This window comes from Enterovirga sp. CN4-39, assembly GCF_049446235.1.
Classification (GTDB): domain Bacteria; phylum Pseudomonadota; class Alphaproteobacteria; order Rhizobiales; family Beijerinckiaceae; genus Enterovirga.
The window spans coordinates 167,543-222,279 of record NZ_JBMSEF010000009.1 but is presented as its reverse complement, the minus strand read 5'-3'; the positions used below and the strand labels follow the sequence as shown (position 1 = coordinate 222,279).

Genomic DNA, 54,737 nt, shown 5'->3' with positions numbered 1-54,737 from the left:
CACGACGATGGCCAGCACAAGGAAAAGACCGAAGAGCAGGCGTGCTATCCGGCCCGCGCCGGCGGCGATGCCGGTGAAGCCGAAGGCGCCCGCCACAAGGGAAATGACGAAGAAGATGAGCGCCCAGCGCAGCATGGGGACGTTCCTGGAAGTACGACCGTGACGTCACGGCCAGGTACAAACGTCAAGGCGCCCGCCTATTTCCCGATCGCTGCGAAGAATTCCCGCCGTGTTGCCGGATTGTCGCGGAACGCTCCCAGCATCCGGCTCGTCACCATGCTGACTCCACGCTTATGGACGCCGCGGGTCGTCATGCATTCGTGGCTGGATTCGATGAGGACGGCGACGCCACGGGGTTGCAGCACTTCCTGAAGGGTGTCGGCGATCTCCGCGGTCAGCCGCTCCTGGATCTGCAGCCGGCGCGAATAAGCATCCACGAGACGCGCGAGCTTCGAAATGCCGACCACGCGCTTGTGAGGCAGATACCCGACATGCACCTCGCCGATGATCGGCGCCATGTGGTGCTCGCAATGCGACTCGAACGTGATGCCCTTCAGCACGACGATCTCGTCATAGCCGCCGACCTCCTCGAAGGTGCGGCGGAGGTATTCGGCCGGATCCTGAGCGTAGCCGGAGAACCAGTCGGAGAAGGCGCGAACCACGCGCGCGGGCGTCTCCGCAAGGCCTTCGCGGCCCGGGTCGTCACCTGCCCATCGGATCAGGGTGCGTACTGCGTCTTCAGCCTCTTCGCGGCTCGGCCGCAGGGCCGAAGCCGCTACGGCTTCCCTCTTGGCATCTGCCATGGCGTTCTCGCCGCCTCGCGGCGTCCTCGTCTCCGCCGTCAGTCTTGCGGCCGGTCTCGCAGAGGGCGTTCCTCCATCATGAGGAAGAACGCAAGTGAGGCGGCGAGCCCCAATGTCGCGGCCACGAACACGTAGCGGAAACCGGCCACGTATTCGGGCGCCATGCCGCCGGCCAGCGTCTCCAGGGTGAGGCCGCTTCCGGCACCGTGGCCGCTCAACACGATCGCGCCGTAGACCGCTACGATGACAGCCCCGAAGAGCTGGCGCGAAAAGTTCATCGTCGCCGTCACAGTGCCGAGATGCCCCGGCGGTGCGGCATTCTGCAGGGCCACGGTCGAGACCGGCATCACCGTGCCGAGGCCCAGACTGGCGCAAAAGAGCAGCCCGAGCAGCAGGGGAAATGGCAGAGTACTCACAAGCGCGATCGTCCCGATCGAGAGGATCGCGAGAGACACACCGGCCACCGGCGCCCGCTTGTAATGCTCGACCCGCGCCATCAGACGGCCAGACACGGTCGAGCCGATCACGATGCCGATCATCAGGGGAATGAGGGAGAGGCCGGACTGGGAGGCGGACAGCCCGAGCACCGTCTCGAAGTAGATCGGGACGAAGATCGCGAGCCCGATATAGGTCGCCATAGCCCAGGCGCTGGCCAGGATGGCAGACGCGATGACGCGGTCCTTGAAAACCTGGAGGGGGATCAGCGGCTCGGCCGCGACCTTCATCCGGAGCAGGAAAGCACCCCAGAGCACCAGGGAAAATGCTGCGAGCACCAGTATCTCGGCTGAGCGCCAGGCGTAGTGCGTGCCTCCCCAGCTCAGGACGAGCATGAAGGTCGTGGTCGCGCCGATCAGCAGCATCGCACCGAGCACGTCGAGCCGATGCCGCCGTTCGACCAGCGGCAGCTTCTTCAGTCGCTGGTTGGTGAGCAGGAAGGCGAGCAGGCCGAGTGGCAGGTTGATCCAGAAGATCACCGACCAATGCAGGCTCTGGGCGAAGAACCCGCCGAGGACCGGCCCTGCCAGGCTCGCGGTGGCAAAAACAGCGCCGAAATAGACTTGGTAGCGTCCCCGCTCGCGCGGCGCGACCATGTCGGCCACGATCGTCTGGGCGAGCGCGATCAGGCCGCCGCCGCCGAGGCCCTGGACACCGCGCGCGAGGATCAGGGCGAGCATGTTCGGCGCAAGCGCGCAGGCGATCGAGCCGACGACGAAAATCGTGATACCGATGAGCAGCGTCACGCGCCGCCCATGCATGTCGGAGAACCGCCCGTAGAGCGGCGTCACGGCCGTTGAAGCCAGCAGGTAGGACGTGACCACCCAGGGAAGGTGCTCCACGTCCCCGAGTTCACGGCCGATGGTCGGCATCGCGGTCGCGACGATCGTCTGGTCGAGTGCCGAGAGCAGCATCGCCAGCATGATGCCGAAGAAGATCGAGCGGATGTCGCTCGGCGTCAGCGTGGTCGCGCGAATCGGCTCCGGCGTTGCCGCATCCATCAGGAGGCGGCGCGGCTGCGCGGGAACTCGGCCTCGAGACGGTCGATGATGGTGGAGACGCCGAACCGGATCGGGTCGGTCGCGGGCAGGTCGTGCTCGGCCGCGACCTTCTCCAGGTAGGCCTTCGCCTCGGCCTCCGGAAGCGCGTGCGTGTTGACGGCAATCCCGACCGGGCGGATGGCGGGATTGGTCAGTTGCCCGCACTGGACTGTGAGGTCGATGACCTGTTGGATCGTCGGGAGCGGGTGCTTCACGCCGCGCATGTTGGTTCGCGTCGGTTCGTGGCAGACCACAAAGGCGTCAGGCTGGGCGCCGTGCAGCAATCCCAGCGTCACGCCCGCGAACGAGGGGTGGAAGAGGGAGCCCTGCCCTTCGACCAGGTCCCAGTGCTCCGGGGCTGCGTCGGGCGAGATCCACTCCACCGCCCCCGAAATGAAATCCGCCACTACGGCATCAATCGCGACGCCGCGGCCGGAGATGAACACGCCCGTCTGCCCGGTCGCCTTGAACTCGGCGTCGAAGCCGCGCGCCGTCATCTCTCGCTCGAGCGCGAGCGCCGTGTACTTCTTGCCCACCGAGCAATCGGTCCCGACGGTCAGGAGCCGAAGGCCCGAACGCTTCGTACCCTTCCCTGTCGCGAAGCGCTGGTCGGACTGGCGCACGTCGAAGAGCTGTCTTCCATGCTTGGCGGCGGCCTCCGCGATGCGCGGGTCCGAGCCGAGGCGGATATGGAGCCCGCTTGCGACGTCCATCCCGGATTCGAGCGCCTTGAGGATGTCGGGAACCCAGGCCTCGTTCAGCACGCCGCCGGCGTTCACGATGCCGATGACCATCGTCTTCGCGCCCTGACGGGCTGCCTCCTCGACGCTGATGTCCGGCAGGCCGAGATCCGCCTTGCAGCCCGGGAGCCGGAGTTGGCCGAGGCACCAGTCGCGACGCCAGTCGACGATGCCGTAGGCCGTCTTGGCGGCAAGCGTGTCCGGCACGTCACCAAGGAACATCAGATATGGACGCGAAATCTGCATCGTGAGCCTTCGAAACAGGGCAGCGGCCCCCGCTGGAGTAGAGGTTTAGTCTGGTTCGCACCGCAGGGCAGCACGAATCATGCAAGCCTGCCCAGCATCGGTGCGCTTCCGATTCAGCGGGAGGTCGGCCGGCCAGCCGCGCCATCCGCCGCCGAGATCTCCCCGGCCCGATCATCGCGCAGGAGGTGGTAGAAGATGATCGCCCCGAACGTCGCGGTGCCGATCCCGCCGAGCGTAAAGGAGCCGATCTTGATCGTGAGGTCGCCGGCCCCGAGCACGACGGCAACGCCGACCGTGAGGAGATTGCGAGCGCGGGAGAAATCGACCCCGTTCTCGACCCAGATCCGGCCGGCCGTCGCCGTGATGAGGCCGAACACCACGATGGAGAGCCCGCCGATCACCGGCCCCGGAATGGTGAGGATCAGCGCGCCGAACTTGGGCGAGAGCCCCAGCAGGAGCGCAACGATCGCCGCCGCGACGAAGACGAGAGTCGAGTAGATCCGGGTGACGGCCATGACGCCCATGTTCTCGGCATAGGTCGTAACGCCCGTGCCGCCGCCATAGCCGGACAGCATCGTGGCTACCCCGTCGCCGATAAAGGCGCGCCCGAGATAGCGGTCGAGGCTGCGGCCCGTCATGGCGCCGATCGCCTTCACGTGACCGAGGTTCTCGGCGACGAGCACCACGGCGACGGGCGCGATCAACCACATCGCATTCGCCTCGAAGACGGGCGCCACGAAGCGCGGCAGACCGAACCAGGGCGCCTGCGCAACGCCGGAGAAGTCGATGGGCTTCGCCAGCCCGAGCCCGTTCGCGAGCACGAAGTGGAGGAGGTACGCGATCGCCCCGCCGATCAGGATCGGCAGCCGACGCGCCATCCCGGGCGCGTAGACGGCAACGGCCCCCACCGCCACCACGGTCGCGAGCCCGATCCAGATATCCGTCTGCGAGCCGGATACGCCCTTGACGGCGATGGGCGCGAGATTCAGCCCGATCGCCGCCACGATCGCGCCCGTCACGGCGGGCGGCATGACCCGCTCGACCCAGCCCGGCCCGGCTGCCGCGACGACGATGCCGATCACCGTATAGACCGCACCGGCCGCGATGATGCCGCCGAGGGCGACGGCAATGTTCGCGTTGGGACCCGACCCCGCATAGCCGGTCGCCGCGATGACGACCGCGATGAAGGCGAAGCTCGAGCCGAGATAGCTCGGCACCCGCCCGCCCGTGATGACGAAGAAGATGAGGGTCGCGACGCCGGAGAAGAAGATCGCGAGGTTGGGGTCGAACCCCATGAGGATCGGCGCGAGCGCGGTCGCACCGAACATCGCCACCACGTGCTGGATGCCGAGCACGATCGTCTGGCCGAGCGGCAGGCGCTCGTCCGGCATCACGGCGCCGGTCTGCCGGGCCGGAACCCAGCGCGGGAAAAAGCCCTCGCTCACGATACTTACCTCGTCAGTTGGCCATCAGGACCGGCATGGTCGCGTGGCCTAGGATGTGTGCGGTCGCCCCGCCGAAGATCATCTGCCTCAAGCGGCTCTGGGTGTAGGCGCCCTTCACCAGGAGATCCGCCCCGAGCGCCTGCGACCGCGCCAGGATGGTCTCGCCATCATTGCGGTGCTCGCGTGCCGCCATCAGGGTCTCGACCTCGAGGCCGCACCGCCGGAGCGAGGATGCAAGTTGCTCGCCGGACGGGCCGGGCACAGACCATCCCTCCACCATCAGCACGACGATGCGCTTCGCCTCGCGCAGGAACGGAGCCGCGAAGGCGACCGTCCGGGCCGTCTCGGTGGAGCCGTTCCAGGCGATCACCACCGTCTCGCCGAGTGTGGTCGGCGGCTCGGGCGGCGCGATCAGGAGCGGGCGGCCGGACTCGAACAGCACGGCCTCGAGGCTCGCCATCGAGGGCTGAGCCCTGCCCGTGATGGGACGCCCGAGCACGATGAGATCGAAGATCCGGGCATGGCTCGCCAGGAACATGTCTCCGGCGGGCGCCTTGGCGTGCCAGCCATAGCCCGGCTCGGGCGAGCCTGCGGGCGCTTCAGGCAGATCCCGCCCCTTCATGAAGGCCTCGAAAAGCGCGAAGGCCGAGCGACGGGTCTCCTCGTCGGCCTTCTCGTCGACATGCCAGGCCAGCCCGCTCACCATGTCGATGGGGACGTAATCGGGGACGGCAGGGCGGAGGGCGAAGCCCTCCACGTAGCCTGCGAAGCGACGTTGCACGAGTGCAGCCACCTCCAGCACGGAGGCCATCACCTCGTGGGTTTCGGTTGGAACAAGGATGTTCTTCATGGCGCGCCTCTCGCCGGTTCTCATTTGTGGCAGCATCGTGCCCGAGCGTGAGCCATTCCGGAAGAGTTCAGGCGGGTCAGCGCTGGGGAAGGCGGCGCGTCCGAGTGGTTAGCGGCGCCTTAAATCTTACACGGCAATTTGGCGGAGTTGATTCTCAGTTGAGTGAGTAGCGTCATGCGTTCCCAGAGCGTCTCGTCCACGAACGTGGTCCGCTTCCCCGGCCCCCGCGCCGCCCGATCGGAGAACCGCGACCAGAAGGGCCTCCTCGACACGGTCTACACGAACGGATCCTTCGTCATCGCGGCCGAGGATCGCGAGACCAAGATGATCGCCTCGCGCCTCCAGATCTTCGGGTTCCTCAACATCGCCGAGATCAGGATGGACGGCTCCGTCCGGGCGCTGCGCCCGTCGGAAGCGGCGACCACCTCCCTCGCGCGTCCGTGGCGCCTGTCGCGCCCGTCCTTCGACGAGCTGCCGCCGGCCGCCAGCTGATCAGGGGGCCGGGTTGGCCCTCAACCAGTCGACCACGTCAGCCGCGCTGCGGTCCGGCGGAAAGACAGGATAGAAGAGCTGCGTGACGCGCCCATCGTCGATCACGAAGCTCATGCGCCGGATCAGCGTCATTCCGTTGAACACGAAGGTCGGCAGCCCGGCGGCCTTCGTCAGGGCAAGGTGTTCGTCCGACAGCACAGCGAACGGCAGGTGGAGACGCTCCACCGCTTCGCGCTGATAGGCACTGTCCTGCGTCGACAGCCCGAACACCGCGCCGACGCCGAGTTGGCGCAGCTCGGCGAAATGGTCCCGGAACGAGCAGGATTGCGGCGTGCAGCCGCGGGCGCCGGGGATGGCGTTCCATTCCGCGTTCGGAATTTTTCCTGCCTCGCCGGTCCGCGGGTAGGCGTAGACGACAATCCGCCCGGGGAGCGCCGCGAGCGATACGGTCGAGCCGTCCGTCGCCTGAAGCGGCACGTCCGGCAGTTTCGCGCCGCGAAGATGATCGGCGGCGCCGTCATCCACCGGCTCCGGCAGGTCGTCGGGCAGCGTATCCGGTCCGGCCATCAACCCTTCTCCCGCATCAAGCGCCCGCGCTCGCGCTCCCAGTCCCGCTTCTTCTCGGTCTCGCGCTTGTCGTGCAGCTTCTTTCCGCGCCCGAGGCCTAGTTCGAGCTTCGCCCGGCCCTGCTCGTTGAAATAGAGCTTGAGCGGAACGAGCGTATACCCCTCCCGCTGCGTCGCACCGATGAACTTGTTGATCTGCCGGCGGCTCAGCAGCAGGCGCCGCGGCCGGCGCGGTTCATGGTTGAAGCGGTTGGCCTGCAGGTATTCCGGGATATTCGCGTTGAAGAGGAATATCTCGTTGCCCGAGGGCCCGGCATAGGCCTCGCCGATCGTCGCCTTGTTGGCCCGCAGCGACTTCACCTCGGTGCCGACGAGCGCGATCCCGGCCTCGACCGTGTCCTCGATCGTGTAGTGGTAGCGTGCGCCGCGATTGTCGGCGACGATCCGGCGCGCCTTCGGTTCCTTTGCCATCAGCTCACGCGTTCAGCAGGCCCGCATGCACCATAGCGGCCCGGATCGCATCCTTGGCCCGCGAGGTGACCGGCGTCATCGGCAGGCGGATCTCCTCCGTCCCGCGGCCGAGCAGCGCCAGCCCGCACTTCGCGCCTGCAAGGCCGGGCTCCATGAAGATGGCGTCGTGCAGCGGCACGAGTCGGTCCTGCACCCTGAGGGCGGACACGTAATCCCCCGCGAGCGAGGTCTCCTGCAATTCGGCGCAGAGCGCCGGAGCAACGTTCGAGACCACGGAAATACAGCCATGTCCGCCGGCCGCATTATAGGCGAGCGCCGTCATGTCTTCGCCAGAAAGCTGGATGAAGTCTGGTCCCAGCGCATGTCTCTGCTGGGACACGCGGGCGAGATTGGCCGTCGCGTCCTTCACGCCGGCGATGTTGGGCAATTCGTAGAGGCGTGCCATCGTGGCGACCGACATGTCGATCACGGAGCGGGGAGGAATGTTGTAGATGATGATCGGGATGCCGATGGCGTCGTTCACGGCCTTGAAATGCTGAAACAGGCCCTCCTGAGTGGGCTTGTTGTAATAGGGTGTGACGACCAGGACGGCGTCGGCTCCGGCGCGCTCGGCGTGCTTAGCGAAGTCGACCGCCTCGACCGTGTTGTTGGAGCCTGCTCCAGCGATGACCGGCACCCGGCCCTTCGCCTGCTCGATGCAGATCTCGACGACGCGCTTGTGCTCGTCATGGCTCAGCGTCGGGCTCTCGCCGGTCGTTCCGACCGGCACCAGCCCTGTCGTCCCGCTCTCGATCTGCCACTCGATATGGGCGCGGAAACCGTCCTCATCGACGGCCCCGTCCCTGAATGGCGTCACCAGGGCCGTCAACGAGCCCTTGAACCGTGTCGCCGCCATCTCGCTACTTCCTTCCCTCGGCTCGGTCGCCTTCTCCCGGGCAACCGGGCGAGAAGAGACATAGTTGCGCCGCGAAGCCCACGCAAACCGGAGTTCCGAACCCACTCCCCGGCTCACCAATCCTTCGTCAACCATATCAGCGCTCAATAGGCTGCATGAGACCTTCTGCGGATGCTGTCTTCAGGAAGGCGGTGGCGGCCAGTGCCCTCGTGGCTCTCGTCGCGGGCTCCGTCTGGGTAGGCGCGACTGTCGCCGGGCATGCTCGGTCGCAACGTCCTTCGCCGCCGAGCCCTCCTCAACGTCCTGTCCTCGCCCTCGCCGAGCCCGACGAGGCGGCGGCAGCGCCGACTACGACCGCCACCATTCCAGTTCCGCCCTCCCCCGTTGGCGCGGCGGATAACCCTGCCTCGGCGCTTCTCCCCGACGCGTCTGCCCCGGAAGTCTCGGCGGTGCGGGACGCGATCGGCGCGATTCGGAAGGGCGACCTCGCGGCCAGCGACCGCATCAGGGCGCGGCTCGACGGTGGTCTCGACACGCTTCTCGAATGGGCCTCGATTCGCTTCGGGGGACCTGCCGCGGATTTCGACCGGGCGGCCGCCTTTCTTCGCGAGCACGCCGATTGGCCCGGCGCGGCTTGGGTGAGAAGCCGGGCGGAAACGTTGCTGATCACCGAGCGCCGCCCGGCTGAGACGGTGCGGGCCTTCTTCGCCCGCACGCGGCCGCAAAGCGCAGCCGGCAAGTTCGTGCTCGCCCAAGCGCTCCGGGCCGACGGCCTCAAGGAAGACGCTTCGGCGCTGGTGCGCGACGCCTGGCGGAACGACAATTTCGGGCGGGAGCTCGAGAGCCGAATCCTGAACGAGTTCTCCGAGATCCTCACCCAGGCGGACCATCGCTTCCGGATGGAGCGACTGCTCTTCAAGGAGAATTACGAGACGGCCAAGCGTGCGGCCGATTACGCCGGAAAGGGCTTCGACGCTCTAGTGAAGGCCCGAGCGGCCGTTGCCGGCAAGGCCGGAAACGCAGGCAAGCTCCTCGACGCGGTGCCAGCCGACCTTCGGAGCGAGCCGTCCTACATCTTCTCGCGCGTGCAGTTCCTCCGCCGGGCCGACAAGGCCGAGGAGGCCGCCAAGCTGCTGGCCGATGTGCCGCGCGATCCCGAAGTCCTGGTCGATGGGGACGAGTGGTGGGTAGAACGCCGCCTCGTGGCCCGGAAGCTCCTCGACGGAGGTGACGCCAAGGCAGCCTACGCCGTGGTGGGGTCGCATGGCGCAGATGGCAACGAGAAGCGGATCGAGGCCGAGTTCCACTCCGGCTGGATCGCTCTCCGGTTCCTCGACGACCCGCGCGCCGCGGCCCGGCATTTCTCGCGCGCCGGCGCGATTGCAGGAACGCCGATCTCGATCGCCCGCGCCAGTTATTGGCAGGGGCGCGCGGCGGAAGCCCTCGGAGACGGCAGGCTTGCGCGCGAGTTCTACGGGAAGGCCGCCCAGCAGGGGATCACCTATTACGGCCAGCTTGCGAGCGGAAAGCTCGGGCTCGCGGAGGTCACGCTCAAGCCCGGCCCCGACCCGGAGAGTCCGGAGCGCATTGCCGCTTCCAAGTCGCCCGCCGCCCAGGCCGTCGCAACGCTCTATGCCGCCGGCCTGCGCGAGATCGCGGTTCCGCTGATCTTCGACGTGGCCAGGCGCTCGCCCAATCCGGCCGAAGTGGATGCGGTCGGCGAACTCGCGCTCGCCAATCGGGATGCGCGGACGCTCCTTGTCCTCGGGAAGGCGGCGACCCAGCGCGGCCTTCCGCTCGACGAGCATGCCTTCCCGACGATCGGGATTCCCTCGTTCGAACCGCTCGGGGACCGGGTCGAGCCGGCCATGGTCCATGCCATTGCGCGGCAGGAGAGCATGTTCGAGCCCGCCGCCCAGTCGCCCGTGGGAGCGCGCGGCCTGATGCAGCTTATGCCGGCGACCGCGAGGGCCACGGCCCGAAAGGTCGGGCTGGAGTTCGACCCTGCCCGCCTCGTCGAAGCGGTCTACAACGCCCAGCTCGGCTCCGCCCATCTCGGCGAGCTGATGGATTACTGGAAGGGCTCCTACATCCTGACCTTCGCCTCCTACAACGCGGGTCCGGGAAACGTGAGGAAGTGGATCGATGCCTACGGGGATCCGCGCAAGCCGGACGTGGACCCGATCGACTGGGTGGAGCGCATCCCCTTCTCGGAGACCCGGAACTACGTGCAGCGCGTGATGGAGAACCTGCAGGTCTACCGTCGCCGCCTCGGGCAGCGGAGCGCGCTCCTGATGGAAAGCGACCTGAAGCTCGGAGCGGGCACGCCTTGATGAGTGCCTGACCGGCCGCTACTCACGGCGCGAGGTGGCCGATGACCAGGCGTTCCTATCGCGACATCAGGGTGCAGGCGAATCACGGCCTCCTGCTCCACGCGCGCAGCTACGGCGATACGCTCGCGACATCCCTGCCCGTGATCTGCCTGCCGGGACTGGCGCGGCACGCCGGCGACTTTCACGACATCGCCATGGCGTTGACGGATCCGGACGAGATGCAGCCACGGCATGTCGTCGCGGTCGATTATCGTGGGCGCGGATTGTCCGGCTATGATCCGGATCCCGGCAATTACAGCATTCCGGTCGAGACGTCCGACCTCCTATCGCTCCTCGCCCATCTCGGTATCTCGCGCGGGATCTTCATCGGGACTTCACGGGGCGGAATCATCACGATGGGCCTGTCCGGCGCGAAACCCGGGATGGTGGCGGGAGCGGTGCTCAACGACATCGGGCCTGTGATCGAGCGCGAGGGGCTCCTGAGGATCAAGAGCTATGTCGGCAGGCTCCGGCAGCCGCGCGACCTGCACGAGGCCGCCGGGATAGTGGAGGGGTTGTTCGGCGCGCAGTTCCCGAACCTCAGCGATCGCGACTGGCAGGCCTGGGCCCGGAACACCTGGGAGGAGAAGGAGGGCCGGCTGGTCCTGACCTACGATCCGGCCCTCGCCCGCACGCTCGAGCCAATCGGGCCGGATAGCCAGATCCCGGATCTCTGGGCTGCTTTCGACGGATTGAAGAACATGCCGGTGCTCGTGATCCGCGGCGGCCTGTCCGATCTTCTCTCGGAAAGAACCGTCGCCGAGATGATAAGGCTGCACCCGGATCTGGACCTCGTCACGGTGCCTGACCAGGGGCACACGCCCCTGCTCAGAGGCGACGATATGGTCGCCGCAATTCGCCGCTTCGTCGAGCGGGTAGAGAGCCGGCCGGACTGATCAGGCCTGCGACCGTGTCTCGACCGCGGCGTCCGAGCCCCGCCTGAAGGCGGCGCGCAGGATGCTGCCTGCCAGACATCCCGCGAGATAAGCGAAACAGACCGCAAGCCCGATCTCGAGCCAAAGCCCTTCGCGGCCGGGAAGGCGGCCGAGCACGGCGAGGGCCACGCCGCCCGCGAGACCAAGGACCGCAAGGATCAGGCCGAGGCGCCCCCGAAAGCCGGGCGGCTGATCCCGCCAACCTGCAACGCCGAAAACGAGACCGAGCGCGAGCGCGGCCGCGAGCGCCGGCCAGAGCGGGAGAAGGATGATCGACGCGGCTTCGATCACGGCTGCACCTCGAACTCGACTCGCTCCGCAGGCTTTCCGCCCTCCGCGATCTTCGCCGCAAGAGGCTTCAGCTCGGTCGCGATTCCCTGCTCCTTCAGAACGGAAGCGATGGCGTTTGCCCTCCCCTCGGCGAGTTGCCGCGCCTCGTCGAGATCGCCGTGGGTCTCCACCGTGACGACGGCGGTGAGGCGCACCGGTGCGCATCGCCGCACGACATCCGCCACGGCGGCCAACGGCTTGCGGCCGGCCGCCGAGAGCTCCGGCTTGCCCGATTCGAACTGAACCGAATCACGCCGCACGACATCGGAGACGAGATCGGAACAGAAATCCGGATCCAGCGGCTTCTCCGGACCGGCGTGCGTTACATCGGCGATAGCCTTCCATCCGGCCGGCGCCTCCCGGGGAAAGTCGCGCTCCGTCCTAGCCGCGTGCTCGCGATACAGGGAGCGTCCCGCGAGCCGGATGTCGCGATCCTCGACTGCCAGTTCCCCGCTCGCGAGGGAGGAGAGCCGCTCCAGTCCGAGCCGCACGGCTGACGCGACCCCCTCCGGCGCACCATCGGCAACGTGGAGTTCGTCGACGAGCGGATCGAAGGGGAAGCGCCGCTTAGCCAGCTCGCGAATCGCGGATCGCTCGCTTTCTCCCGGCAGGAACCCCGAGAGATAGAGGCGATCCTCCTCCCGCCGAGCCCTGAAGCGGTAGGGCCTCGGGACGACCGGCTCGATCAGCACTTCCCGCAGTTCAACCCCCGCGAACCGGGACGCTCTCAGGTCGGTCTGCATCTTCCCGATCAGGTCTTTTGCGGCAAGTCTGCCACGAATGCTGAGCTGGCGCCCCGCCAACTGGACACGGCCGTCCTCGAGTTCCCCGAGCAGGGCGAGCATCTGCCTGACCAACTGATCGAACTGGATCCCAGCCTCGATTCCCCTTGCCGTCTCCATGCGATCGTCGATCCGGAGATCGCGGCCGGATTGCGGGACGAGGCTGACGAGAGCTCGCCGCGCCTCCTCGCTCGGCACGTGCCCGGACAGGGTGATTCGTCCAGAATCGAGAGCCGCACCCCAGGTGAACGGCCTGAAGAGCGGGGGCTCGACCTTAGCTGCCGTGATGGTGAATCCGGGAGGCGGGGCGGAAAGAAGCGCCCTGACCTCGCGGTAAGAGACGCTGTCGGGAGCCTCGCCGGCGAGGGACAGCTTACGGTCGGAGAGAGAAGCCGCCCCACCTTCCAGCAGGGGAGCGGCCTTCAGGAGGAACCGCGCAGCATCCTCGAACCCGGGCGGCGCCCCCGCGGCGGAGCGAAGATCGTCACGAACGGACCGGCCACCATTGCGGGCCTCCGCCAGGATTGTCGTTCGGATCGACCCGGGAGGAACATAGCCGCCTAGGACGAGTCCCTCCTCGGTCCGCCGGACGCTGAACTGAAATGGGCTGACCTCCACGGGCGGCAGCACGCGGTAGGTGACGCCGCGTAGCGCCGGCAGGGCGGCCAGGAGCCTCTCGGCCTGGACGCGGGATTCTCCCGAGAGCGGCAGGTCGGACGTGATCGAGAGGTCGCGTCCGTCGACTTCGATCTTGGCACCGATGCCCTTGAGTGTCTCCGTCTCGGCTACCGGAACAGCCTGGACCTGCCGCCGAAGCGTGCCCTCGATCTCAGGCGCGATCCAGAAGGCGGCCGCCGCCCAGACGCCTGCGAGGGCGGGAATTCCGATGAGCCAGAGATCGGGACGTAGCCGCATGTCTCCTCAGGGTAGAACCAGACTGAAGCAGAGCTAGGGGGTTTGGAGGGGCTGGCCTGCGCGGAACACCCGCTTTCGGGTCCCGAGAGCCATGCCCACGGCGCCATAGCCATCCCGCACCTGCTCGAGGAAGCCGCGCATCGCCGGCTCCTGCCAGGCGAGCGGCCGTGTCGGATCCAGGATGGCGGCTATTCCCTTGGGCCCGCCCCCCTCGTCCTCCGCCTCCACAAGGACGACGCGCGACCGGTCGGGGCGCATCGCGTCGGTGCCCACGCCGCGAAGCCACAGGCAGTTGAATGTCCGGCAGGAATTCGGGCGCGTCTCGTAGATCGAGCAGGAGGTATGATTGCGGACGTGCCTGCACCAGACATTGTTGGGCTTTTCGATCTCCCAGACCGACATCGTCTTGCAGCACAGCGTGCAGCCCCCGCACTCACGAGGCGGGAGTCCCTGGGACAGGCTTGCGGGCGCTCCCGCCTGCGTTGCCGAGGTCTCGGCTTCGAGCATCATCGCGACCGGGTCAGAGAGGACGGATCGTTTCGATCAGGTGTGCGGGCCGATTGCGGCGCTTCTGCGTAACCGCCGCTCCATCATGCCCGAAAATGAAAAAGCCCCGGCCTTTCGGCCGGGGCTCCAATCACCGCTGGTGCGGGGATTAGAAGTCGCGCTGGACGCGAATACGCGCCATGATGTTGTCGTCGAAGTTGGTCACGCGGGTGACGCCACCCGGGCCGACCAGACCGCCGGCGAGCGGAGCAACCGTGCCCCGGTTGTTGTCGGCGACGGCGCGCGGGAGCCAAATGCGCTGGTAGACAACCTCGACACCGATATCGAGATCGCGGACCGGCGACCAGATGAGGTTCGTACCGCCGTAGAAGAGGTCGTAGCTCATCAGGGTCGGGTTGAACGGGTTCACCGTGGTGGGAGCGCCACCGAGCGTACCCGTGATGCCGACCGGACCGAACGTGTTGCTGCGCAGACGCGGGTCGTAGTTCTGCTGACCGTAGGTCGCGAACACGGCCTGGCGCCACTCAGGCGACCAGTAGTGCAGCAACGCACCCATCACCGACCAGGACTCGGTCAGGTTGAGCTGGCCATTCGCCTGAACGGTCGCGTCCACCTGGTTGATCTGGAACTTGTTGGTGATGCTGCTGAGCGCGAGCTCGGCGCCGGGCGGGTTGTAGATACCCGTGTAGGAGCCTGCACCCTGGCCGTAAGCACCCTGCAACCACAGCTGATCGCCGGGGGCGAGCTGCGGCAGGTTGACCTTCACGCCAGCGCCGATGGCCCAGCCGTACTCGGCGTCCGGACCCGGACCAGCGACGGGCGTCGCGAGACGGCCGATCGTCTTGATCTCGTGCACCGCACCCATGACCTGAGCGGAACCCCAGGCGCTGTCGTAGCGGAGCGCGCCGACGAAGTCGGGCATGTCGTTCTTCTGGATGACGTTGACACCAGCGCCGCCCGTCGGGACACCCGCGATGTTGATGCCGGTCGCGATCGCCGAGATGCCGGGGACGCCGCCGCCACCAGGCATCAGGCCGCTGCCCGCTGCCGGCACCGCGAAGACCGGGTTACGACGGTAGACCGGGTCTTCCATCGAGACCGTGGCCGAGAACCCACCACCGAACGTCGCCGTGTAGGCGAGGAGGTTGGTGTTGGTGTTCGAGTAGATGCCAGCGCCGAAGAACTCGAGGTCACCCGCGTAGAAGTCGAAGAACGACTGAGCGCGACCGGCCGTGATGCCGGCGAACTGCACGAAGGCCTTGTCGACGTCGACGTACTTCTGCAGCTGGCCAGCCGTGTCGATGCCCGTCGCCGGGAAGGCGTTGGCATAGCGCTCCTGGGTGCCCGACCGCAGGTAGCCGCCGGTGCGGGAAGCGATCTCGAAGCGGACGAAGGCGCGCAGCGTGCCGTAGGGGGTCGCCGTACGAGCGTCGATGTTCAGACGGCCAAGACCGCGCCAGCTGGAGACGTTCGCAGCGCGAGCGTTCTGGGACGAATACTGATACTCGAAGCGAGCGCGACCGCCGACCCGGAGGCAGGTGTCCGTACCCGGAATATAGAAGAAGCCTGCGCCGTGCGCCGTGCAGACCCGAACGTACTCAACCGGCGCAGCCTTCCGAACCGGAAGGTCAGCCGCCTGTGCCCCGGCAACCGCGCAGAGACCTGCTGCAGACCCGAGGAGAAGGCTCTTAACGAGCTTCATTCTGCTCTCCAAAGTTAGATCCTCGGGGTTTGGCCGCTTGCCTCGGCCCCGAGGGGCCTTGAACTCGCTTCCCGCATCCCCAGTGGCCCGACCCCTCTCGCGGAACTCCCGCTTCAAGCTTGGTCAGGTCGCTTTGGGAGGTGCCCCCCCGCCGCAAAGTCACCATGATCTAGGCGCCTGGGACCGGCAACAGATCCGAGCGGTTTCGGACGCTCGCAGAGGGGCTTTGAATAGGTATGTTGCACAATCGCAACGAAAGCGGGGACGAGGTCCACCCGGAATCGGGTCGAGTTCGCCTAAAGCTTAAGGAAACGTGACGGTTTTCCTTCGTGCCGGCCCTCCGAGGCCCGCTTCACGCGAGCGCGACCTCGATCAGGAAGGGGCCCCGGCGACTCAGGGCACCGCGGAAGGCAGTCAGGAAGGATTCGAGATCGTCGACGCGGCGCGCCTCCACGCCGAATCCTTTGGCGAGACTTACCCAATCGATCGCCGGCTGATCGAGGCTGAGCATACCCAGCGCCTTCCGGCCGGGATTCGCGCCGACATTGGCGAGTTCCGCTTTCAGGATCGCGTACGAACGATTCGCCCAGACGAGCGTGATCACATCGAGGTTCTCGCGGGCCTGGGTCCAGAGCGCCTGCGCCGTGTAGAGGCCGCTTCCGTCCGCCTGGAGGTTGATGACCTTGCGGTCCGGGCAAGCGATGGCAGCCCCGGTCGCCATGGGGATGCCGAGCCCGATCGAGCCGCCCGAGAGCTGCAACCAGTCATGCGGCGCCGAGAAGCGGCTCGCCGGGAAGAAGTTGCGCCCCGTCGTAATTGATTCGTCGCAGACGATCGCGCCTTCCGGCATCAGAGCACCGAGCGCGAGGCCGATCGTGTCGGCGTTCAAGGCGCCCCTCGGCACGTCCGGCCTTGCACCCTCGAGGCGCGGAGGCTCGTTCGGCGCACCGACGAGATCGGCCAAGCGCTCGAGCGCATCGATCTGGTCCATCGCCGGATCGGCAAGGACCTGAATGGCGCAGTCCTCCGGCTGCAAGTGGCTGGGCTTGCCCGGATAGGCAAAGAACGCGACCGGCGGTGTCGTGCCGACGACGATGAGGTGCTTCGCCCCGGCGAGGCGCTCGACCGCGATGTCCACCGGATACGGCAAGCGCTCGATCGGCTGACGGCCGGCGCCCCGTTCGATACGCGCGTTGGAAACCTGTGCGACCAGCCTCGCGCCCGTCGCCGCCGCGATGCGGGCGGCAAGGTCGAGCCCACGTTGCCTGAGCGTCCGGTCTCCCAGGAAGAGCACGGCCGGTCCGTCGGACCTCAGCGCGTCCGCCGCTGCCCGAAGCGCCTCCTCGCTCGCCTTCGTACGCTCCACCAGGGCGGGCGTCTCCGCGACCGCGCCGCCCGCCCCCCAGGCTGTGTCGGCCGGCAGGATCAGCGTCGCGACCCCGCCGGGAGCCGCGCGGGCAGCGGCGATCGCCGCCGCCCCGTCCTGCGCGACGGAGCGCGAATTCTCGGATGTCTTCACCCAGGAGGAGACGGATCGTGCGATCGACTCGATATCGGAGGTGAGCGGCGCATCGAACTGGCGATGATAGGTCGCGTGCTCACCCACGATGTTGACGACCGGGGAGCGCGCCCGGCGGGCATTGTGCAGATTCGCCAAGCCGTTCCCGAGGCCGGGCCCGAGATGGAGAAGCGTTGAGGCGGGCTTGTCCGCCATGCGGGCATAGCCGTCCGCGGCGCCCGTCGCGCCGCCCTCGAACAGGAAAAGCACGCACCGCATGCCCTCGACGCGATCGAGCGCGGCAACGAAATGCATCTCGGAGGTACCGGGATTGGTGAAGGATACATCCACTCCGCCCGCGACAAGCGTACGGACGAGACTCTCGGCACCGTTCATCGACATCGGCGTTCCTTGAAAGAACTGGAGACGCGTTCCTGACCGGCGCGCATCGGGATGTCCACTGCAAGTCTTCGGCCGGATCGCCTAGCACCGGAACTTGGCAGCCGGCTCGGTTTGCGGTTCCCTGGCTGCAAGCGCCAAGACCGGATCCAGCAGGCACGGACCGGCGCATGGGAGGACATCAATGAAAGGTATCGCCGCCTTGGCGCTCGGCACTGCGCTGGCGCATGCCGCGCCCGCCGCTGCACAGATCTCCGACGACGTCGTAAGGCTCGGCATCCTGACCGACCTCTCCGGCCCCTATGCGGATTCGGGCGGCAAGGGATCGGTCGTGGCGGCAGAGATGGCCGCCAAGGATTTCGGGGGGACGGTCAGGGGCAAGAAGATCGAGGTCGTCTCCGCAGACCACCAGAACAAGCCGGACGTCGCCTCGGCGATCGCGCGCCGCTGGTTCGACACGGAGCGGGTCGACGCCGTCCTCGACCTACCAGTCACGGCAATCGCGCTCGCCGTCCAGCAGGTCGCGAAGGAGAAGAACCGGACCGTGATGATCACGGCCGCGGCGACCTCGGACCTGACGGCAAAGACCTGCTCCTCGGTCAGCACGCATTGGACGGACGACACCAACGCCCTGACCGCCGGCACCGCTCGCGCCGTGTTCGAGCGAGGCGGCAAGAACTGGTACTTCATCACCGTCGACCACGCATTCGGCCACGCACTGCAGAAGCAGGCGAGCGATGTCGTGACCGCGCTCGGCGGCAAGGTCGTCGGCACGTCGCGCTTCCCGATCAACAATGCCGATTACTCGTCATTCCTGCTGCAGGCCCAAACCTCCGGCGCCGACGTGGTCGGGTTCGCGGCGGTCGGGGACGACTTCTCGAAGGCCATCAAGCAGGCGAACGAGTTCGGCCTGATGTCGGGCAAGCAGACCATGACGGGGTTCCTGGTCTACATCACGGACATCCATGCGCTCGGCCTGCCGGTCGCACAGAATCTGACCTTCTCGGAGGCCTTCTACTGGGACCAGAACGAGGGCACCCGCGCCTTCGCGAAGCGCTTCCAGGAGGCCGTCGGGATCATGCCGACGAAGAACCACGCGCTCATCTACACGGCGACGCTTCACTACCTGAAGGGCATCGACAAGGCCGGCACGGACGAAGCCGTGGCCGCCAACAAAGCGATGCGCGATCTGCCGGTCGCCTTCTTCGGTGCCGAGTCGAAGGTGCGGGCAGATGGCCGGCATCTTTATGATCCGGTCCTCTACCGCGTGAAGACACCCAACCAGTCGAAAGGGCCCTGGGACTACTACGAGGCGATGCGAACCATCCCGGCAGCGGAAGCCTTCCTGCCGATGAACCCCGCCTGCACGAACTCCAACCCGGGATGACGAGCCCAGAGAGCGCCCGGGCCTTCGACCTGGAGCACCTGCCGCCCGGGTTCCACGCCGATCCCTATCCGGTCTACGCCGCCCTGCGGGAGCACGATCCGATCCACCGGCTGTCCGGCGGCCGGTTGTTCGTGACGCGCTACGCGGATGTGGAGCGCATCTACAAGGACCCGAAAACCTTCTCGTCCGACAAGGTGGTCGAGTTCGGCCAGAAATTCGGCCCCTCCCCGCTCTTCGAGCATCACACCACGAGCCTCGTCTTCAACGATCCGCCGTTGCACACGCGCGTGCGCCGCATCATCGCCGGTGCGCTCACGCCGCGTGCCGTGATGGCAATGGAGCCCGGGGTCGAAGCGCTGGTGGATCGATTGCTCGATGCCATGGCCGAGCGGGAGGTGGTCGACCTGATCGAGGATTTCGCGGCCGCGATCCCGGTGGAGGTGATCGGCAACCTGCTCGGGATTCCGCACGACGAGCGCGGACCGCTACGCGCCTGGTCGCTGGCGATCCTCGGCGCGCTCGAGCCCGGATCGGATCCGGCGCGGCTGAACCCGGGCAACCAGGCCGTCTCCGAGTTCCTCGCCTATCTGAAGACCTTGGTAGCGGACCGCCGGCGCCGCCCAGGCGATCCGGAAAAGGATATCCTGACCCGCCTCATCCAGGGCGAGGCCGATGGAGAGCGGCTGTCGGAGAAGGAGCTTCTCCAGAACTGCATCTTCATCCTCAATGCCGGGCATGAGACGACTACGAACCTGATCGGGAACGGCCTGCAGCTCCTCATCCAGCATCCGGGCGAACGGGCGCGTCTTCTCGCCGAGCCGGACCTGGTCCGTACCGCCGTCGAGGAGATCCTGCGCTACGAAAGCTCCAACCAGCTCGGCAACCGGGCCACGACCTGCGAGACGGAACTCGGGGGCGAGCGCTATCCCGCCGGCACCCAGCTCACGATCTGCATCGGTGCCGCGAACCGGGACCCGGACCAGTTCCCGGATCCCGACCGCTTCGACATCGGACGCCAGCCGAACCGGCACCTCGCCTTCGCAAGCGGGATCCACCAATGCGTGGGGATGGCCGTGGCGCGCCTCGAGGGTCGCATTGCGCTCCAGCGATTTCTGCAGCGGTTCCCGGATTATGCTCCGGCGGGCGAGCCGGAGCGCTCGGCCCGCATTCGCTTCCGCGGCTTCGCCGCGCTGCCTGTCTATCTGAGCGGCTGAGGCGCTCGGCAGGGAAACCACTCGCCCCGCCTGCGTTTCTGCTTGAGGCACAAGCGGAGTGGGGACACGAGCAATGGCCGCCGAGGACCAGGTGAGCGTCACCAGCGAGGCGCCTCCGAGCAGCGAACCGAGCCTTCAACGGGTGATGGGACCGTGGCTCCTCCTGCTCTTCATCGTCGGAGACATCCTCGGCACCGGCATCTACGCGCTGACGGGACAGGTCGCGAAGCAGGTCGGGGGTGCCGTGTGGCTTCCCTTCGTGATTGCCTTCCTGGTCGCTCTCGTGACGGCGTTCAGCTACCTCGAGCTCGTTACGAAGTATCCGAGGGCTGCCGGGGCCGCGCTCTACACGAACAAGGCGTTCGGCATCCATTTCCTGACATTCATTGTGGCCTTTGCCGTGATGTGCTCCGGCATCACCTCGGCTTCCACCGCCTCTCGCGCCTTTGCGGCGAACTTCGCCAGCGCATTCGGGATGCAGGCGGCGGGCTTCACGATCACGGGCCTCGCCCTGCTCTTCATGGCGGCCGTAGCCATCGTCAATTTCCGCGGCGTCGGGGAGAGCGTGAAGGCGAACGTCGTGCTCACCTCGGTCGAGCTGACGGGCCTTCTGATCGTGATCACGGTCGGGTTTTGGGCGATCGGCGCCGGGCAGGGGGACGTCTCCCGGATCACGCAGTTCCGGGTCGATCCCGAGATGGGATTCATCTGGCCCATCATCGCCGGCACGACTCTCGCCTTCTTCGCCATGGTCGGCTTCGAAGACTCCGTGAACATGGCGGAGGAATGCAAGGATCCAACCCGGATCTTCCCGAAGGTTCTCCTCGCGGGGCTGGCCATCACGGGGACGATCTATGTCCTGGTCTCGATCTCGGCCGTTACGCTGGTCGCCCCCGAACAGCTCGGCGAAGGCGAGACGCCGCTCCTCAAGGTCGTGCAGGCTGGAGCTCCGGGCTTCCCGATCGGGATCTTCGCCTTCATCACGATGTTCGCCGTCGCAAACAGCGCCCTCATCAACATGCTGATGGCAAGCCGGCTCATCTACGGGATGAGCCGGGAAGGCGTGCTTCCGGAAGTGCTCGGGCGCGTCCACCAGACGAGGCGCACCCCCTACATGGCGATCGGCTTCACGAGCCTCCTCGCGTTCGGGCTGGTCACGTTCGTCGGCACGGTGCCGGCGCTCGGCGGCACGACGGCCCTGCTTCTGCTCTGCGTATTCTCGGTGGTGAACGTCGCGGCGCTCGTGCTGCGCCGCGATCCCGTGGCGCACCAGCATTTCCGGACGCCGACGATCCTGCCGATCATCGGCGCTCTATCCTGCGCATTCCTGGCCGGGCCGTGGACCGGGCGCGATCCTGTCCAGTACACGATCGCCGGGGTACTGCTCGCGATCGGAGTCGTGCTGTGGGGGGTGACGCTCCTTATCCACCGGCCGACGGCTCGACCGGCCCGCGCCTAGGTTGGCTGGGCGCGACCCGATAACCGTCTAATCTAGTGGACCGTCGATCCGCTGGGATTGGAAGCCCAGTGCAGGTCCGGGTCGGGCGGCGTCGACATGCGAACGTTCATGAACCCCGCCAGAGGTCCGACCTCCGCCTCCAGTTCCGCCCGCGTCAGCCCGACCGCCTGCGCGGCCGCGAGGCACTGCTCCGCCTTTTGCTCCGCGATGAGCTTGTCCCCCTCGGGGGGATAATCCTCGGGGTTGATGTTGGCCTCGACCCAATCGATCAGAAACTCGGCTCCGCGTTGGCTCATCCGCGTCTCCCGCCATGCCGCGCAAGAATGCCTCCTGCCGCGCCGAAAGGCGAGGGAAGACAGGATCCCGGCATCACGGGATCCTGTGACATGCATACGCTCAGCCGAGTTCGTCGCCCAGAACCTCACGCGCCCAGCGAAACGCCCCGTTCGCGGCCGGCACGCCTGCATAGATTGCACATTGTTTCAGAAGCGCGCGCAGCTCGTCGATCGTGACCCCGTTCTTCAGTGCCGGCCGGAGGTGGAGCTTGAACTCCTCTTCCTTGCCAAGGGCGAGCGTGATCGAGAGAACGATCATCGAGCGCGTCTTCCAGGGCAGCGTGTCGTCGCCCCAGATCTCTCCCCAGGCATAGCGGGTGATGAAGTCCTGCCACGGCCCGGCAAACGCACCTGCATTCTTCATCGATCGCTCGACGTGCTCGGCGCCGAGCACGTGCTTCCGATTGGCGAGCCCGGCCTGGAAATCTCCCTCCCTGTTGCCGGGAACCGCCGAGGGGTGGCGCTCGCCCGCTCCCGCGCCGAGGAAGCGCGCGATGTGGCCGGTGAGAACCTCCGGACGCTCCACGGCGATCAGGTGCGCGGCATCCGGAACCACCACGAACTCGGCGCCGGGGACGAGGGAGACGATCTCCTCGCCCATGGCGATCGGCGTCGCCGGGTCCTGCGCGCCCGAGATCACGAGCGTGGGCGCCCGGACCGCGCCGAGGCGCGGGCGGAGGTCCATCGGGCCGATGGCGAGGCAGCAATTGGCGTAGCCGCGCGGGTCGATCCGCTCCAGGAGGATGCGGCGGGTCGCCTGCGCGCCCTCGCTCGCCTGAGAAGGCTGCGTGAACCAGCGCTGGATCACATTGTCGGCGACGGCGGCCATCCCCTGGGCCTGCACCATCTCGGCCCGTTCGCGCCAGAGGCTCTCGGGGGGAAGATAGGCGGCGGTCGCGACGAGGACGAGACGGTCCACCTTCTCCGGGTGGAGGATGGCGAGCGCCTGGCCCGTCATGCCGCCGAGCGAGAGGCCGACCACAGGCGCGCGGCGGATGCCGAGCGCATCGAGGAGGCCGTTCAAGTCCTCCGCAAGATCATCGACAGAGAAGCCCGGCGCCGTCGTCGCCGAACGGCCGTGGCCGCGCGTATCGTAGCGCAGGCAGCGGAAGGAGCCGGACAGCACCCGCTCCTGCGCGTCCCACATCTCGAGGGTCGTGCCCAGCGAGTTGGAGAAGGCGATGACGGGCGCCCCTTCGGGACCGGTGAGCTCGTAATGGAGCTCAACCCCGTTCGCGAGGATCTTCGGCATGGATTGCGGGCTCCCTAAATGCGCCTGCTCAGCGCTTCTCTGATCGTTGGTATGTCAGCGAGCGCGCGATCGATCCACGGTCCCGCCGCCCTCACGGCCGGCATGGGGTCGAAGCTCGCATCCAGCTCCTCCACACCGAGCGCCTGGGCGATCTCGGGGTCGCCCCCGAGGACCTCGCGAAGGCTCCGGCCGCTCTCGCGGACCTGTCCGGCGGCCTTCTCGAGCTTCTCGTGGGCCGCGCTGCCGCCGAGCTTCGCCGAGAGCTTCGCGGCCACGGCATCGGCGAATAGCAGCCCTACGGTGGCGTCGATGTTCTCCAGCATTCGGTCTGGATCTGGGACGATCCCCTCTGCCAGACCGCGCGCCTCCGCGAGCGCTCCCGACGCCATGCCGAACAGGCTGGGCAGGAGGTGCCATTCCGCATGCCACGCCCCGGCCGGGCGCTCGTGCTCGGACGCCATCGCGGCAAAGAGCATGGCGGCGAAGCCGGGGGCGGCGCCGTGGGCCGACAGGATGACGGTCGAAGAAACCGGGTTGCGCTTGTGGGGCATCGCAGAGGAGCCGCCACGGCCCGGAAGGTACGGCTCGGCCACCTCGCCGACCTCCGTCGAGGCGAGATCGACGACATCGGTCGCCATCTTGGCAAGCGCCCCGATCAGGGTTGCGAGCCAGGCGCCCGTGCCGGCGATGGAGGCGCGGCGCGTGTGCCAGGCGATCGGCGCGGGCTGGAGCCCGAGTTCGGCCGCGACACCGTCGGCGACCTCCGGGCCCCTCTCCTTCAGGCTCGACAGCGTGCCGACCGGGCCGGAGAGCGAGGCGCGGAGCACGCGCCCGCGCAGCGGCGGCAGCTCCGCCGCGACCTCGGCGATGCCGGCCGCCCAGACCGCGACCTTGAAGCCGAAGCTCGTCGGCTGCGCCTGCTGCCGGTACGTGCGGCCGACGCAGGGGGTATCCCGGTGCGCGGCGGCGAGCCGGGAAAGGCTCGCCAGGATAGCGGCGAGATCATCGGCGACGAGATCGAAGGCCCGCGCGAGCTGCAGGACGAGGGCGGTATCCAGAATGTCCTGGGTGGTGGAGCCCTTGTGAAAGAACGGCTCCAGTTCCTTCGGCAGGCGCTTCCGGACCGCGTTCACGAAGGGGATCGTCGGCACGCCGGCAAGCGCCGTCGCCTGCCCGAGCTCGGCCAGGTCGAAGCTCGCCGCGTCGATCGCCTCAATGGCGGGGGCAAGCCCATCCGGAACGAGGCCGAGCTTCGCCTCGACCCGCGCCAGGGCGGCCTCGACGCGCAGCATCGCGGCGAGCCGGGCCCGATCGGAGAACACCTCCCGCATCTCCGCCGGGGCGAAGAGCGGGCCGACGAGTTCGGAATCCAGCGCCGAGAAGGTCATTGGGACCTGTCCTAGAGCATGATCCGCAGGAGTGTGAATCGGATTGGCGGCGAGATCACTGCTCGAGGCCGGACGCCTTCACGATCGGCCGCCAGGCGTCCATCTCGCTCTGGATGGATGCCGCGAACTGGGCCGGGCTGTTCGGCTCGGAGGGAATGAAGCCGAGTTGGTCCAGCTTCCTGGCGACCTCCGGAGAGGCGACCACGGCGGCGATCTCACGGTTCAGGAACTCGACCACTTCGGAGGGCGCCCCGGACGGCAGGAGAAAGCCGTTCCAGCCATTCCCCTCGAGGCCCTTCAACCCGCCCTCGGAAAAGGTCGGCACGTCCGGCAGCGAGGGTGCGCGCCTCGTTCCGGATACGCCGACGATGCGCATCGTCCCGGCCCGGTGCTGCTCGATGAAGTCGCCGACCGCCGCCACTCCGCCGGCGAGACGTCCACCGAGGATGTCCTGCATCGCAGGTGCGGTGCCGCGGTAGATGACCATCGTCGTTTTGGTGCCGGCGGCCTCCGCGAAGCGGAGTGCCGTCAGGTGCGACAGGCTCGCTTGAAGGGGCACGGCGAGGTTCGCCTTGTCGGGGTTGTCCGACAGCCAGCGCAAGAAGCCGGACAGGTCGGTCGCCCCGGTCGCCGCGCCCGCGGCGACGACGAGTTGGAAGTCCACGGCGCGCACGACAGGCTGGAAGTCGCGCAGCGGGTGGTAGCTCAGCTCCCGGAACGTCACGGGCGCGAGCGCGATCATGCCGATGTTGCCGACCAGCACGGTGGAGCCGTCGGGCGCAGCCCGCTTGACCTGCTCCGCCGCAAGCCGGCCGGAGGCGCCTGCATTGTTCTCGACGAACACAGACCGGCCGATCCGCTCCGACAGCTTCTCGGCGATGATCCGGGCCATCGCGTCCGTCGAGCCGCCCGCCGCGAAGCCGACCACGAACTTCACCGGTCCGGGCGGAAGTGGTTGGGCGAGAGCGGCGCCGCCCGAGGCAAGGCAGGCCGCGAGCCCCACGACGCGCAAGAGAGCATGACGACGATTCATCGAGGACCTCACGAGAGCATGGAGGGGGGAAATCGCCGCACCTAGGGTAAGAGCCATGCCTGGGAGCGGCAGACGGACGTCAACTCTCCTTCGCGCGTGGGTCGAGCGCGTCCCGCAGCCCGTCCCCGAGAAGGTTGAAGGACAGCACGGTCACGAAGATCGCGAGTCCCGGGAAGATCGCCATCCAGGGCGCATTCGTGAGGAAGCGCTGCGCGGTGTTCAGCATCGCGCCCCAGGAGGGCGCGGGCGGCTGCTGGCCGAGGCCCAGGAAGGACAGGCTCGCCTCCGCGATGATGGCCGTCGCGACCGTCAGGCTCGCCTGGACGAGGAGCTGAGGCAGGACATTCGGGAGAACGTGCTCGACGGCAATGCGCCAGGGCCGGATCCCCGCCGCCCGCGCCGCCTCGACATAGAGCTCCGCCTTCACGGTCAGCACCTGTCCGCGGGTCAAGCGGATGAAGATTGGCGTCGCCGTGATGCCGATCGCGATCATCGCGTTGGTGAGGCTCGGCCCAAGGAAGGCCGCGAGCGCGATGGCGAGGATCAGGAACGGGCAGGCCAGCATGGCGTCCGTGAGCCGGCTGATCAGGCCGTCGACGATGCCGCCGAGATAGCCTGCGATCAGCCCGAGAGGCACGCCGATGCCGAGCGCGATGCAGACGGAGACGAGACCCGCCGCCAAGGAGGCGCGAGCTCCGTAGATGATGCGCGCTAGGATGTCCCGCCCGACTTCGTCCGTGCCGAAGGGATGAGCAAGGCTCGGCGGCTTGCGGACGGCGGACCAGCTCTGCGCCGTCGGATCGTACGGCGCGACGAACGGCGCGAGAATCGCGACCGCGATCACGAGCAGGATCACGGCGAGGCCTACCATGGCCGAATGGCGCGTCTTCAGCCGAGCCCAGGCCTGGCCTGCCGGGGTGCGGGGGACGACAGCCGCCCGCTGCCCTTCCCCTTGTGGGGAGGGTGGCCCGAGCGAAGCCGAGGGCCGGGTGCGGGACGCCACGGTCGAGCTCAAGCGCCCCGCACCCGGCCCCGATCCGAGGTCCGGGGCTCGCCCCTCCCCGACAGGAGAAGGGCAAAGGCCGCCACCACGCTCACGTCCTAAGCCTCGGATTGGCGAGCACATAGCCGATATCGGCCAGCAGGTTCAGCACGATGTAGCTCGTGGCCGTGACCAGGACGACGCCCTGCACGACGGCGTAGTCGCGGTTGAATACGGCATCGACGATCAGCTTGCCGAAACCCGGGATGGTGAAGATCTGCTCAGTGAGCACCGCGCCCGAGAGGAGCGTCCCGAATTCGAGCGCCCCGAGCGTGATGACGGGCGTCAGGGCGTTCCGCATCGCGTGACGCAGCACGACGATGCGGCCGGGCAGGCCCTTCGCGCGCGCCGTGCGCACGTAATCGCTCGACAGCGCCTGCAGCATCGCGCCCCGCGTGTGCCGCATCAGGATCCCGGCGATGGCGTTGCCGAGCACGAAGGCTGGCATGATCGTCGTCGCGAGACTCTGCCAGAGATCCTCGAAGGGGCTGACATAGCCCGAGGCCGGCAGCCAGCCGAGCGTGACCGCAAACACGAAGATCAGCATGATGCCGAGCCAGAAATTCGGCGTCGAGATGCCGACCAGCGACAGAACGCTGACGAGGTAGTCGACCCAGGTTCCCTTGGCGACCGCCGAGACGATCCCGGCCGTGATGCCGATCGCCAGCGCGAAGATCATCGCCATGACGGCGAGTTGCAGGGTGACGGGCAGCTTCTGCGCGATCAGGTCGAGCACCGGGACGTTCAGCCGAATGGATTGGCCAAGATCGCCCGAGAGTACGCCGCGTATCCAGTAGAGGTACTGGACCGGAATGGGCTGGTCGAGGTGATAGCGCGCCCGGATCTGCGCGATCACCTCCGGGTCCTTGTCCTCTCCCGCCATGGCGAGCGCCGGATCGCCCGGCAGGAGCTGCTGCAGCCCGAAGATGATGAGCGAGACGAAGAACAGCGTCGGAACGAGCTGAACCAGACGGCGGCCGAGAAGGGCGAGCATGGGTCAGGCGATCGAACGAAGCGCGGCAGCGGCACGCGCCCTGCTTGCGTCAACTTTCGGGCGGGAGCAGGCTCCCGCGGGACGGGGGGCTCGGCTATGGGGCGTCATCGGCGTGAGGTTCTCGCAACGCTGGGAGCCTTTGCGCTTCCGCTCATCGTACCAAGGCAAGCCATGGCCCATGTGAAACCCGGCAATCGCGACGTCCTCCTCGTCGTGGACGTCCAGAACTGCTTCCTGCCCGGAGGATCGCTCGCCGTGAAGGACGGCGATGCTGTTGTCCCGGTGATAAACGGCCTCGCGCCGAAATTCCGGAATGTCGTCGTCACTCAGGACTGGCACACGCCGGGCCACGCTTCCTTCGCCTCCACGCATGCCGGCAAGAAGCCGTTCGAGACCGTGCAACTGCATTATGGGCAGCAGGTGCTGTGGCCGGATCATTGCGTGCAAGGCACGGAAGGCGCGGAGCTGTCCTCCGCCCTCAAGATCCCGCACGCACATCTCGTGATCCGCAAGGGCCACAATCCGGGTATCGACAGCTACTCGGCCTTCGTCGAAGCGGATGGCGTGACCAAGACGGGACTTGCCGGCTACCTGAAGGAGCGCGGCATCGAGCGCGTCTTCATCACCGGCCTGGCAACCGACTTCTGTGTCGCCTGGTCGGCGCTCGATGCCCGGAAGGCGGGCTTCGACGTGATCGTCATCGAGGACGCCTGCCGCGGCATCGACCTCAACGGCTCGCTCGCGGCGGCCTGGAAGGACATGGAGGCCGCCGGGGTGGAACGCACGCATAGCGCCGAGATCATGTGAGGGCGTGAGCCGCGCCCTCACTTCATCGTCAGCCCGACCACCCGCACCAGGCCATCCGGATGAGGCTTGAAGCCCTCGAGCCTGGCATTGTGCGCGATGATCACCGCCCGGTGGTACAGGTAGAGGATCGAACCCTCGGTCAGGAGCTTGTCGGCGACCTTCTCGTAGATCGCCATGCGGTCGTCCTTGCCGCCCTTCGCCCGCGCCTCGTCCAGCCAGCCATCCACCTCCGGGCTCGAATACTTGCCGTAATTCTGCGGCGCACCGGTCTTGTGGAAGACGTAGAGGTTGCCGTCCGGATCGGGCCGGCCTGACCAGTTGAGCATGTAGGCCTGGTAGCGCCCGGCCTCGGCCTCGTTCAGCGAGGTCGCGAACTCGGTGACGCGAATCTTCATGTCGAAGCCCGCCTCGGCCGCCATGGCCTGGATCACCTCCGCGACCTGCCGGGTCTCGGGGTTGTTCGGCACCATGTAGTCGACCGGGATCGGCGTCTTCACGCCGGCATCGGCGATAAGCTTCTTCGCCTTGGCGACATCGCGCTTCGGAACCGGATACTTCTTCTGGTACCAGGGATTGTCCGGGTTGACCCACTGGTTGCCCGGCATTGCGGCGCCGTTGAACACGACCTGGTTGAGGGCGTCGCGGTCGATCGCGAGGCTCAGCGCCTGCCGGATGCGCGGATCCTGGCCGAGTGGGTTCTTGGCCGCCTCGCCGTTCGCGACGTTGATCGTCATCCCCATGTAGCCGAGGTCGATGCCGCTCGCGAGCTTGAGGCGCTTGTCCGCCTGGATCTCCTTGATGTCGGTGGCGAGCGCCCGCTCGATCATGTCGAGCTGCCCCGACTTGAGGTTCGCGAGCCTGACGGTCGAATCCGGGATGGGCAGGTAGGTGATGCGGTCGATCCTGACCCGGTCCTTGTCCCAGTAGTCGGCGAAGCGCTCGACCACGATGCGGTCCTGCTGCACGCGCTCGACGAACTTGTAGGGACCGGCGCAGACGGGCTTCTGGCCGAACTTGTCGCCGGCCTCCTTCGCGGCCTTGGGGGAGACCATCATGCCGGCCCGGTCGGTCAGCTGGGCCAGCAGCGGCGAATAGGCATTCTTCAGCAGCAGCCTGACGGTCGTCGGATCCACCACCTCGATCTTGTCGATGGCCGAGATCTCGGGCCGGCGGAACGAGCCCTGCATGGTCAGATGCCGCTCGAGCGAAAACTTCACAGCCTCCGCGTCCATCGGCTCGCCGTCATGGAATTTGACGCCCGGGCGAAGCTTGATCGTGACCGTCTTTCCGTCAGCGGAAGTGTCGTGCGAGAGCGCGAGCTGCGGGACGATGTTGAGCTTATCGTCCGTGTCGAAGAGCTTGTCGCAGAGAGAGGCAAAGACGATGCGGCCGACATAGGTGCGGCCGAAGCTCGGATCGAGCACGTCCGGATCCTCGGCGAGGCCGATGCGCAGGTTCGTCTGCGCGGCTGCAAGGGTCGGGAAACTCAGGGCACCGCAGAGAAGTGCAGCGCAAAGGGTCGAGAAACGAGACGGCATCGAAACCTCCGGACGGCGCGAGCTTATGCAACACCCGCGCCGGGTCCAGTGCGACTTTCCGCTTCCAACTGCTCGGCTATGAAGCGCTCGATGGCATCCCGTCCGACGATGCCGGACGGGCGGGCCCTGGACGGGAGCGCCTGCCGATAGAATCGCGGCCGCCCCTTCCAGACGTCGAGCAGGCGGCCGAGCTCCGCCAGCGGGTCCTGGTGATCGTCGACGCGAATATCGACGAGCGGGTATTCCTCCGCGTCGTGGATCAGGATCGCGGCCGATTGCCGGCCGCGCTTGTCGCCGCCGGCCGCCTCGCCGGCCCGGAGCGCGAGGAGGAAGCGCTCGAAGAGCGGCCGCCCTGCCGATTGCTCGAAGGCCGCGACCGTGTCGCGGACCACCTCGGGCCCCGCCAGCATGTTGCCGGCGACGGAGAAGTTCTCGCGCAGCTCGTGCCCGCACCAGGGCACGCATCCGGCGCCCGTATAGGCCGCGTTCCGGCCGTCGGCCGCCATCAGGTGAACCTGCCGGTCTCCCCTGCCCTCATCCGCCGCGGTCAGGATGCGGATCGCGTCCTCCGGGCCGGCTCCCGCCTTGAGGAGCGCGAGGCCGCGCGAGCCGTAGAGCGGATTGACCATGGCCTGCGTCGCGACCGCGCCGATCCCGGTCTCGACGAACGGCACGCGCGCCCCGACCGCAAAAGCGCAGGTGGAGACCGCAATCCCGACCTGCCCCGTTCCTGGGTCCCGAGCGACGATCGACCAGGTCATAAAGGCTTCCCCTCGCAGCATTCGCGGGAGCCCTTCACGATGCCGTGCTCTCGCCGCGCAGCCGTGGAACAGCACAGGCCCGCACAGTAATCTTTGCCGGAGCAGCAGGCGGGACGGCAAGGCCCCGAAATGCACGCGAGACTACGCCGGACATTCCTCACCGCCGCGGCCGCGCTCGCGGCGGCGTCCGTCGCGGCGCAGCCCTCTCGGCCTCCCGATCCGGCGCTTGCAGCGCTTGCCGCGGGCGGCACCGTCGCGCTCATCCGCCATGCCGCAGCACCGGGCACGGGCGATCCGCCCGGCTTCCGGCTGGGTGAGTGCGCGACGCAGCGCAACCTCTCGGGGGCAGGCCGGCAACAAGCTGCGGATCTCGGGCGCCGGATCCGCTCCGCCAAGATCCCGGTCACCGAGGTGAGGTCCAGCCGGTGGTGCCGGGCGGCGGACACGGCGCGGCTGGCGTTCCCCGACCTTCAAACCGGGCCGGATCCGGCGCTCGATTCGTTCTTCGCCGGACGCGGCAGCGGGGCCGCCCAGACGGAACGGGCGAAGGCCGTCATCCAGGCCTGGCGTGGGCGGCCAGGCGTGCTCGTGATGGTGACCCATCAGGTGAACATCACGGCCCTGACTGGACTCGTGCCAGCCGAGGGCGAGGTGGTGGTGGTCGCGCCGGGGGCCGACGGCCTGGTCGTCCTCGGACGCACCCGGATCTGACCGCCGGGCCGAGCTATCGGCCCGCCGCGTAACCCTGCATGCCGCGCGGGTTGGCCGCCGCCTTTCGGCGAACGCCATCGCGCGAGGCCGCGGTGAGCCGCCCCTCGGACCAATCCTCGCCGATCTCGACGATATGGCCGCGGCGCCCCAGCTCGTCGATTGTCGCCTTGGGCACCCTGCCCTCGACCACCACGACGCCCGGCCGCGAGGTCCGCGGCCAGAACGACGAGGGGAAATGCTCGGTGTGCCAGGCCGGGGCGTCGATCGCTTCCTGCAGGTTCATGCCGGCATGGACGTGTCGCAGGAAGAATTGCGGGATCCACTGGTCCTGCTGGTCGCCTCCGGGCGAGCCCCAGGCGAGATACGGATCGCCGTCACGCAGCGCCATCGTGGGCGAAAGCGTCGAGCGCGGCCGCTTGCCAGGCCGGAGCGATGCCGGATGCTCCGGATCGAGCCAGAACATCTGCGCCCGCGTCCCGAGGCAGAAGCCGAGTTCCGGGATGACGGGCGAGGATTGCAGCCATCCGCCCGAGGGCGTGCCCGAGACCATGTTGCCCCAGCGGTCGATGATGTCGAAGTGGACGGTATCGCCCCGCACGGCGCCCTGCTTCTCGAGCCTTCGCGCATCATCGGCCGGGGTGGTCGCGCGCTGGATACGACCGACCGTCGGCTCGCCCGCACCCGTCGCTCCCACGGCGACGCGCTCGCCGCCTTCCCGCGCCCCGATCGCCTTACCGTAGCCGGCGATGGTGCCCGGCCTGAGCTCGAGCGAGGCGCGGTCCCCGATCAGCTTGCGCCGCTCGTCGTTGTACGCCTTGCCCAGGAGCTGTTCGACCGGCACGTCGACGAAGGCCGGGTCGCCATAGAAGGTGTCGCGATCCGCGAAGGCGAGCTTCGCGGCCTCCACCTGCAGATGGATGAAGTCCGGCCCGGTCGGGTCGAACCCATCGAGGTCGAACCTGGAGAGGAGCGCGAGCTGCTGGAGCATCGTGAGCCCCTGCGTCCAGGGCCCGCATTTCAGCACGGTGTAGCGGCCGTAATCGTAGGAGATCGGCGCTTCGACGCTCGCCTCCCAGCCGGCCATGTCCTGCCCGGTCAGCAGCCCGCGATGGCGGCGGCCGGAGGTGTCCATCACCTCTTCGGTCCGGCAGAAGCGATCGATCGCCTCGGCCACGAAGCCCTGCGACCATGTCTTGCGGGCGCGCTCGATCTCGGCCTCCCGGCCGCCTCCTCCGCTCTCCGCCTCGGCGAGGATGCGCTTGTAGGTGGCCGCGAGGCGCGGGTTGGTGAAGATCGATCCTGGCTCCGGCACCCTGCCACCCGGCAAGTACAGGTCGGCCGAACTCGTCCAGTGCTCGCGAAAAAGCTCCTCGACGGTCGCGATCGTGGCCGGGATACGCTCGACCAGCGGATAGCCGTCGCGCGCATAGAAGATCGCAGGCTCCAGCACGTCGCGCAGCCGCATCGTGCCGTAATCCCGCAGCATCAGCATGAAGGCGTCGAACGGCCCGGGGATGCAGGCCGCGAGGAGCCCCGTGCCGGGCACGAGGTCGAGGCCGAGCACGTGGTAATGCTCGATCGTGGCGCCTGCAGGCGCCGGCCCCTGCCCGCAGATGACTTCCGGACGGCCCTTGCGGGCATCGTAGACGATGATCGGCGCATCGCCGCCCGGGCCGTTCAGGTGCGGCTCGACGACCTGCAGCGTGAAGGCCGTCGCGACGGCGGCATCGAAGGCGTTGCCGCCCCGCTCCAGAAGCCCCATCCCGACGGCCGTCGCGATCCAATGCGTCGACGCGACGACCCCGAAGGTACCGTCGATCTCCGGACGCGTGGTGAATGTGCTCTGGTTGACGTGGCTCATGCGACGGCCCGTGTGATTGCCGGGACGGCTTATCCGAAGAGCCGCTCGGGAGCCATTCCAGCAGCGCTCAGCGCGGGACGATGTGGAGGTTGTCCTTGGGCAGCAGGTTGCGGGCGGGGCCGCCCGTCTGCGCACCGCCACTCTGCTGCCAGGGCTTCAGTTCGGGACGCTTATCGTTGTCCCCGTCCGTGTCGTATTGCCAGGACGGGTGCCAAGGCGCGCGGCTCCGCCATCCCGTCGCCTCAACCACGCGCGGGCCGTAGCCGTAATCTCCATAGGGCTGCGCCTGCACCGCGCCTGCCGCCGAGGCGAGCCCAATCACGAGGGCGATCCCGCTCAATCCAAGCCTCACGCGAGCCTCCTAGCTTTCCGTCCGGAATGAACCGGCAATGCGGCGGCGTCGTTCCGACACCTGCGATTTCCACCCGTCAAGTCGCGCGGACTTTGCGGGACCGCTCTGATGGTTGCTTAACCGGCGCATCGTATCTCTCCCGCATGCCGACCCGCTCCCGGCGGGACGAGCGTCGCCGCCCTAGGAGAGGCTTCCCTTGCCCGCGGATAGCGCCCGTCGTGCGCTCCTCTTCCGGGAGAGCGCAGCCGAGAGGATTCGGCGACACGCACTGGGACTCGCCTGGGCCTTGAAGCCCGAGCGGGCGCCAGGCTTGCCGGTGCTCTGGGGCAGGTGGCTCACCTCCCTTGGACAGGCGAAGCTCCCCGATCCCGAGCGCGCGCTCCCGCGGCCGTATGGCTTTGCAGGGTTCGTCAAAGACCTCTCGGTGCCGACGCTGATCGCGGCCTATGGCTCGGGGCTGTACCCCTTCGCGCATCTCGGCCCGCTGAAATGGTGGTCGCCGCCCGAGCGGGCTGTCGTGCCAGTACGCGAGTTCCACGTCTCGCGGCGCATCCGCAGCCGCATGCGCCAGAACCGGCTCAAGGTTACCTTCGACGCCGATTTCGAGGCGGTCATCCGGGCCTGCGCACGCCCGCGCGAAGGCAAGGTGCCGCTCACCTGGATCACGCCGCGGATCATGCGGGCCTATGCCGAGCTGTTCGATGCCGGCATCGCCCATTCCTTCGAGGTCCGGACCGAAGGTGGCGACCTCGTCGGGGGCGGCTACGGCGTCGCGGCGGGCGGCGTCTTCGTGATCGAGTCGCAATTCGCCTGGGAGCCCGGTGCCTCCCAGATCGGCTTCGCGGTGCTCAGCTGCCACCTCGCCGAATGGGGTTTCGTGCTCCTGGACAACAAGCTCATGACGCCGACCGTGGAGCGAATGGGCTTCCGCAACATTCCGCGCAGCGCCTATCTGGCGACGCTCGCTTCAGCTCGGGACATTGGACACCCCGGCCGGTGGCAGGCGGTGATGGACACGAAGGAGGCGGAAGCTGCCCTCCGGTCCGCGGCTGCGGCGGCCGCCGCAGCCGCGACCTCCGAAGAGGTGTGAGGCCCCGGAACGTCCGGGGCCACGGTGCGCATCAGCGCAGGACGATCTCGACCTCGACGTTGCCGCGGATCGCCTTGGAATATGGGCAGTTCTGATGCGCCGCGTGGAGCAACTCCTCGGCAACGCTCCGCTCGATACCCGGCAGGCTGACCTCGAGCGTGCACCCGATCCCGAAGCCGCCGGCCGCATCCGGCCCGAAGGCGATATGCGCCGTCACGACCGACTGCCCGATATCGATCCCCTTCTGCTTCGCCAGGAACTCCAGCGTGCCGCCGAAACAGGCCGAGTAGCCGCAGGCGAACAGCTCCTCGGGATTGGTGCCGACGCCATCCCCGCCCATCTCGGTGGGGCGCGAGAGCGCATGGCTCACCCTGCCGCTCGCGGCCTCGGTGCGGCCGGCGCGGCCGCCCGTCGTGGTCGCGGTCGAGGTGAATACGGTCTTCGTAAGCAAAAGCTTGGTCCTTGTTTACCCGGGCGTCGTGCCCGGCTTTCAGTGAGCTGCGCGGCGGTGGACGAACCGTCCCTGCCCGACCTGACCGTCCTGCAAAGCTCCGTCGCGGAGCGCGAAGGCGCCCCGTACGAGCGTGTGCCTGACTTGTCCGCGGAAGCGCCAGCCTTCGTAGATGGAGTAGCCGGCGCTCGACCGGATGTCGGACGGCCCGAGGGTCCATTCCGCCGCGAGATCCACGATGGCAAGATCCGCATCCTTGCCGATCTCGATCGCGCCCTTGTTCTCCAACCCCATGATGCGGGCCGGATTGCGGCTGAGGAGGTCCGAGATCCGGGCCAGGGGGATGCCGCGCTTGTGATGGCCTTCGGTCAGCATGACGGGCAGTAGCGTCTCGAGGCCGGGGCATCCCGGCGAGGCGGCCCAGATGCCGCCCTTCTTCCCCTCGGCAGTCCGGTGGACATGGTCAGTCGCAACGGTGTCCACGGACCCGTCCGCGACCGCGGCCCAGAGGGCCTCCCGGTCGGCCGGCCCCCGGAGCGGCGGGTTGATCTTGCCGAGGTCTCCGCCCGGCCAGGTGACGTCGTGCGTCAGGTAGTGGGGGCAGGTCTCGATGAGCACGCGCCCGCCCTGCTGCCGCGCCGCAAGCCCGGCCTTGAGGGCATGGGCGGAGGACGTATGGACGACGTAGAGCGCAGCACCGGCCGCCTCGGAAAGCAGGGCTGCGCGCTGCACGGCATCCGCCTCGATGAAGGGCGGCCGTGTCGCATTCCAGGCGGCGAGACCGCCCCTTCCTTCCGGATCTCGCGCCTTCTCGCGGTCGCGCAGCACCCAGGAGACCTCGATATTCTCTGGATGGGGGCAGACGAGCGCGCCCTGGGCCGCGGCGGCCTCGGCCAGCCGGTACAGGAACCCGTCGTCGATGTCGGGCAGGCCGAGCCGCGTGCCCTCCCCTCCGCGGTTGTTCATGAAGATCTTGAAGCTGGAGACGCCGTACTCGCCGACATAGAGCGGGATGCCCGCGAGTTGCTCCTCGGTCGCGATGATGAAGTGGTAGCCGAAATCGACCCGGGCGCCCGCCTCCGTGACCTGCACGACCTCGTCGAAGAGCCCGCCTTCGTAGGCGGTCGTACCCATGAGGTAGGGGATCAGCGTCGTGACCCCGCCGACAGCCGCCGCGGCGGTCTCGCCCGCGGCATCGGCCGGGACACGCGGCCGCGAGATGTCGCTCCCATGGCCGAGATGCAGGTGGGCGTCGATGATGCCGGGCAGGACCACGAGGCCGGTCGCATCGAGCCGTTCGGCGGCCTTCGCGGACGAGCCGGGTGCGAGCAGGGCGGCGATTCGGCCCTGCGTGATGCCGAGATCCGCCGCCGCGAGTTCGCCGGACGCCAGCAGGACACGCCCGCCGGCAACGAGCAGATCGAAGTCGCTCATAGGCCCGTCCCTAAGCCGCTGTGGCCGCAGCGGGCGCGATCCCCTGCAGGGCTGCGAGGCACTCGGCCGTCGTCATGACGTCCGCGTATTTCTCGGACATGTCGAACAGGTTCACGGCGTGCGAAACCTGGCTGCGGTCATAGACGGCGTCGCTTGGGACGCAGACACGGAAATTGTACGAGAACGCATCCACCACCGAGCCACGCACGCAGCCGCTCGTCGTGCAGCCCGTCACGACCAGGGTGTCGGCGCCGAGATTGACCAGGTAGCTCGCGAGCGGCGTCCCGTAGAACGCACTCGGATGCTTCTTCGGCAGCAGGATGTCGTTCGCCCGCGGCGCGACCTCCTCGACGAAGTCGTAGCCGCGCGCCCCGACCGTCATGATGGCGGGGACCTTCTCGGACAGCCGACCTCCGTCGAAGCTCTGCTTCGGGGCGACATGCGGGTAGAGCACCGGCCAGCCACGCTCGCGGAACAGGTCGAGGATCGTCCGGATCTTGCCGACCGCGTTCCAGCCCACTTCGCCGCAGGACGTCGGAAACTCCTTGATGGACTCCCAGAACGGGAGCGGCTTCGTACCGACCGTCCTGTACTGGACGTCGATGATGAGGAGAGCCGGGCGCGAGCCCAGCCCGCTGGGGCGGCCGAAGCCAGCGGCCCGGTAGGCGCGCTGCTCCTCCTCGGGGATCAGTCCATCCCAGGGCTTTGCTGCGCTCATCAATCCGCCCTCACCTTGTAGCGTGCCTCGAGTGCGTCGAAGCGGGCCTTGTCGACCGCGGCCTGGCGTTCCTCGAACGAGGCGAGCCGATCCCGCACGCCCGCGAGCGATCCGGTCGCCTTCAGCTCGGAGAGGACGCCGCGGACCGACCGCAAAGCGGCCTGGAGGGCAGCGTTGGCATAGAGCACGCCGCTGAAGCCGAATTCCTTGAGCTTCGCGTTCGGTATCTCCGGGGTCAGCCCGCCGAAGACGATGTTGGCGATGTGCGGGGCCGGGACCTCGCGCGGGATGCGCGACAGCTCCGCCTCGTCCGTGGGCGCCTCGATGAAGATGACGTCGGCGCCCGCCTCGACGAAGGCGTTCGCGCGCTCGATTGCGGCGTCGAGGCCGTAGACGGCGCGCGCATCGGTCCTGGCGATGATCTGGAGATCGCCGTCGCGGCGGCTGTCGACGGCGGCGCGGATCTTCTGGACCATCTCGGCGGTGGAGATTACGTCCTTGCCGGCGAAGTGGCCGCACTTCTTCGGGAAGACTTGGTCCTCGAGCTGGATGCCGGCAGCACCCGCACGCTCCAGGACCTGGACCGTGCGGCCGACATTCACGGGGTTTCCAAAGCCCGTATCGCCGTCGACGATCAGCGGGAGACCCACGACGTCCGCTATGGCGGAGACCACGCCCGCGACCTCGGTCAGGGTCGTTAGCCCGACATCGGGCACGCCAAACTGCATGTTCGCGATGCCGGCCCCGGTCACGTAGACGGCCTCGAAGCCGAGATCCTCGATGACCCGCGCAAACAGGGCATTCGGGGCGCCGGGCATGAGCACGGCATCCCGCCGTGCGAGGGTCGATTTCAGGCGGCTGGTAGCGCGGATCGCGCGTTCGCTGTTGATTGCGTCCGTCAAAGTTCCGTCCAGGTTTCACGAAGCGGCGCGGCGCCGCTTGGGTTGCGCAGGGGTCGCCTCGGCACCCGCCTGCGAAATGGGTTCGACGGCCCGAAGATCCGGGCTCCGCGCCGATGCGAGGCTCCGGGCCGCGTTGCGGATGTGCTGCCGCATGGCGGCTTCGGCGGCGTCGGGGTCGCGCGCGCTCAGGGCATCCAGGATGGCCTGGTGCTCGCGGAACGCAGCCTTTGCCCGGCCCGGCTCCGTGCTCGCTTTGAAGCGGTAGAGCCGGAGCTGGTAATAGAGATCCTCCATCAGGAGCTCCTGCAGCCGTGGGTTCCTGGCGCAGGTCATGATCGAGAGATGGAAATCCTCGTCGGGCTTGCGCTGGAAATAGCCATCGTTGCGCAGAACCTTGTCGTCCTTCCCGTGCTCGGCCAGGAGTCCCTGGAGGGACATGAGCTCGGAGCGCGTGATGCGCTCCGCCGCAAGTCGGCAGGCCATTCCCTCGAGCGCCTCGCGAATCTCGAAGAGCTGCGCGAGATCGGCCGTGGACAGCGCGATCACGCTCACGCCGATCCGGGGCGTGCGCATGACGAGCCGCCCCTCGAGGCGACCGAGCGCCTCCCGCAGCGGCCCGCGGCTGATCCCGAGCTGCCGCGCGAGATGCGCCTCGGACAGGCGCTCGCCGGGCTGGAATTCGCCGGACGTGATCGCCTGGATGATCTTGCCCAATGCTTCCTCGGCAAGCGAGTTGGTCGCGATTGGCGCAATGGCCGACATGATCGACTTCTCCGTTCCGGACGCCGGCGGGGTCATATCGACTGTCCCGAGCTGTCGCGGGCGACTTCATCTCACCCGCGACGACGCCGCTTCGGGGCGGTTGTCAACTAGTTCGGCTTCCGGGCGGCGATCACTGTCCATGGAAGCCGCCATTTCGGGAAGTCGGGAGCTGTCGCGCCCGGCGATTCCTCGAACGGCACTACGACGACATCCGTGAACCCGAGCGCCTCCAGGTATGTCCGAAAGTCGAACATGTCGAAATCGGCCATGTAGGGCTCGTTGTTCCGCTGGCCGTGGCCGTGCAAGAAGAAGCGCTCCACCTCGTCCCGTGCCCGGAAATCGAGCTGGACGAGGTGTCCGCCCGGCGCGAGCACGCGGAAGGCCTCCTTCATGGCGGCCCGGACGGCACCGTTGTCGAGTTCGTGCAGCAGCATCGTGGAGGTGACGAGATCATAGGCCTCGTCCGGTTCCCCGGTGCTGGCCGCGTCCGCCAGCCGGTAATGCAGGTTCTCGGCGCCGGCATCGGCGGCCTCGACAGCGGCAAGCCGCAGGCAACCCTCCGATAGGTCCACGCCCTCGACCTTCGCGGAGGGCCAGCGCTGCGCGATCGGAAGCGCGCTCTTGCCGAAGCCGCAGGCAAGATCGAGCACCTTCCTCGGCGCGGGGGAATACTTGGCGATCGCGGCCGCGAACTTGTGGTGGAGGCCATACGCATCCGTGCTGCCCGGCTGGGTCGTCGCGGCGCTCGCCTTGTAGATGTCGCCCGCAAGCACGTCGCCGTGGAGGTTGCCCGGATGCTGATGAACATCGACGGCACTGTAATAGGCCGGCACTTCGACGTCGGCGTGCGTGTAATGCTTCTCCGCGACCGCCATCAGGCGCGAGGTCAGTTGACCTCGCTGCCGCTCCGCCTCCACGGCGAGCCCGTGCCGCGAGGTGTACTTGTGATGCTGCACGTAGTGTTCGAGGAACGCGAAATATTCGTAGAACGGATTTCCGCGCAGCCGCTCGGCGGTGGCGTGCTTGTCGCCGGCCGCAGCTTCGCTGGCACGCGCAACCTCCTCGCGGGCACGGGGATAGACCGTGTCCATGAGGTAGGACTTCGCGCCTGCGAGGAAGGCCTGGTAGGCGCGTCCGTCCGGGGAGAGTTCCATTGCGCTTCTCCGTCTCAGCACTCAGTCCAGATCGAAGTCGGGATCGGCGATCGGCTTGAAGACCTCCCGCGCGAAGGCATCGAGTTCGGCATGGATCGCCTCCTCGCTCGTGCCGGGTCCGATCCCGGCACGCATCACCTGGGCCTTGAGGACCGCCACCTCGCCCGCAAGCGCGATGATGATGCCCATCAGCCGGTCGATGCGCGGATCGCCCAGATAGGGCTTTCCGAACAGCGCGGGGTCCTCCGCGGTGCCGGTCGGGGCCGGCACCGCATCTGCCTCGAGGGTCGCGCTCATTCAGGCATCGCCTTCTTCGCGGTCTCGGGAACGGTCATAAGGGTTGCGAGCGTGATGACCGAGACCGCCATCAGGAAGTAGGCCGGCGAGATCTTGTCGCCCGTGGCCTGGATCAGCCATGTCGAGATGTACGGAGCGCTGCCGCCGACGAAGACGCCCGCCAGGTTGAACCCGAGGCCGATGCCACTGTAGCGCACGCGGGTTGGGAAGAGCTCGGCAAGCGCCGCCCAGATGGCCCCCATGATGGCCGCCTCGAGCAGCCCGAGCACGACCTGGGCCCCGAAGATCAGGGGAAGGTTGTCTCCCTGCATGATCTTGAACGCCGGGATCGTCAGGACGAGGAAGCCGAGGGCGGAGCCGCCGATCACGAGCTTGCGACCGATGATATCCGAGAGCAGGCCGAAGAACACCAAGGCGACGGCGGCGATCGCGATGGTAGTCGTGGTCGAGAACGTCGCCTGCGCCTTGCTCAGCGTACCGACCGTCTGCAGATAGATCGAGAGATAGACGAAGACCGTGTAGTATGCCGCGAAGTTGATCGCCGTCAGGCCAAACGCCTTGGCGATGTTGACCGAGTTCGTCCGGAAGACCTCGACGACCGGCAGCTCGGCAACCTTGCCCGTCTGCTCGACGCGTTTGAATGCCTCAGCCTCCTGCAGCCGGATGCGAACCCAGAGCCCGACGAAGCCGGTCAGGATCCCGAGCAGGAACGGAATGCGCCAGCCCCAGGCGGTGAACTGCTCCGGGGTCAGCACCCAGTTGATGATGCCGACAACCGCGGAGGCAAGCAGCAGGCCTGAAAGGGAGCCGACCTGAGTCGCGCTCGTCAGGAAGCCGCGGCGGTTCGGAAGCGCGGTCTCGGCAAGGATCGCGGCGGATCCGCTGACCTCGCCGCCGGCCGACAGACCCTGGGCGAGACGCATGATCACGAGCAGGAGCGGCGCCGCGACGCCTATGGTCTCGTACGTGGGCAGGCAGCCGATCCCAAAGGTCGCGACGGCCATCATGATGACGGAGATGGCGAGGGCCGGCTTGCGCCCGTGCCGGTCGCCGATATGGCCGAACAGGATGCTTCCCAGCGGACGCGCCACGAAGGCGATCGCGAACACGGCCAGGGTCGAGAGAAGGCCTGCGGTCGGGGAGGAGGTCGGGAAGAACTGTATCGCGATCGTGGTCGCGACATAGCCGTAGACGCCGAAATCGTAATACTCGACGAGAGACCCGATGCCGCCTGCATAGACGGCGCGGCGGCGCTGCTCGGGCGTGCTGCCTGCGGCGGCTTTGCTCACCGCCCCCTGATGAACGCTCGCTGGACTGCTTAGAGTGGCAGACATTCTGACGATCCCCTCCAGTTCTGCTAATTGCACACTGTCGACAGTTTGCGTCAAGCAGGTTCTGTGCCTGCGAGCGTTCAGCTCGCAGGCGTCCTCGCGAACCATGACGGATGCGATGCGGCCCACTCGGCGAAAGAGGCGGCGTCGGCCTCGGGCGTCCCGAGAACCTCTAGGCCGAACTCGTCCGTGACGCGCCTTGCCGTGACGGCCTGCCGCTCGCGGGTCACGTCGTCCCGGTAATCGATGCTGGCGTCGCGGTCCTCGCCGAAGCGCCAGCGGAAGCCGGGCATCTTCTTTTCGAGTTCGCTGCACAGGAGTTCTGGCGACCAGGTTCGTATCGCCGCGAGATTGTACACGGGGTGGGCAAGGCGAGGCGCCTCGATGAGCAGCGCGACAGCATGCGCGACGCGGCGCACGTCGATCCAGTCCCGCGCCCCGCCACGCGGTAGGACGACCTCCCTCCCTCGAACGGCATCGCGCGCGATCTGGAAGAGCGGGCTCATCACATCACGCTGCCTCGTCTCCCATTCCCAACGGCCAAACACGGCCGCAATCCGTGGGACGACGACCTCCAGGTCGTGCAGTTCGCCGAAGCGCAGCGCGCTCTGCTCCGCGGCGAGCTTGCTGATGCCGTAGACCGTGAGCGGGTGCAGCGGAGCATCCTCCACCACCGGCTCACGTCCGAACGGAAGCCCGCCATAGACGGCGCTCGAACTCGCGGCCACGATTCGCCGAATTCCGGCCCGACGGCACGCCTCCAGGACGCGCGCGGTCCCGACGACGTTCACCTCCAGCACGCGGCCGAAATCGCTCTGCTCCGTCTCGACGCTCGCCGTCACGCTGGCGCCGTGGAACAGGGCCTCGCAGCCGAAATCGCGCAGCCTCGCCTCGAGCTGCTCTCCATCGAGCACATTGAGGCGTTCGACGGTGAGCGCGTCCTGCCTCGGCAGCTCGGCGACTGCGTCCGCGCGGAGCGGTCCGAGGTCGAGCGCCAGAACCTCGTGCCCCCTTCCGAGCAGGGCATCGAGGATGTTCAGGCCGACGAAGCCGGCCGCTCCGGTGACGGCGACCTTCACGACCGGCGGCCGATGCTGCGGCCAGCCGCGTGGCCCTCGAACACGGCCTCCACGGCAGTGCGGGGAGCGAGGCAGTCGCCGGCCCCGAGGGGGAGGTCACTATCAAAGGACAGAGCCCGTTCGAGCTCGTTGTCGGCCATGTTCGGCCGGATTGCGACCAAGTTGTCGATCGCCAGGGTCTCCATGTCGCCCGTGGAGACATCCTCCACCTCGAGGCTGCCCTCTCGGAAGTCGACCAGCCGGCGCAGGGGCACGATGCGGACACGCAGCTCGCGCAGCCGCTTCCGGGTTGCGGTCGTGCTGTAGATCGTCGTACGCCAGGCGAGGCCGGCGAGCGGGCTGATGGCCGTCACCTCGTGCCCACCGAGGGCGAGGTGTTCCAGGAGCGAGAACGCGCCCCAGTCGCCGGTCTCGTCGTAGACGGCAATTCGGCGTCCGAGCGGCGTCGCGGGATCGACCGCCTCCGCCAGCGTCAGCGCCACGGCCCCGCTCGGGAGCGTGACCGGACTGGGCCGCGATCCCGTTGCCAGGATGACGGTGTCGGCCCCGAACTCCCTGATGGCGGCCGCGTCTGCCCTCCGCCCGAACTCGACGCGGACGCCGTTCAGCTCTAGGCGGCGCTGCTGGAGCGCCAGGAACTTCTCGAAATCGCCGCGCTTGCGCATCGAGGCCGCCAGCGCAAGCTGACCGCCGAGGCGCGATCCTGCCTCCCACAGCGTGACCCGATTGCCGCGGGCCGCCGCCACATAGGCCGCCTCGGCGCCGGCAGGTCCGCCGCCAACGACCAGGACTGATTTCGGCGCGTCGGCCCGGTCGTCCTCGGGCTCCGCCCATACCTCCTCGCGCCCCGCGATCGGGTTGACCAGGCAGGTGATGGCTATGTTCTTTTCGAGATGCTGCGCGCAGCCCTGGTTGCAGCTGATGCAGGTGCGAACCTCGTCCGCGCGCCCCGCCAGCGACTTCCGGACGATGGCCGGGTCGGCGATGTGGCCCCGGGCGATGCCGACGAGGTCCGCCTCGCCGCCGGCGATCATCCGCTCCGCCTCGGCGAGGTCGCGGTACTTGCAAACCGTGACGATCGGGATCGGCGTGCCCTGCTCGCTCAGGGCGCGCCGGATTGGGCCCGGGAACTCGCGGAAGGGCGCCTCGTCGAACGTCATGTCGGCCATCTGCGTGCCGACCGAGTAGGACATGTTGTAGGCCGAGTGGCTCACGTGGACGAAGTCCAGCGCGACCTCCTTAGCCGCCTTCGTGATGATCTCCCTCGCCATGTCGGGCGTGATCCCGTCCGGCAGGTACTCCTCGACCGTGAAGCGGATGCCCATGCAGCGCTCCGGCCCGATCTCGGCCCGCACGGCCTTGAGCACCTCCAGCGGAAAGCGCATCCGGTTCTCGACCGACCCGCCATATTCGTCGATACGCTGGTTCGAGGACGGGGACAGGAACTGCTGGAGCAGGTGGCCGTGGCCCCAATGCAGTTCGAGACCGTCGAGCCCTGCCTCGAGCAGGTTCAGGCTTGTGCGCACGAAGCCGTCTCGGACTGCGATCATATCGCGGCGGTTCATCTCCCGCGGCGGAAAGGCCGTCGTGGACCAGCGGATGGGAGAAGCGCCGAGCGAGCAGGTGCGCTCAAACTCCCCCTCGATCTGCCGGCCCATATGGCAGACTTGGCCGATGAGCGGCACGCCCTCTTCGTGGACGGCGTCGGCCACGCGGCGGAAAGCCTCGACGGAACCAGGAAGATAGCCGGCCACGCCCTGCGGACGGCCGAGCGTGTTGTCGGACACGCGGACGGCCTCGAAGATGATGGCGCCAACGCCGCCCCGGGCCCGTTGCCGGTGATATTCGACGTGCCGCTGCGACGGGAGGTGGTGCTCGCCGAAATTCGTGGTGTGCGCCGGGACGACGATGCGGTTCTTCAGCCGGACCCCATTGAGCGAAATAGGCGTCTCGACGCTTGGAAAAAGTGCCACGCTTTCCTGTCCTATGAACTCTGTAGAAGGCCCCTGCCGGCGGCATCCCCTTCGGCAATAACGGCCTCGATGCTCCGGGGCGCTCGCGCATCCCCGACGACCCGTACATCATATCCGGCCTGACGCAGAGGCTGGACAAGTTCGACTCGCGGCAGTCTTCCGGACGCGAAGACGAGCAGGTCGGCGGCCTCAACGGCCTCGATCCGCCCGGACATCAGTGACTTCACGGCGACCGCACCGTCCGGGCCGATCTCCTCCAGGGCGGAGCTCTGGCGGAGGCTCACTCCGGCCCGCTCCATGCGGCCGAAGAAATACGGGAGTTCATAGGTCTTGTTGAAGACATCGGAATAGGCGGCCAACGGCGTGACAACGGTGCAATGCGCGCCCGCCTCCGCGGCTTCGATCGCGAAGGCGGCGGCCGCGCTCTCGCCGGACTCGTCCACGATCACGATGCGGGAGCCGGATGTCGCAGCACCGGTCAGAACCGCCTCGTCCAGGCCCATCGTCCGGGCATTGCGAAGGCCGGGAATGGAGGCGCGATCGGGCCGGTACGGCGTGTAGCCGGTCAGGTCCCATTCCGAGCCCGTGGCGAGGACGATCACGTCCGGCCTGACGGTAGCCAGCATGCGGATGTCGGCGGCCATGTTGAGGACGATCTCCGCGCCAGCCGCTCGCAACGGCGAGACCAGGTTTTCGATCCCCCTCCCCCACCGCTCCCGGAGCGGGAGACGGGCCAGCGGACGGAGTCTCCCGCCGAGTTCACCGCTCTTCTCGAACAAGGTTACGCGGTGACCGGATGCGGCGGCCTGCGTCGCGCAGGCGAGCCCGGCGGGTCCGCCGCCGACCACCACCACCTGCAGCACCTTCGCGGGTTTTGCGATTTCGGAACGCCGGGCAGCCTCACGGCCCATGGCCGGGTTCATCACGCAGGTCACATGCGTGTTCTCGACCAGGCGCTTCGCGCAGACATTCGCGCCGATGCAATGGCGGATTTCGGCCTCGCGGCCCCCCTGCGCCTTTGCGATATGGTGCGGGTCCGCCATATGGGCGCGGGTCATTCCCACCATGTCGAGTCGACCTTCGGTGAGCACCGCCTCCGCATCGGCCAGCATGGTAACGCGCCCGACGGAGAACAGCGCGACCTGATTGCCTACACGGTCGCGGAGCCTGGAGGTGAAGTTCGTCAGGAAGCCTGTCGGCAAGGGGCTGGCCATTGGCGGCACCGACACGCTCTTCGCGAAATAGCCGCCCGCCGACACGTCGATGAAGTCGAGATGCCCTTCCGCGGCCAGGAGTTCCGCCGCATCGAGCGCCTCCTCGGGCGTGATGCCGGCTTCTCCGAGATGCTCGTCGGCCGAGATCCTGATCCCGAGAAGCGGCTCGGAGCCGATCGCGGCACGCGTCTCGGCCGCAATCTCCCGGACAATCCGGCAGCGGTTTTGGAGCGATCCGCCGTATTCATCCTCGCGCCGATTGAAGGCCGGGCTGAGGAAGGAGCCCAGAAGCTGGCTGTGCGCCGCGTGGATCTGGACGCCGCTGAAGCCGCCTTCCACGGCATGCAGCGCCGACCTCACAAACGACGCCTTCACGTCGGCGATGTCTTCGGCGGACATCACCGCGGGCGTCTCGCCGAACTGCGTCGACCGAATGCCCGACGGCGACAGGAGCGGCCGCCAAGCGTCGATATACATCGTGCCGATGCCTTGTGCGCCGCCGCAGAACAGCTGCGCCAGGATCGGCACGCCGAGCGCCCGGACCGGCTCCGTCACGGCCCGGTAGAACGGAATGGCGTCCGGCGAGTAGGCGATGAGGCCCTGATGGTAGTTCCGGCCGGAAGGATGGGCGGCCTGCTGCTCGGTGATGATGAGCCCGACGCCACCCCTGGCACGCTCCTCGTAATACGCCGCATGGCGCGGCGTGAAGAAGCCGTTCTCGCCATAGAGGACCGAATGGCCGGTGAGCAGGATGCGGTTCCTGAAGCGATGGCCGCGCAACCGCCAGGAACCGAGGAGCTCTGGATAATTCACGAGCCTTGCTCCTGCGAGAGCATCCGTAGAGCCGCGGCGAGCGGCCGGTTTGGAGGTCCTGGCTCGAAGCCAAGATCGCGCACGGACGAGCCAGCCAGGGCCTCCCGGGCATGCACGCCCGCCTTGAGGAGCATGATCCGCTCGCCCAAGAGCTCGCCGTCGGCCGCGGCCGCGAAGTTCCCGATCAGGCGATCCCAGGCCGGGATCTGCTCGGCGGCGCCGATCGCGCTCCAGGCAAGCCGGCCAAGGCGCTCCAGGCTCTCGTGCCGCGGCCGCTCGGATGCACCGAGGCCTTTGAAGCGCAACCGGTCCCAGAGCCGGAGCAGATGGCCGCCGGATGCGCAAAGCCGGGGATCGAAGGCCATGGAGGGAGGGGCCGACGCCGCTTCGACGACCAGCACGCGAGCGATCCTCGACGATGCGCGCGCGAGAGGAAGAGCGAGCGCCCGGGCCTCGTCATGTACGACGAGGTCCGCCGATGCCACGCCGTAGACGTCCAGGACGCCCGCCAGGACCTCACCAAGCGCCTCGAGCGCGGCCTGCGCATCGCCGTTGCCGGGCAGTTTGTCCAGATCTAGCAGGATCACGTCGCGATCGAGGGCGCGCGGCAGTTCCGGCTCGATCGCGACGGAGCCCGCGGGAAAGGGCGGGAGGACCACCACAGGGCGCCGCCCCCCTGTCCCGCGCAGCCTCCGGGCGATGATCCGCCAGCCCTCGCCGGAGAAATACCGGGTCTCGGCCGCCGTCGAGATCGAGATCGGGCCGCGCGCCGAAATCCCGGCGGCCGCCTCGATCAGGATCTCGTGCTCCACAGCCTCGACATCGGCTTCCGTGCAGGGATGGAGCGCAAGGCTCGCATTCGCCTCCGCGACATGGCCGATCTTCAGTGAGAGCGAATCCTCGTGCTCGACGACGAGGTGCATCGGCACCGAAATCCGAGTCAGGGCGGCGGGCGCGTCGTACCCGAAGGCCGCGGCATACACCCGGGCGTAGCTGTCGTGGCGGGCCGCGATCTCGGCTACGCCTTTGTGCAGGTATTCCGGGCTCGGCAACGCGCAATGAGCGCGCGTGCCGGGGTCCTTGGTGTTCCATGGCCAGTAGACGAACTGCTCGCGGTAGCGGTACCAGAGCCATACGAGGTGCGATCCGTCCCAGTTCGGCTCGAGCGCGGGAAAATAGGTCGCGAGCCGCTGCGCACTCTCCTCGGCCGTGTAGATCGGGTAGCCGTTCGTCACCACGGCCGCCGCGAGATCAGGCCGCTGAATCGCCATCTCGGTCACGACGAGAGCTCCCGTATGGGAGCCGTAGAGAAGCGCAGGCCCGCCCGCGAGCTTCTCCAGCATGCCGTTGAACAGGGCTGCGAGCTTCTCGATCGTGACAGGATCGGTATCCAGCGCGTCCGATCGGCCGAGACCCGGAATGTCCGGAGCAATGCACTGGAAGTCGGCGCCGAACCGCTCGAGGCGGCTCTCGAGCACACGCGCGGAGGTCGGTGCCTGATGCAGCATAACAAGCGGAACGCCGCGCTCGCCGCAGCGACGCACATGCAGATGAACGCCGTCTTGAACGACGAAACTCGAACTCACCGCCATTCGGAAATGCTACGGCTCCGATGTCAGCTGTCAACAGCAAACAGCGCGGTTTTGATGGTGATAGTTTGATCGGACTGCCTGACGTCGCGCCGAGTTGCTCCGGACGGCGCCAGGCGACCGTCGCCGGTAAGCTAATGCGGAGGCTGTCCCTTAGGCCCGCCTACCTGCGCAGCCGCGCACGCCGCTCGCTAAACAGGACGAAGATGCCGCTGGCCGCGATGATGGCGGCACCGACCCAGGTCCAGAGATCCGGCAGGTGGCCGAAAACGAGATAGCCGAGGACCGCCGCCCCGACGATCTGGAGATAATTGAACGGCGACACGAAGGTGGCCGGCGCTTGCTCAAAGGCGCTCACCAGGAAGTAGTGCCCGATCCCGCCGAAGATCCCGATGGCGACGAAAACCGCGAGATCGAGCATGTTGTCCGGGTTGCGCCAGACGAACGGCAGCGGCGCGGTCAGCACCAAGAACCCGACCATCACCATGTAGGTATTGGACGTGATGGCCCGGTCATAGGCGCTGAGCTTTCGCGACAGGATCTGGATGTTCGCGCCCACGAAGGCATTGATGAGCAGCAGGGCCGTCGCGAGGCCGTCACCACTATAGCCCGGCCGCACGACGATCAGCGCTCCCGCGAAGCCGACCGCGACCGCGATCGCCCGATGCCAGCCGATCCGCTCGCCGAGCATCAGGGGCGCGAGCGCCGTGACGATCAGCGGGGCCGAGAAGTTGATCGCCGTGGCGGTCGTGAGCGCCACCATCGTCAGGGCCGAGAACATCAGGAGCGCCGATGCGCAATGGAGCCCCGAGCGCAGAAGTTGCAGGCCGGGCGCAGCCGAGCGCAGCATCGCGAACCCGTAGGTCGGCACGAAGGCCACCAGCATCAGCCCGAAGTGCCCGGAATAGCGGGCCCAGCCGATCTGAACGATGGAGTAGCTGCTGAGGTGCTTCGCGCAGGCATTGATGCCCGGAAGCATCACGGCCGCGGCGATCATGTAGAGAACCGCCCGGCCGAGATTGTCCTGCCGTAGAGGGGGCGGCAGCTCAGGTGCTCCTGGGGAAACGGGCATGTTCGGCGGGACGCTTGCGGGTCGGGGCGGCCTAGGCGCCGGGGTTGCGAGTCACCGGGGACTCGTCGCGCGGCGGGAGAGGCGGCGGGTCATCCGCATAGGTCCGGCCGCGGCGTTCATGCGGGATGCTTGATGCCTCGCCTCATGGCCTCAATGGCGGCCCGCGCCATGCCGTCGACGCGATGGTTCAGGGTATCGTCCGCATGGCCCTTCACCCAGTGCCAGGTCACGTCATGGCGCTGGCGTGCCTCATCCAGGCGACGCCATAGGTCCTCGTTCTTCACGGGCTTGCGGTCGGCCGTGAGCCAGCCCTTGGCCTTCCAGCCCTTGATCCAGCTCGAGATGCCGTTCCGGACATATTGCGAGTCTGTGTACAGATCGACGGCGCAGGGTCGCGTGAGCGCCTCCAGGGCCGAGATCGCCGCCATCAGCTCCATGCGGTTGTTCGTAGTGTTCGGCTCGGCACCGGAGATTTCCCGCTCCTTGGCGCCGAAGATCAGCAGCGCCCCCCAGCCGCCCGGGCCGGGATTCCCCGAGCACGCACCGTCCGTGTAGATCTTGACCCGATCGCTCATCCCGACTCGCATCTTGTTCGAAGGGACTGAGCTACCGCCCTACCTCACAGGCTCCCAGCCATATTCGGTCGCGCTCGCCACCTTTCGGTGGAAGCCGAGCTTGCGATCGTATTCGAGAGGGTCCTTTGGACGCACCAGCGCGCCGGGCGGGACGTTCAGCCAGTCCACGAGCCGGGTCAGCATGAAGCGGAGGGCGGAACCTCTTGCCAGGACCGGCAGCGCGGCGACCTCCTCGGGCTCGAGGGGACGCACGCTCTGGTACCCTGCGATCAGCGCTCGCCCCTTCGTGGCATTGAAGGAGCCGTCTGCCTCGAAGCACCAAGCGTTCAGGCAGATCGCGAGATCGTAGGCGAGCGCGTCCGTGCAGGCGAAATAGAAGTCGATCACGCCCGACAGCCTGTCCCCGATGAAGAACACGTTGTCGGTGAAGAGGTCGGCGTGGATCACGCCTTCGGGCAGCCCCGCCGGCCAGAGCGCGGCAAGCTCGCCGAGTTCGGCCTGTGTCCTGGCGGCGAGCCCGGGTGCCAGCCGGTCGGCCTGGCAATCAGCGCTCGCAAAGAGCGGGGCCCACGCGCCGATGGAGAGTGCGTTGGGCCGCCTCCCGGCAAAATCGCGGCCCGCCGCATGAAGGCGGGCCAGCTCCGCCCCCACGGCCCGGCAATGGCCGACGCCGGGACGCTTGACGGCAATGCCCTCCAGGAAGGTCACGATGACGGCAGGCCGGCCCGCGAGCCGCCCGAGGCTCTCCCCCGACCTGCTATGGACGGGAAGCGGACACTCGAATCCCCGCCCAGCAAGATGCTCCATGAGGCCAAGGAAAAACGGAAGATCCGCCTCACTGACGCGCTTCTCGTAGAGGGTCAGGATGAAGCGGTCGCGCGTGGTCTGGAGAAAGTAGTTCGAGTTCTCGACCCCTTCCGCGATGCCCTTGAACGAGAGCACCTCTCCCAGGTCGTACATGGCCAGGAAACCGCGGAGGTCCTCGTCGGAGACCTCGGTATAAACGGCCATGTCAGCGGGACCAGACTCGTGACGGGGAAGAATTTGCCTGAAGATCAGGCGTCTCCATTCTCCTGCGAAAGCGGCCGACCCGTGTCAAGCGACCACGGGAATATAGCCGGGCTCCATCGTTAAGGTTCAGGTCTGGGATTTCCCGCCTGCGTTAACTTCGCGCGAACAGCAGCGTGTCATGGTAGCGCCGGAATGCCGAGGACGAGATGAGCAGGTTCCTGCGCGACCAGAAGGGGGTGACCTCGATCGAGTACGCCTTGATCGCGATGCTGGTGTCCATCGTGATCATCGGCGGCGCGACCATGATCGGCACGAGCGTCAGGGGATCTTTCGAGCAGGTCCAGTCGGGCTTCACCACGCGCTAGCCCTATTCCGCCGCCGCCAGCGGGATCACGCGGCCCGATCCCAGATTGTCGAGGCTCTGCCGGATCTGGTCGGCCAGCGCCTCAGCGAGTTCGTTCCTCTCCCCGACCCCTTGAACCAGGCCGATCTTGCAGGACGGCAAGGGCGGGAACCCGTCGCGCGGACCGAGGACCCGCATGCCGGGCCGAACAGCGCTTTCGGGCAGGACCGAGACGGCCAGCCCCGCCAGGACGGCCGCGCCCACTGCGGTCGAGTTCCAGCTGACATAGGCCACCCGGAAGCTGCGCCCGGCCTTCTCCAACGCGGCCAGCGCAGAGGAGCGCCAGTTGCAGGTCGCCCTCCCGAGCGCGAGCGGCATCACCGCCTCGTCCTGCACGCAGTGCCGCGCGGACGTGACCCAGAGAAGCTGCTCGGACCGGACCACCTCCGAGTTTCCTCGCCCATCAACATGCGTGATGATCGCGAGGTCGAGTTCGCCGGCCTGCACCTGCTCCACGAGCATCGGCGTCGGCTCGCAGACGACAGTCACCTCCGCGCGGGGGTTCGATCGCGAGAACGTTGCGAGGATCTCCGGCAGGTACCGGTCGGCATAGTCGTCCGGCAGGCCGAGGCGCACGCGTCCGACGAGGTCCGACTCGGCGAAGGACGCCACGCATTCATTGTTCAGCCGGACGATGCGGCGCGCGTAATCCAGCAGGCGCTCCCCGGCATCCGTCAGCTTGGAGGAGCGTCCATCGCGCTCGAATATCTCCCGCCCGAGCCGCTCCTCCAGGCGCTTCATCTGCATCGAGACGGCCGACTGGGTCTTGTGGACGATTTCGGCGGCCCGCGTGAAAGAGCCCGTGTCGGCGATGGCCAGGAAGGTGCGGAGCTGGTCGCTGTCGAGCATGTAGGGCATCGGGACCTCCATCACTCCAAGTGATCTCAGACATTCAAATCATTCGCTTCACGAATAGCAAGATGGAGAGCATCGTCCATCTGGCGAGGCAGCCCGCTTCGCTCCCGACGCGCTGCGCGGGCCAGAGAGGAGCCTGATCCTCAGGAGATTGCGATGGTCACGACCGAGACAGAATTCCCGCGGAGCTACGGACCGGCATCGACCCTCCGTCGCATCGTGCAGTTCGTCGTCCTGACGACGGCGGCGTTCGTCCGGACGCTCGTGCATCGCCGCCAGGTGCGCAGCCTGCTCGAACTCGATGATCGCTCGCTCAAGGACATCGGCCTGACCCGCAGCGACGTGATCGGCGCCCTCGAGTTGCCGCTCGCGAAGGACCCCTCAGCCCTCCTCGTAGTTCGATCCGTCAGCCGGCGCAGTCACTTACGAGCGCGCGCGAATGCAGCTTGGGGCCTGAAACACGCGCCCGCGGCCGTTAGCTGCTGAGGCGCTTCTCAGGCTTGGCGGGGTTGCCCGCCCGCCGGTGCCGCCGACAGGACGCCGTCGAGGATGCCGTTCAAGGTTGTCAGGTACTGCTCCTGAACGTCTCGGCCGGCATCGAACATCTGCGAGAGCACTTCGAACGGATTGGGTTGCGAAGGCGGTGGCGCCGGCGGTGGCGGCGCGGCGGCATTCGGCGGGAGGTCCTTCAGGAATCCCCGCATGAAGCTCGTCCAGGGATCGGTGGGCGGTTCCGGAGGAGGCGGCTTCCGCGCCGCCCCTCCAAGCATCGCGCTCATCAGGTCTCCCCAGGCCTCGTAGGGGTTGGTGACGGTCGGGCTGCTTGGCTGCGGGCTCCCGCCCTGGAGCCGCGCCAGCGTCCGGAGCCAGTCGCTCCAGTTCCGAAGAAAATCGGCCAGCCCCTCCATGGTGGTGTAGCGGAACAATCCGCCCATGAGGACCGTGGCGAGAGACGGCAGCATCTGCTGCAGGACTTGAGCCGTGATCCCCGACATAGCCGAGGCCTGCGCGGCGATCTGGCGTGAGATTTCGGGGGAGCCGAAGATCCGCTCCAGCGCGTGCTGTCCGTTCGGCGGGGCGGGCCAGAGCTGAGCTCCACCGTCGAAGAACGGCGCGTAGCGGCCCGATGCCATCAACTCGAGCAGCTGGGCGAAGGCGTTCGGATCCTGGAAGCTTCGCTGCAGGCCGAGCGAGAAGGCCGGCAGCAGGGCATCCACCGCCCTCTGTGTCTGGTCGAGACTCAACCCGAACTGGCGCGAGAAACTGTCCATCGCCGTGCCGCCCTGGGCCTGCCGAACGATGTCGAAGAGAGTGACCATCCGGGTCTCCACCTCGGCCGGAAAACGGCGTCGCGGCGGCCGAGGCTCTTGGAAGCTAGCACGAGCGCGTGCTTCATGATCAACCCATGACAAGGGATGCCGGTTCAACTTGGCTTACAGGCTGGACGGGAGGATCGGGCGCGGGGCCGAAAGAGGGCCGAGAACGCGCCGAACGCACATGCCTGTGAGACGGCGGGTGGCCCATGCGAGTTTCGGCTCGCCGGAAGCCCCATTGGGGAGGTGAACGATGCCGGACGACGCTTGCCCGGAGCCGGCGCCCGACTGGGCCCGGGTGGAAGGCGACCTGCGCTGGTGTCTCATCGAGGGCCGCGGAGCCGACGGGCGGGACGTGATGTTCGAGGCATTGCAGATGAAGGACGGAGCGCGCGCCAGGGCTGCGCTTCACAACGGCTTCATGATGTGCAGGCGCGACGAGGACAGCACGGCGAACTTCCTCGCCTGCGAGCGGAGCGACCCGGCTCGCCTGCGCATCGTGGCTCGCGGCGTCATCGGCCTGCCGCCGCTCTTGTAAGGACAATGACCACCGGTTGGTCGGCGCCGCATGAGAGCCGGGCTACGTCAGGGTAGGCGTTCCACCCATTGCGCGCGTGACGAGGCCGGTGCGAACGGATCGGCAAAATACTGGGTTTCGCGGGCCACCAACCCATCAGCGAATTCCATGATGCTCACGGTGTAGAATGGCCGTTTATCGTAGGTCAGGACGTATTCGGTGACCCAGAGATCGCCTGAACCGGTAATACGGCGGACGGCGAAACGCTTTTGATTTGGCTGCGCGGCGCGAGACCGCTGGATATTCAGCCGTCCGCGTATTCGCTCGCTCGATTGCGGGTAGTCGAGCACCGCATCTTCTCGGTAGATGAGATGCTCAGCTTCGAGATCTCCCAAATCCGATGCGGCCCAGTGGCCTTCCAGGGCCGCTCGAATATCTGCGTGTTCCATGACGACTCCTCGCTCGGCGATCGCCGCCCGGCGCTCTGGCGCCGCGGGCTCATGCTCGAACTCTTGGCCTGTCCGATGGCAATCTAAGCGACAGACACGGCGTCACCGCGGCCCTCGG

54 protein-coding genes (1 of these 54 cut by a window edge) are annotated in these 54,737 nt (G+C 67.6%); 12 read left to right on the top strand and 42 right to left on the bottom strand.

All coding sequences use genetic code 11. The features are described from left to right. The 6 genes from ACO2SS_RS16505 to ACO2SS_RS16480 form a co-directional block, all read right to left on the bottom strand. Positions 1-135, bottom strand: the 5' portion of a protein-coding gene (locus ACO2SS_RS16505; RefSeq protein ID WP_423278845.1) for a DUF1328 domain-containing protein. The gene continues 39 nt to the left of window position 1, outside the view; the window shows 135 of its 174 coding nt (coding positions 1-135); its start codon is at positions 133-135; its stop codon lies off the left edge, out of view. 62 nt (positions 136-197) lie between these two features. Then, positions 198-803 (bottom strand): GTP cyclohydrolase I FolE, encoded by a 606-nt coding sequence (gene folE / locus ACO2SS_RS16500; RefSeq protein ID WP_423278844.1) that lies wholly within the window; start codon positions 801-803, stop codon positions 198-200. Positions 804-841: 38 nt separating this feature from the next. Next, positions 842-2,299, bottom strand: coding sequence for an MDR family MFS transporter (locus ACO2SS_RS16495; RefSeq protein ID WP_423278843.1), 1,458 nt, complete (start codon positions 2,297-2,299; stop codon positions 842-844). Continuing rightward, complete coding sequence (dgcN, locus tag ACO2SS_RS16490) at positions 2,299-3,324, bottom strand: N-acetyltransferase DgcN (protein WP_423278842.1); 1,026 nt, start codon at positions 3,322-3,324, stop codon at positions 2,299-2,301. The genes ACO2SS_RS16495 and dgcN overlap by 1 nt, the downstream gene beginning before the upstream one ends. A 113-nt stretch (positions 3,325-3,437) precedes the next feature. After that, entirely contained in the window at positions 3,438-4,715 is a 1,278-nt protein-coding gene (locus ACO2SS_RS16485; protein WP_423278860.1) for a solute carrier family 23 protein, read from the bottom strand. 67 nt (positions 4,716-4,782) lie between these two features. Beyond that, a complete protein-coding gene (locus ACO2SS_RS16480; protein ID WP_423278841.1) occupies positions 4,783-5,619 on the bottom strand; it encodes a universal stress protein in 837 nt (278 codons plus the stop codon). Between the two features lie 174 nt (positions 5,620-5,793). Between ACO2SS_RS16480 and ACO2SS_RS16475 the strand changes: the two genes are divergently transcribed. Then, on the top strand, positions 5,794-6,111 hold the full coding sequence (locus ACO2SS_RS16475) for a hypothetical protein (protein WP_423278840.1): 318 nt from the start codon (positions 5,794-5,796) through the stop codon (positions 6,109-6,111). On the opposite strand, the gene ACO2SS_RS16470 is transcribed toward ACO2SS_RS16475, so the two are convergent. Genes ACO2SS_RS16470 through dapA form a run of 3 tightly spaced genes read right to left on the bottom strand, consistent with a single transcriptional unit; the run spans position 6,112 to position 8,043 of the window. Continuing rightward, positions 6,112-6,678 (bottom strand): peroxiredoxin, encoded by a 567-nt coding sequence (locus tag ACO2SS_RS16470; protein WP_423278839.1) that lies wholly within the window; start codon positions 6,676-6,678, stop codon positions 6,112-6,114. Then, positions 6,678-7,148, bottom strand: coding sequence for an SsrA-binding protein SmpB (smpB, locus tag ACO2SS_RS16465; protein WP_423278838.1), 471 nt, complete (start codon positions 7,146-7,148; stop codon positions 6,678-6,680). The genes ACO2SS_RS16470 and smpB overlap by 1 nt, the downstream gene beginning before the upstream one ends. A 4-nt stretch (positions 7,149-7,152) precedes the next feature. Then, the gene (gene dapA, locus ACO2SS_RS16460) at positions 7,153-8,043 is read right to left on the bottom strand and encodes a 4-hydroxy-tetrahydrodipicolinate synthase (RefSeq protein ID WP_423278837.1); all 891 of its coding nucleotides are present in this window, start codon (positions 8,041-8,043) and stop codon (positions 7,153-7,155) included. Positions 8,044-8,492: 449 nt separating this feature from the next. On the opposite strand from dapA, the gene ACO2SS_RS16455 reads away from it, so the two are divergent. Both ACO2SS_RS16455 and ACO2SS_RS16450 read left to right on the top strand, forming a co-directional pair. Continuing rightward, positions 8,493-10,376 (top strand): lytic transglycosylase domain-containing protein, encoded by a 1,884-nt coding sequence (locus ACO2SS_RS16455; protein WP_423278836.1) that lies wholly within the window; start codon positions 8,493-8,495, stop codon positions 10,374-10,376. Positions 10,377-10,417: 41 nt separating this feature from the next. Continuing rightward, complete coding sequence (locus ACO2SS_RS16450; RefSeq protein ID WP_423278835.1) at positions 10,418-11,311, top strand: alpha/beta fold hydrolase; 894 nt, start codon at positions 10,418-10,420, stop codon at positions 11,309-11,311. Here the strand turns inward: ACO2SS_RS16450 and ACO2SS_RS16445 are convergent, their stop codons facing one another. The 5 genes from ACO2SS_RS16445 to ACO2SS_RS16425 all read right to left on the bottom strand — a co-directional run bounded on the left by ACO2SS_RS16445 (position 11,312) and on the right by ACO2SS_RS16425 (position 17,486). Then, the gene (locus ACO2SS_RS16445; protein ID WP_423278834.1) at positions 11,312-11,641 is read right to left on the bottom strand and encodes a hypothetical protein; all 330 of its coding nucleotides are present in this window, start codon (positions 11,639-11,641) and stop codon (positions 11,312-11,314) included. Beyond that, positions 11,638-13,377 carry an OmpA family protein gene (locus ACO2SS_RS16440; protein WP_423278833.1) on the bottom strand — a complete coding sequence of 580 codons (1,740 nt, stop codon included), beginning with the start codon at positions 13,375-13,377 and terminating at the stop codon, positions 11,638-11,640. The genes ACO2SS_RS16445 and ACO2SS_RS16440 overlap by 4 nt, the downstream gene beginning before the upstream one ends. A gap of 33 nt (positions 13,378-13,410) precedes the next feature. Next, complete coding sequence (locus tag ACO2SS_RS16435) at positions 13,411-13,887, bottom strand: YkgJ family cysteine cluster protein (RefSeq protein ID WP_423278832.1); 477 nt, start codon at positions 13,885-13,887, stop codon at positions 13,411-13,413. 145 nt (positions 13,888-14,032) lie between these two features. Then, positions 14,033-15,586, bottom strand: coding sequence for a porin (locus ACO2SS_RS16430; RefSeq protein ID WP_423278831.1), 1,554 nt, complete (start codon positions 15,584-15,586; stop codon positions 14,033-14,035). A gap of 352 nt (positions 15,587-15,938) precedes the next feature. Next, the gene (locus ACO2SS_RS16425; RefSeq protein WP_423278830.1) at positions 15,939-17,486 is read right to left on the bottom strand and encodes an acetolactate synthase large subunit; all 1,548 of its coding nucleotides are present in this window, start codon (positions 17,484-17,486) and stop codon (positions 15,939-15,941) included. A gap of 181 nt (positions 17,487-17,667) precedes the next feature. Between ACO2SS_RS16425 and ACO2SS_RS16420 the strand changes: the two genes are divergently transcribed. From ACO2SS_RS16420 to ACO2SS_RS16410, 3 genes are all read left to right on the top strand, one after another. After that, positions 17,668-18,870 carry an ABC transporter substrate-binding protein gene (locus ACO2SS_RS16420; RefSeq protein WP_423278829.1) on the top strand — a complete coding sequence of 401 codons (1,203 nt, stop codon included), beginning with the start codon at positions 17,668-17,670 and terminating at the stop codon, positions 18,868-18,870. Further along, the gene (locus ACO2SS_RS16415) at positions 18,867-20,084 is read left to right on the top strand and encodes a cytochrome P450 (protein WP_423278828.1); all 1,218 of its coding nucleotides are present in this window, start codon (positions 18,867-18,869) and stop codon (positions 20,082-20,084) included. The genes ACO2SS_RS16420 and ACO2SS_RS16415 overlap by 4 nt, the downstream gene beginning before the upstream one ends. 73 nt (positions 20,085-20,157) lie before the next feature. Beyond that, positions 20,158-21,543: an APC family permease gene (locus tag ACO2SS_RS16410; protein ID WP_423278827.1), complete on the top strand. Its 1,386-nt coding sequence runs from the start codon at positions 20,158-20,160 to the stop codon at positions 21,541-21,543. A gap of 32 nt (positions 21,544-21,575) precedes the next feature. Here ACO2SS_RS16410 and ACO2SS_RS16405 read toward each other — a convergent pair whose 3' ends face one another. The 6 genes from ACO2SS_RS16405 to ACO2SS_RS16380 all read right to left on the bottom strand — a co-directional run bounded on the left by ACO2SS_RS16405 (position 21,576) and on the right by ACO2SS_RS16380 (position 27,587). Further along, positions 21,576-21,839, bottom strand: a complete 264-nt coding sequence (locus ACO2SS_RS16405; protein ID WP_423278826.1) for a hypothetical protein — start codon at positions 21,837-21,839, stop codon at positions 21,576-21,578. A gap of 100 nt (positions 21,840-21,939) precedes the next feature. Continuing rightward, entirely contained in the window at positions 21,940-23,130 is a 1,191-nt protein-coding gene (gene pcaD / locus ACO2SS_RS16400; protein ID WP_423278825.1) for a 3-oxoadipate enol-lactonase, read from the bottom strand. 14 nt (positions 23,131-23,144) lie between these two features. Then, the gene (locus tag ACO2SS_RS16395; protein WP_423278824.1) at positions 23,145-24,518 is read right to left on the bottom strand and encodes a class-II fumarase/aspartase family protein; all 1,374 of its coding nucleotides are present in this window, start codon (positions 24,516-24,518) and stop codon (positions 23,145-23,147) included. 55 nt (positions 24,519-24,573) lie between these two features. After that, entirely contained in the window at positions 24,574-25,551 is a 978-nt protein-coding gene (locus ACO2SS_RS16390; protein WP_423278823.1) for a Bug family tripartite tricarboxylate transporter substrate binding protein, read from the bottom strand. 79 nt (positions 25,552-25,630) lie between these two features. Then, the gene (locus ACO2SS_RS16385; RefSeq protein WP_423278822.1) at positions 25,631-26,554 is read right to left on the bottom strand and encodes an ABC transporter permease; all 924 of its coding nucleotides are present in this window, start codon (positions 26,552-26,554) and stop codon (positions 25,631-25,633) included. A gap of 91 nt (positions 26,555-26,645) precedes the next feature. Continuing rightward, positions 26,646-27,587, bottom strand: coding sequence for an ABC transporter permease (locus ACO2SS_RS16380; RefSeq protein ID WP_423278821.1), 942 nt, complete (start codon positions 27,585-27,587; stop codon positions 26,646-26,648). A gap of 96 nt (positions 27,588-27,683) precedes the next feature. Between ACO2SS_RS16380 and pncA the strand changes: the two genes are divergently transcribed. Further along, positions 27,684-28,394, top strand: coding sequence for a bifunctional nicotinamidase/pyrazinamidase (gene pncA / locus ACO2SS_RS16375; RefSeq protein ID WP_423278820.1), 711 nt, complete (start codon positions 27,684-27,686; stop codon positions 28,392-28,394). 17 nt (positions 28,395-28,411) lie between these two features. On the opposite strand, the gene ACO2SS_RS16370 is transcribed toward pncA, so the two are convergent. Together ACO2SS_RS16370 and ACO2SS_RS16365 are read right to left on the bottom strand one after the other, a co-directional pair. Beyond that, the gene (locus ACO2SS_RS16370; RefSeq protein ID WP_423278819.1) at positions 28,412-29,932 is read right to left on the bottom strand and encodes an ABC transporter substrate-binding protein; all 1,521 of its coding nucleotides are present in this window, start codon (positions 29,930-29,932) and stop codon (positions 28,412-28,414) included. A 23-nt stretch (positions 29,933-29,955) separates the two neighbouring features. Next, the gene (locus ACO2SS_RS16365) at positions 29,956-30,693 is read right to left on the bottom strand and encodes a DUF1028 domain-containing protein (RefSeq protein WP_423278818.1); all 738 of its coding nucleotides are present in this window, start codon (positions 30,691-30,693) and stop codon (positions 29,956-29,958) included. 129 nt (positions 30,694-30,822) lie between these two features. On the opposite strand from ACO2SS_RS16365, the gene ACO2SS_RS16360 reads away from it, so the two are divergent. Further along, the gene (locus ACO2SS_RS16360) at positions 30,823-31,404 is read left to right on the top strand and encodes a histidine phosphatase family protein (RefSeq protein WP_423278817.1); all 582 of its coding nucleotides are present in this window, start codon (positions 30,823-30,825) and stop codon (positions 31,402-31,404) included. A gap of 13 nt (positions 31,405-31,417) precedes the next feature. On the opposite strand, the gene ACO2SS_RS16355 is transcribed toward ACO2SS_RS16360, so the two are convergent. Next, entirely contained in the window at positions 31,418-33,265 is a 1,848-nt protein-coding gene (locus tag ACO2SS_RS16355; protein ID WP_423278816.1) for a gamma-glutamyltransferase family protein, read from the bottom strand. Positions 33,266-33,332: 67 nt separating this feature from the next. Beyond that, positions 33,333-33,617: a hypothetical protein gene (locus ACO2SS_RS16350; protein ID WP_423278815.1), complete on the bottom strand. Its 285-nt coding sequence runs from the start codon at positions 33,615-33,617 to the stop codon at positions 33,333-33,335. Between the two features lie 196 nt (positions 33,618-33,813). Here ACO2SS_RS16350 and ACO2SS_RS16345 point away from each other — a divergent pair, with 196 nt between their 5' ends. Then, the gene (locus tag ACO2SS_RS16345; RefSeq protein WP_423278814.1) at positions 33,814-34,707 is read left to right on the top strand and encodes a leucyl/phenylalanyl-tRNA--protein transferase; all 894 of its coding nucleotides are present in this window, start codon (positions 33,814-33,816) and stop codon (positions 34,705-34,707) included. A 31-nt stretch (positions 34,708-34,738) separates the two neighbouring features. Here the strand turns inward: ACO2SS_RS16345 and ACO2SS_RS16340 are convergent, their stop codons facing one another. From ACO2SS_RS16340 to thrB, 15 genes are all read right to left on the bottom strand, one after another. After that, entirely contained in the window at positions 34,739-35,158 is a 420-nt protein-coding gene (locus tag ACO2SS_RS16340; RefSeq protein WP_423278813.1) for an organic hydroperoxide resistance protein, read from the bottom strand. Positions 35,159-35,197: 39 nt separating this feature from the next. Next, entirely contained in the window at positions 35,198-36,592 is a 1,395-nt protein-coding gene (locus tag ACO2SS_RS16335) for a dihydroorotase (RefSeq protein WP_423278812.1), read from the bottom strand. A 10-nt stretch (positions 36,593-36,602) separates the two neighbouring features. Beyond that, positions 36,603-37,310, bottom strand: a complete 708-nt coding sequence (locus ACO2SS_RS16330) for an isochorismatase family protein (protein WP_423278811.1) — start codon at positions 37,308-37,310, stop codon at positions 36,603-36,605. Beyond that, positions 37,310-38,212 carry an isocitrate lyase/PEP mutase family protein gene (locus tag ACO2SS_RS16325; RefSeq protein WP_423278810.1) on the bottom strand — a complete coding sequence of 301 codons (903 nt, stop codon included), beginning with the start codon at positions 38,210-38,212 and terminating at the stop codon, positions 37,310-37,312. The genes ACO2SS_RS16330 and ACO2SS_RS16325 overlap by 1 nt, the downstream gene beginning before the upstream one ends. Positions 38,213-38,227: 15 nt before the next feature. After that, positions 38,228-39,010, bottom strand: a complete 783-nt coding sequence (locus ACO2SS_RS16320; RefSeq protein WP_423278809.1) for a GntR family transcriptional regulator — start codon at positions 39,008-39,010, stop codon at positions 38,228-38,230. Between the two features lie 71 nt (positions 39,011-39,081). Next, entirely contained in the window at positions 39,082-40,128 is a 1,047-nt protein-coding gene (locus ACO2SS_RS16315; protein WP_423278808.1) for a class I SAM-dependent methyltransferase, read from the bottom strand. Between the two features lie 21 nt (positions 40,129-40,149). After that, on the bottom strand, positions 40,150-40,425 hold the full coding sequence (locus ACO2SS_RS16310) for a hypothetical protein (RefSeq protein ID WP_423278807.1): 276 nt from the start codon (positions 40,423-40,425) through the stop codon (positions 40,150-40,152). Next, positions 40,422-41,714: an MFS transporter gene (locus ACO2SS_RS16305; protein ID WP_423278806.1), complete on the bottom strand. Its 1,293-nt coding sequence runs from the start codon at positions 41,712-41,714 to the stop codon at positions 40,422-40,424. The genes ACO2SS_RS16310 and ACO2SS_RS16305 overlap by 4 nt, the downstream gene beginning before the upstream one ends. A 122-nt stretch (positions 41,715-41,836) precedes the next feature. Next, the gene (locus ACO2SS_RS16300; protein ID WP_423278805.1) at positions 41,837-42,835 is read right to left on the bottom strand and encodes an NAD-dependent epimerase/dehydratase family protein; all 999 of its coding nucleotides are present in this window, start codon (positions 42,833-42,835) and stop codon (positions 41,837-41,839) included. Then, positions 42,832-44,808 carry an FAD-dependent oxidoreductase gene (locus ACO2SS_RS16295; protein ID WP_423278804.1) on the bottom strand — a complete coding sequence of 659 codons (1,977 nt, stop codon included), beginning with the start codon at positions 44,806-44,808 and terminating at the stop codon, positions 42,832-42,834. Before ACO2SS_RS16295 ends, ACO2SS_RS16300 begins: the two co-directional genes overlap by 4 nt. An 11-nt stretch (positions 44,809-44,819) precedes the next feature. Then, a complete protein-coding gene (locus ACO2SS_RS16290) occupies positions 44,820-46,835 on the bottom strand; it encodes an FAD-dependent oxidoreductase (RefSeq protein WP_423278803.1) in 2,016 nt (671 codons plus the stop codon). Next, entirely contained in the window at positions 46,832-48,427 is a 1,596-nt protein-coding gene (locus ACO2SS_RS16285) for an alpha/beta fold hydrolase (RefSeq protein ID WP_423278802.1), read from the bottom strand. Before ACO2SS_RS16285 ends, ACO2SS_RS16290 begins: the two co-directional genes overlap by 4 nt. Positions 48,428-48,587: 160 nt before the next feature. Then, positions 48,588-49,496 carry a DMT family transporter gene (locus ACO2SS_RS16280; RefSeq protein WP_423278801.1) on the bottom strand — a complete coding sequence of 303 codons (909 nt, stop codon included), beginning with the start codon at positions 49,494-49,496 and terminating at the stop codon, positions 48,588-48,590. A 116-nt stretch (positions 49,497-49,612) separates the two neighbouring features. Further along, positions 49,613-50,071: a ribonuclease HI gene (gene rnhA, locus ACO2SS_RS16275; protein ID WP_423278800.1), complete on the bottom strand. Its 459-nt coding sequence runs from the start codon at positions 50,069-50,071 to the stop codon at positions 49,613-49,615. Between the two features lie 39 nt (positions 50,072-50,110). Then, entirely contained in the window at positions 50,111-51,082 is a 972-nt protein-coding gene (thrB, locus tag ACO2SS_RS16270) for a homoserine kinase (RefSeq protein WP_423278799.1), read from the bottom strand. A 206-nt stretch (positions 51,083-51,288) separates the two neighbouring features. Between thrB and ACO2SS_RS16265 the strand changes: the two genes are divergently transcribed. Then, positions 51,289-51,447: a Flp family type IVb pilin gene (locus tag ACO2SS_RS16265; RefSeq protein WP_423278798.1), complete on the top strand. Its 159-nt coding sequence runs from the start codon at positions 51,289-51,291 to the stop codon at positions 51,445-51,447. Between the two features lie 2 nt (positions 51,448-51,449). On the opposite strand, the gene ACO2SS_RS16260 is transcribed toward ACO2SS_RS16265, so the two are convergent. Beyond that, positions 51,450-52,343 (bottom strand): LysR substrate-binding domain-containing protein, encoded by an 894-nt coding sequence (locus tag ACO2SS_RS16260; RefSeq protein ID WP_423278797.1) that lies wholly within the window; start codon positions 52,341-52,343, stop codon positions 51,450-51,452. A gap of 153 nt (positions 52,344-52,496) precedes the next feature. Between ACO2SS_RS16260 and ACO2SS_RS16255 the strand changes: the two genes are divergently transcribed. After that, positions 52,497-52,826, top strand: coding sequence for a DUF1127 domain-containing protein (locus tag ACO2SS_RS16255; protein WP_423278796.1), 330 nt, complete (start codon positions 52,497-52,499; stop codon positions 52,824-52,826). A gap of 8 nt (positions 52,827-52,834) precedes the next feature. Here the strand turns inward: ACO2SS_RS16255 and ACO2SS_RS16250 are convergent, their stop codons facing one another. Then, entirely contained in the window at positions 52,835-53,659 is an 825-nt protein-coding gene (locus tag ACO2SS_RS16250; protein WP_423278795.1) for a DUF937 domain-containing protein, read from the bottom strand. Positions 53,660-53,906: 247 nt separating this feature from the next. Here ACO2SS_RS16250 and ACO2SS_RS16245 point away from each other — a divergent pair, with 247 nt between their 5' ends. After that, a complete protein-coding gene (locus ACO2SS_RS16245; protein WP_423278794.1) occupies positions 53,907-54,191 on the top strand; it encodes a hypothetical protein in 285 nt (94 codons plus the stop codon). Between the two features lie 47 nt (positions 54,192-54,238). On the opposite strand, the gene ACO2SS_RS16240 is transcribed toward ACO2SS_RS16245, so the two are convergent. Further along, positions 54,239-54,619 (bottom strand): nuclear transport factor 2 family protein, encoded by a 381-nt coding sequence (locus ACO2SS_RS16240; RefSeq protein ID WP_423278793.1) that lies wholly within the window; start codon positions 54,617-54,619, stop codon positions 54,239-54,241. Positions 54,620-54,737: the final 118 nt, after the last annotated feature.

What these genes read in the sequence shown, in the direction of transcription:
- ACO2SS_RS16415 (WP_423278828.1), top strand. Translation starts at nt 18,867, where the DNA reads ATGACGAGCCCAGAGAGCGCCCGGGCCTTCGACCTGGAGCACCTGCCG.
- pncA (WP_423278820.1), top strand. Translation starts at nt 27,684, where the DNA reads ATGGGGCGTCATCGGCGTGAGGTTCTCGCAACGCTGGGAGCCTTTGCG.
- ACO2SS_RS16315 (WP_423278808.1), bottom strand. Translation starts at nt 40,128, where the DNA reads ATGGAACTCTCCCCGGACGGACGCGCCTACCAGGCCTTCCTCGCAGGC.
- ACO2SS_RS16335 (WP_423278812.1), bottom strand. Translation starts at nt 36,592, where the DNA reads ATGAGCGACTTCGATCTGCTCGTTGCCGGCGGGCGTGTCCTGCTGGCG.
- ACO2SS_RS16485 (WP_423278860.1), bottom strand. Translation starts at nt 4,715, where the DNA reads ATGCCGGACGAGCGCCTGCCGCTCGGCCAGACGATCGTGCTCGGCATC.
- ACO2SS_RS16280 (WP_423278801.1), bottom strand. Translation starts at nt 49,496, where the DNA reads ATGCCCGTTTCCCCAGGAGCACCTGAGCTGCCGCCCCCTCTACGGCAG.
- ACO2SS_RS16380 (WP_423278821.1), bottom strand. Translation starts at nt 27,587, where the DNA reads ATGCTCGCCCTTCTCGGCCGCCGTCTGGTTCAGCTCGTTCCGACGCTG.
- ACO2SS_RS16360 (WP_423278817.1), top strand. Translation starts at nt 30,823, where the DNA reads ATGCACGCGAGACTACGCCGGACATTCCTCACCGCCGCGGCCGCGCTC.
- ACO2SS_RS16480 (WP_423278841.1), bottom strand. Translation starts at nt 5,619, where the DNA reads ATGAAGAACATCCTTGTTCCAACCGAAACCCACGAGGTGATGGCCTCC.
- ACO2SS_RS16495 (WP_423278843.1), bottom strand. Translation starts at nt 2,299, where the DNA reads ATGGATGCGGCAACGCCGGAGCCGATTCGCGCGACCACGCTGACGCCG.
- ACO2SS_RS16395 (WP_423278824.1), bottom strand. Translation starts at nt 24,518, where the DNA reads ATGACCTTCTCGGCGCTGGATTCCGAACTCGTCGGCCCGCTCTTCGCC.
- ACO2SS_RS16370 (WP_423278819.1), bottom strand. Translation starts at nt 29,932, where the DNA reads ATGCCGTCTCGTTTCTCGACCCTTTGCGCTGCACTTCTCTGCGGTGCC.
- ACO2SS_RS16475 (WP_423278840.1), top strand. Translation starts at nt 5,794, where the DNA reads ATGCGTTCCCAGAGCGTCTCGTCCACGAACGTGGTCCGCTTCCCCGGC.
- ACO2SS_RS16410 (WP_423278827.1), top strand. Translation starts at nt 20,158, where the DNA reads ATGGCCGCCGAGGACCAGGTGAGCGTCACCAGCGAGGCGCCTCCGAGC.
- ACO2SS_RS16365 (WP_423278818.1), bottom strand. Translation starts at nt 30,693, where the DNA reads ATGACCTGGTCGATCGTCGCTCGGGACCCAGGAACGGGGCAGGTCGGG.
- ACO2SS_RS16355 (WP_423278816.1), bottom strand. Translation starts at nt 33,265, where the DNA reads ATGAGCCACGTCAACCAGAGCACATTCACCACGCGTCCGGAGATCGAC.
- rnhA (WP_423278800.1), bottom strand. Translation starts at nt 50,071, where the DNA reads ATGAGCGATCGGGTCAAGATCTACACGGACGGTGCGTGCTCGGGGAAT.
- folE (WP_423278844.1), bottom strand. Translation starts at nt 803, where the DNA reads ATGGCAGATGCCAAGAGGGAAGCCGTAGCGGCTTCGGCCCTGCGGCCG.
- ACO2SS_RS16250 (WP_423278795.1), bottom strand. Translation starts at nt 53,659, where the DNA reads ATGGTCACTCTCTTCGACATCGTTCGGCAGGCCCAGGGCGGCACGGCG.
- ACO2SS_RS16320 (WP_423278809.1), bottom strand. Translation starts at nt 39,010, where the DNA reads ATGACCCCGCCGGCGTCCGGAACGGAGAAGTCGATCATGTCGGCCATT.
- ACO2SS_RS16470 (WP_423278839.1), bottom strand. Translation starts at nt 6,678, where the DNA reads ATGGCCGGACCGGATACGCTGCCCGACGACCTGCCGGAGCCGGTGGAT.
- dapA (WP_423278837.1), bottom strand. Translation starts at nt 8,043, where the DNA reads ATGGCGGCGACACGGTTCAAGGGCTCGTTGACGGCCCTGGTGACGCCA.
- smpB (WP_423278838.1), bottom strand. Translation starts at nt 7,148, where the DNA reads ATGGCAAAGGAACCGAAGGCGCGCCGGATCGTCGCCGACAATCGCGGC.
- ACO2SS_RS16390 (WP_423278823.1), bottom strand. Translation starts at nt 25,551, where the DNA reads ATGAATCGTCGTCATGCTCTCTTGCGCGTCGTGGGGCTCGCGGCCTGC.
- dgcN (WP_423278842.1), bottom strand. Translation starts at nt 3,324, where the DNA reads ATGCAGATTTCGCGTCCATATCTGATGTTCCTTGGTGACGTGCCGGAC.
- ACO2SS_RS16245 (WP_423278794.1), top strand. Translation starts at nt 53,907, where the DNA reads ATGCCGGACGACGCTTGCCCGGAGCCGGCGCCCGACTGGGCCCGGGTG.
- ACO2SS_RS16265 (WP_423278798.1), top strand. Translation starts at nt 51,289, where the DNA reads ATGAGCAGGTTCCTGCGCGACCAGAAGGGGGTGACCTCGATCGAGTAC.
- ACO2SS_RS16420 (WP_423278829.1), top strand. Translation starts at nt 17,668, where the DNA reads ATGAAAGGTATCGCCGCCTTGGCGCTCGGCACTGCGCTGGCGCATGCC.
- ACO2SS_RS16330 (WP_423278811.1), bottom strand. Translation starts at nt 37,310, where the DNA reads ATGAGCGCAGCAAAGCCCTGGGATGGACTGATCCCCGAGGAGGAGCAG.
- ACO2SS_RS16405 (WP_423278826.1), bottom strand. Translation starts at nt 21,839, where the DNA reads ATGAGCCAACGCGGAGCCGAGTTTCTGATCGATTGGGTCGAGGCCAAC.
- thrB (WP_423278799.1), bottom strand. Translation starts at nt 51,082, where the DNA reads ATGGCCGTTTATACCGAGGTCTCCGACGAGGACCTCCGCGGTTTCCTG.
- ACO2SS_RS16450 (WP_423278835.1), top strand. Translation starts at nt 10,418, where the DNA reads ATGACCAGGCGTTCCTATCGCGACATCAGGGTGCAGGCGAATCACGGC.
- ACO2SS_RS16435 (WP_423278832.1), bottom strand. Translation starts at nt 13,887, where the DNA reads ATGATGCTCGAAGCCGAGACCTCGGCAACGCAGGCGGGAGCGCCCGCA.
- ACO2SS_RS16260 (WP_423278797.1), bottom strand. Translation starts at nt 52,343, where the DNA reads ATGCCCTACATGCTCGACAGCGACCAGCTCCGCACCTTCCTGGCCATC.
- pcaD (WP_423278825.1), bottom strand. Translation starts at nt 23,130, where the DNA reads ATGCCGAAGATCCTCGCGAACGGGGTTGAGCTCCATTACGAGCTCACC.
- ACO2SS_RS16240 (WP_423278793.1), bottom strand. Translation starts at nt 54,619, where the DNA reads ATGGAACACGCAGATATTCGAGCGGCCCTGGAAGGCCACTGGGCCGCA.
- ACO2SS_RS16425 (WP_423278830.1), bottom strand. Translation starts at nt 17,486, where the DNA reads ATGTCGATGAACGGTGCCGAGAGTCTCGTCCGTACGCTTGTCGCGGGC.
- ACO2SS_RS16310 (WP_423278807.1), bottom strand. Translation starts at nt 40,425, where the DNA reads ATGAGCGCGACCCTCGAGGCAGATGCGGTGCCGGCCCCGACCGGCACC.
- ACO2SS_RS16255 (WP_423278796.1), top strand. Translation starts at nt 52,497, where the DNA reads ATGGTCACGACCGAGACAGAATTCCCGCGGAGCTACGGACCGGCATCG.
- ACO2SS_RS16430 (WP_423278831.1), bottom strand. Translation starts at nt 15,586, where the DNA reads ATGAAGCTCGTTAAGAGCCTTCTCCTCGGGTCTGCAGCAGGTCTCTGC.
- ACO2SS_RS16285 (WP_423278802.1), bottom strand. Translation starts at nt 48,427, where the DNA reads ATGGCGGTGAGTTCGAGTTTCGTCGTTCAAGACGGCGTTCATCTGCAT.
- ACO2SS_RS16440 (WP_423278833.1), bottom strand. Translation starts at nt 13,377, where the DNA reads ATGCGGCTACGTCCCGATCTCTGGCTCATCGGAATTCCCGCCCTCGCA.